This window comes from Streptomyces olivaceus (assembly GCF_000721235.1).
In the GTDB taxonomy this organism is placed as follows: Bacteria; Actinomycetota; Actinomycetes; order Streptomycetales; family Streptomycetaceae; genus Streptomyces; species Streptomyces olivaceus.
Window position 1 is genome coordinate 1 of the sequence record NZ_JOFH01000015.1, and the last position, 56386, is coordinate 56386.

The 56386-nt window shown below is 72.1% G+C and carries 50 protein-coding genes and 3 pseudogenes; 23 read left to right on the forward strand and 30 right to left on the reverse strand.

Translation table 11 applies throughout. From position 1 onward, the window contains the following. The 3 genes and pseudogenes from pgi to IG94_RS0117740 all read left to right on the forward strand — a co-directional run. Positions 1-1172: glucose-6-phosphate isomerase (gene pgi / locus IG94_RS0117730; protein ID WP_031037215.1), on the forward strand; the 1172-nt coding region annotated here is incomplete at its 5' end. 1 nt (position 1173) lies between these two features. Next, positions 1174-1761: pseudogene (locus tag IG94_RS38685) on the forward strand (NADP-dependent phosphogluconate dehydrogenase); the annotation flags it as partial. Between the two features lie 135 nt (positions 1762-1896). Continuing rightward, complete coding sequence (locus tag IG94_RS0117740; RefSeq protein WP_031037218.1) at positions 1897-3357, forward strand: hypothetical protein; 1461 nt, start codon at positions 1897-1899, stop codon at positions 3355-3357. Here IG94_RS0117740 and IG94_RS0117745 read toward each other — a convergent pair. Beyond that, positions 3344-5149 (reverse strand): sugar phosphate isomerase/epimerase and 4-hydroxyphenylpyruvate domain-containing protein, encoded by a 1806-nt coding sequence (locus tag IG94_RS0117745; RefSeq protein ID WP_031037220.1) that lies wholly within the window; start codon positions 5147-5149, stop codon positions 3344-3346. The genes IG94_RS0117740 and IG94_RS0117745 overlap by 14 nt on opposite strands. A gap of 14 nt (positions 5150-5163) precedes the next feature. Further along, positions 5164-6042: a shikimate dehydrogenase gene (locus tag IG94_RS0117750; RefSeq protein ID WP_031037224.1), complete on the reverse strand. Its 879-nt coding sequence runs from the start codon at positions 6040-6042 to the stop codon at positions 5164-5166. A 201-nt stretch (positions 6043-6243) separates the two neighbouring features. Between IG94_RS0117750 and IG94_RS0117755 the strand changes: the two genes are divergently transcribed. The 3 genes from IG94_RS0117755 to IG94_RS0117765 all read left to right on the forward strand — a co-directional run bounded on the left by IG94_RS0117755 (position 6244) and on the right by IG94_RS0117765 (position 9896). Next, a complete protein-coding gene (locus IG94_RS0117755) occupies positions 6244-6909 on the forward strand; it encodes a TetR/AcrR family transcriptional regulator (protein ID WP_031037227.1) in 666 nt (221 codons plus the stop codon). Between the two features lie 199 nt (positions 6910-7108). Beyond that, the gene (locus IG94_RS0117760; protein ID WP_031037232.1) at positions 7109-8473 is read left to right on the forward strand and encodes an MFS transporter; all 1365 of its coding nucleotides are present in this window, start codon (positions 7109-7111) and stop codon (positions 8471-8473) included. Positions 8474-8666: 193 nt separating this feature from the next. Next, positions 8667-9896 (forward strand): serine hydrolase domain-containing protein, encoded by a 1230-nt coding sequence (locus IG94_RS0117765; RefSeq protein ID WP_031037235.1) that lies wholly within the window; start codon positions 8667-8669, stop codon positions 9894-9896. Positions 9897-9965: 69 nt separating this feature from the next. Here IG94_RS0117765 and ribA read toward each other — a convergent pair whose 3' ends face one another. Then, complete coding sequence (gene ribA / locus IG94_RS0117770) at positions 9966-10637, reverse strand: GTP cyclohydrolase II (protein WP_031037237.1); 672 nt, start codon at positions 10635-10637, stop codon at positions 9966-9968. 77 nt (positions 10638-10714) lie between these two features. Between ribA and IG94_RS40515 the strand changes: the two genes are divergently transcribed. Further along, the gene (locus IG94_RS40515; protein ID WP_078892332.1) at positions 10715-11488 is read left to right on the forward strand and encodes a creatininase family protein; all 774 of its coding nucleotides are present in this window, start codon (positions 10715-10717) and stop codon (positions 11486-11488) included. 86 nt (positions 11489-11574) lie between these two features. Here the strand turns inward: IG94_RS40515 and IG94_RS43535 are convergent. The 5 genes and pseudogenes from IG94_RS43535 to IG94_RS0117800 all read right to left on the reverse strand — a co-directional run. After that, positions 11575-12315: pseudogene (locus tag IG94_RS43535) on the reverse strand (lysylphosphatidylglycerol synthase transmembrane domain-containing protein); the annotation flags it as partial. Positions 12316-12467: 152 nt separating this feature from the next. Then, positions 12468-13661 (reverse strand): hypothetical protein, encoded by a 1194-nt coding sequence (locus IG94_RS38690; protein ID WP_107060598.1) that lies wholly within the window; start codon positions 13659-13661, stop codon positions 12468-12470. Beyond that, entirely contained in the window at positions 13658-14821 is a 1164-nt protein-coding gene (locus IG94_RS0117790) for a glycosyltransferase family 4 protein (RefSeq protein WP_052410751.1), read from the reverse strand. Before IG94_RS0117790 ends, IG94_RS38690 begins: the two co-directional genes overlap by 4 nt. Before the next feature lie 119 nt (positions 14822-14940). Then, positions 14941-15339 carry a 6-pyruvoyl trahydropterin synthase family protein gene (locus IG94_RS0117795; RefSeq protein WP_031037248.1) on the reverse strand — a complete coding sequence of 133 codons (399 nt, stop codon included), beginning with the start codon at positions 15337-15339 and terminating at the stop codon, positions 14941-14943. A gap of 114 nt (positions 15340-15453) precedes the next feature. After that, positions 15454-16458, reverse strand: a complete 1005-nt coding sequence (locus IG94_RS0117800; protein WP_031037250.1) for a zinc-dependent alcohol dehydrogenase — start codon at positions 16456-16458, stop codon at positions 15454-15456. Between the two features lie 109 nt (positions 16459-16567). Between IG94_RS0117800 and IG94_RS0117805 the strand changes: the two genes are divergently transcribed. Then, entirely contained in the window at positions 16568-17326 is a 759-nt protein-coding gene (locus IG94_RS0117805) for a CDP-alcohol phosphatidyltransferase family protein (RefSeq protein ID WP_031037254.1), read from the forward strand. 70 nt (positions 17327-17396) lie between these two features. On the opposite strand, the gene IG94_RS0117810 is transcribed toward IG94_RS0117805, so the two are convergent. Then, entirely contained in the window at positions 17397-18011 is a 615-nt protein-coding gene (locus IG94_RS0117810) for a TetR/AcrR family transcriptional regulator (protein WP_031037258.1), read from the reverse strand. Then, positions 18011-18859: an oxidoreductase gene (locus tag IG94_RS0117815; protein WP_031037261.1), complete on the reverse strand. Its 849-nt coding sequence runs from the start codon at positions 18857-18859 to the stop codon at positions 18011-18013. Before IG94_RS0117815 ends, IG94_RS0117810 begins: the two co-directional genes overlap by 1 nt. 113 nt (positions 18860-18972) lie before the next feature. On the opposite strand from IG94_RS0117815, the gene IG94_RS43155 reads away from it, so the two are divergent. Then, positions 18973-19173 carry a hypothetical protein gene (locus tag IG94_RS43155; RefSeq protein WP_043483924.1) on the forward strand — a complete coding sequence of 67 codons (201 nt, stop codon included), beginning with the start codon at positions 18973-18975 and terminating at the stop codon, positions 19171-19173. Between the two features lie 23 nt (positions 19174-19196). Here the strand turns inward: IG94_RS43155 and IG94_RS0117825 are convergent, their stop codons facing one another. The 6 genes from IG94_RS0117825 to IG94_RS0117850 form a co-directional block, all read right to left on the reverse strand. Continuing rightward, positions 19197-20459: an MFS transporter gene (locus IG94_RS0117825; protein WP_031037263.1), complete on the reverse strand. Its 1263-nt coding sequence runs from the start codon at positions 20457-20459 to the stop codon at positions 19197-19199. Then, positions 20456-22327: an ABC transporter permease subunit gene (locus IG94_RS0117830; protein ID WP_078892333.1), complete on the reverse strand. Its 1872-nt coding sequence runs from the start codon at positions 22325-22327 to the stop codon at positions 20456-20458. The genes IG94_RS0117825 and IG94_RS0117830 overlap by 4 nt, the downstream gene beginning before the upstream one ends. A 3-nt stretch (positions 22328-22330) precedes the next feature. Further along, positions 22331-23842, reverse strand: a complete 1512-nt coding sequence (locus IG94_RS0117835) for an ABC transporter substrate-binding protein (RefSeq protein ID WP_031037267.1) — start codon at positions 23840-23842, stop codon at positions 22331-22333. Between the two features lie 88 nt (positions 23843-23930). Continuing rightward, a complete protein-coding gene (locus IG94_RS0117840) occupies positions 23931-24470 on the reverse strand; it encodes a GNAT family N-acetyltransferase (protein WP_031037270.1) in 540 nt (179 codons plus the stop codon). A gap of 126 nt (positions 24471-24596) precedes the next feature. Continuing rightward, positions 24597-24803, reverse strand: a complete 207-nt coding sequence (locus tag IG94_RS0117845; protein WP_031037273.1) for a DUF397 domain-containing protein — start codon at positions 24801-24803, stop codon at positions 24597-24599. Then, complete coding sequence (locus IG94_RS0117850; protein WP_031037276.1) at positions 24800-25678, reverse strand: helix-turn-helix domain-containing protein; 879 nt, start codon at positions 25676-25678, stop codon at positions 24800-24802. Before IG94_RS0117850 ends, IG94_RS0117845 begins: the two co-directional genes overlap by 4 nt. 210 nt (positions 25679-25888) lie before the next feature. Between IG94_RS0117850 and tgmA the strand changes: the two genes are divergently transcribed. The 4 genes from tgmA to IG94_RS0117870 all read left to right on the forward strand — a co-directional run bounded on the left by tgmA (position 25889) and on the right by IG94_RS0117870 (position 28926). Then, on the forward strand, positions 25889-26200 hold the full coding sequence (gene tgmA, locus IG94_RS0117855; protein WP_031037279.1) for a putative ATP-grasp-modified RiPP: 312 nt from the start codon (positions 25889-25891) through the stop codon (positions 26198-26200). Then, positions 26197-27147, forward strand: coding sequence for an ATP-grasp ribosomal peptide maturase (tgmB, locus tag IG94_RS0117860; RefSeq protein WP_206269842.1), 951 nt, complete (start codon positions 26197-26199; stop codon positions 27145-27147). Before tgmA ends, tgmB begins: the two co-directional genes overlap by 4 nt. Beyond that, positions 27144-28283: an ATP-grasp peptide maturase system methyltransferase gene (gene tgmC / locus IG94_RS0117865; protein WP_052410732.1), complete on the forward strand. Its 1140-nt coding sequence runs from the start codon at positions 27144-27146 to the stop codon at positions 28281-28283. Before tgmB ends, tgmC begins: the two co-directional genes overlap by 4 nt. Positions 28284-28461: 178 nt before the next feature. Beyond that, positions 28462-28926, forward strand: a complete 465-nt coding sequence (locus IG94_RS0117870; RefSeq protein ID WP_224326123.1) for an ATP-binding protein — start codon at positions 28462-28464, stop codon at positions 28924-28926. Positions 28927-29139: 213 nt separating this feature from the next. Here the strand turns inward: IG94_RS0117870 and IG94_RS42895 are convergent. Together IG94_RS42895 and IG94_RS0117885 are read right to left on the reverse strand one after the other, a co-directional pair. Further along, positions 29140-29275 (reverse strand): annotated as a pseudogene (locus IG94_RS42895) (IS5/IS1182 family transposase); the annotation flags it as partial. Further along, entirely contained in the window at positions 29265-30104 is an 840-nt protein-coding gene (locus IG94_RS0117885; protein WP_031037292.1) for a helix-turn-helix transcriptional regulator, read from the reverse strand. The pseudogene IG94_RS42895 and the gene IG94_RS0117885, both read right to left, overlap by 11 nt. 165 nt (positions 30105-30269) lie before the next feature. Here IG94_RS0117885 and IG94_RS0117890 point away from each other — a divergent pair, with 165 nt between their 5' ends. The 4 genes from IG94_RS0117890 to IG94_RS0117905 all read left to right on the forward strand — a co-directional run bounded on the left by IG94_RS0117890 (position 30270) and on the right by IG94_RS0117905 (position 34226). Beyond that, positions 30270-31022: an SDR family NAD(P)-dependent oxidoreductase gene (locus tag IG94_RS0117890; RefSeq protein WP_031037295.1), complete on the forward strand. Its 753-nt coding sequence runs from the start codon at positions 30270-30272 to the stop codon at positions 31020-31022. Between the two features lie 641 nt (positions 31023-31663). Beyond that, positions 31664-32551, forward strand: a complete 888-nt coding sequence (locus IG94_RS0117895; protein ID WP_031037298.1) for an ABC transporter substrate-binding protein — start codon at positions 31664-31666, stop codon at positions 32549-32551. Further along, positions 32548-33471: an amino acid ABC transporter permease gene (locus tag IG94_RS0117900; protein WP_031037301.1), complete on the forward strand. Its 924-nt coding sequence runs from the start codon at positions 32548-32550 to the stop codon at positions 33469-33471. Before IG94_RS0117895 ends, IG94_RS0117900 begins: the two co-directional genes overlap by 4 nt. After that, entirely contained in the window at positions 33468-34226 is a 759-nt protein-coding gene (locus tag IG94_RS0117905; protein WP_031037304.1) for an amino acid ABC transporter ATP-binding protein, read from the forward strand. The genes IG94_RS0117900 and IG94_RS0117905 overlap by 4 nt, the downstream gene beginning before the upstream one ends. A 49-nt stretch (positions 34227-34275) precedes the next feature. On the opposite strand, the gene IG94_RS0117910 is transcribed toward IG94_RS0117905, so the two are convergent. Beyond that, positions 34276-34707, reverse strand: a complete 432-nt coding sequence (locus tag IG94_RS0117910; protein WP_031037307.1) for a MarR family winged helix-turn-helix transcriptional regulator — start codon at positions 34705-34707, stop codon at positions 34276-34278. Between the two features lie 137 nt (positions 34708-34844). On the opposite strand from IG94_RS0117910, the gene IG94_RS0117915 reads away from it, so the two are divergent. The 3 genes from IG94_RS0117915 to IG94_RS0117925 all read left to right on the forward strand — a co-directional run bounded on the left by IG94_RS0117915 (position 34845) and on the right by IG94_RS0117925 (position 39181). Continuing rightward, positions 34845-35675, forward strand: coding sequence for an SDR family NAD(P)-dependent oxidoreductase (locus tag IG94_RS0117915; protein WP_031037309.1), 831 nt, complete (start codon positions 34845-34847; stop codon positions 35673-35675). Then, positions 35675-36904, forward strand: a complete 1230-nt coding sequence (locus IG94_RS0117920) for an NADH:flavin oxidoreductase/NADH oxidase family protein (RefSeq protein WP_043483930.1) — start codon at positions 35675-35677, stop codon at positions 36902-36904. The genes IG94_RS0117915 and IG94_RS0117920 overlap by 1 nt, the downstream gene beginning before the upstream one ends. A gap of 156 nt (positions 36905-37060) precedes the next feature. Continuing rightward, positions 37061-39181 (forward strand): NACHT domain-containing protein, encoded by a 2121-nt coding sequence (locus tag IG94_RS0117925; protein WP_078892334.1) that lies wholly within the window; start codon positions 37061-37063, stop codon positions 39179-39181. On the opposite strand, the gene IG94_RS0117930 is transcribed toward IG94_RS0117925, so the two are convergent. Continuing rightward, positions 39167-40036, reverse strand: a complete 870-nt coding sequence (locus IG94_RS0117930; RefSeq protein ID WP_157852261.1) for a hypothetical protein — start codon at positions 40034-40036, stop codon at positions 39167-39169. The two genes, IG94_RS0117925 and IG94_RS0117930, sit on opposite strands and share 15 nt — an antisense overlap. Before the next feature lie 216 nt (positions 40037-40252). Here IG94_RS0117930 and IG94_RS0117935 point away from each other — a divergent pair, with 216 nt between their 5' ends. Next, positions 40253-41134, forward strand: a complete 882-nt coding sequence (locus IG94_RS0117935) for a hypothetical protein (RefSeq protein ID WP_157852263.1) — start codon at positions 40253-40255, stop codon at positions 41132-41134. Positions 41135-41165: 31 nt separating this feature from the next. Here IG94_RS0117935 and IG94_RS0117940 read toward each other — a convergent pair whose 3' ends face one another. Continuing rightward, positions 41166-41570, reverse strand: a complete 405-nt coding sequence (locus IG94_RS0117940) for a winged helix-turn-helix transcriptional regulator (protein ID WP_031037323.1) — start codon at positions 41568-41570, stop codon at positions 41166-41168. Positions 41571-41688: 118 nt separating this feature from the next. Between IG94_RS0117940 and IG94_RS0117945 the strand changes: the two genes are divergently transcribed. Then, positions 41689-42600, forward strand: coding sequence for an alpha/beta fold hydrolase (locus tag IG94_RS0117945; RefSeq protein ID WP_052410733.1), 912 nt, complete (start codon positions 41689-41691; stop codon positions 42598-42600). Here IG94_RS0117945 and IG94_RS0117950 read toward each other — a convergent pair. Beyond that, positions 42525-43595, reverse strand: a complete 1071-nt coding sequence (locus tag IG94_RS0117950) for an alpha/beta hydrolase (protein ID WP_224326121.1) — start codon at positions 43593-43595, stop codon at positions 42525-42527. The genes IG94_RS0117945 and IG94_RS0117950 overlap by 76 nt on opposite strands. Before the next feature lie 237 nt (positions 43596-43832). Beyond that, positions 43833-44624: an SAM-dependent methyltransferase gene (locus tag IG94_RS0117955; protein ID WP_031037333.1), complete on the reverse strand. Its 792-nt coding sequence runs from the start codon at positions 44622-44624 to the stop codon at positions 43833-43835. 265 nt (positions 44625-44889) lie between these two features. Here IG94_RS0117955 and IG94_RS0117960 point away from each other — a divergent pair, with 265 nt between their 5' ends. Next, entirely contained in the window at positions 44890-45708 is an 819-nt protein-coding gene (locus IG94_RS0117960; RefSeq protein WP_031037337.1) for an SAM-dependent methyltransferase, read from the forward strand. A gap of 22 nt (positions 45709-45730) precedes the next feature. Here IG94_RS0117960 and IG94_RS0117965 read toward each other — a convergent pair whose 3' ends face one another. From IG94_RS0117965 to IG94_RS0117995, 7 genes are all read right to left on the reverse strand, one after another. Continuing rightward, positions 45731-47089, reverse strand: coding sequence for a GH1 family beta-glucosidase (locus tag IG94_RS0117965; RefSeq protein ID WP_031037340.1), 1359 nt, complete (start codon positions 47087-47089; stop codon positions 45731-45733). Between the two features lie 58 nt (positions 47090-47147). Next, on the reverse strand, positions 47148-48002 hold the full coding sequence (locus IG94_RS0117970; protein ID WP_078536162.1) for a carbohydrate ABC transporter permease: 855 nt from the start codon (positions 48000-48002) through the stop codon (positions 47148-47150). Continuing rightward, positions 47995-49059, reverse strand: coding sequence for a carbohydrate ABC transporter permease (locus tag IG94_RS0117975; RefSeq protein WP_031037345.1), 1065 nt, complete (start codon positions 49057-49059; stop codon positions 47995-47997). Before IG94_RS0117975 ends, IG94_RS0117970 begins: the two co-directional genes overlap by 8 nt. A 64-nt stretch (positions 49060-49123) precedes the next feature. Further along, a complete protein-coding gene (locus tag IG94_RS0117980) occupies positions 49124-50440 on the reverse strand; it encodes an ABC transporter substrate-binding protein (protein ID WP_031037348.1) in 1317 nt (438 codons plus the stop codon). A 416-nt stretch (positions 50441-50856) separates the two neighbouring features. Continuing rightward, positions 50857-51912, reverse strand: coding sequence for a LacI family DNA-binding transcriptional regulator (locus tag IG94_RS0117985; protein WP_031037351.1), 1056 nt, complete (start codon positions 51910-51912; stop codon positions 50857-50859). 60 nt (positions 51913-51972) lie between these two features. Beyond that, positions 51973-54429, reverse strand: a complete 2457-nt coding sequence (locus IG94_RS0117990; protein ID WP_031037354.1) for a glycoside hydrolase family 3 C-terminal domain-containing protein — start codon at positions 54427-54429, stop codon at positions 51973-51975. Positions 54430-54541: 112 nt separating this feature from the next. Beyond that, positions 54542-56308, reverse strand: coding sequence for a discoidin domain-containing protein (locus IG94_RS0117995; protein WP_031037357.1), 1767 nt, complete (start codon positions 56306-56308; stop codon positions 54542-54544). Between the last annotated feature and the right edge of the window lie 78 nt (positions 56309-56386).

Consider the following 56386-nt stretch of genomic DNA (forward strand, 5'->3'; position numbering starts at 1 on the left):
TGGGCCCGGCGATGGCGTACGAGGCGCTGCGCGCCTTCACCGACCGCTCCCTGACCTTCCGGTTCGTCTCCAACGTCGACGGCGCCGACCTGCACGAGGCGGTCCGCGACCTGGACCCCGCCGAGACGCTGTTCATCGTGGCGTCCAAGACCTTCACCACCATCGAGACGATCACCAACGCCACCTCGGCGCGGTCGTGGCTGCTCGACGGGCTCGGCGGCGACGAGAAGGCCGTGGCCAAGCACTTCGTCGCCCTGTCGACGAACGAGGAGAAGGTCGCCGGGTTCGGCATCGACACGGCCAACATGTTCGAGTTCTGGGACTGGGTCGGCGGGCGGTACTCGTACGACTCGGCGATCGGCCTCTCCCTGATGATCGCCATCGGCCCGGACCGCTTCCGCGAGATGCTCGACGGCTTCCGCATCGTCGACGAGCACTTCCAGAGCGCCGAGGCCCCGGCCAACGCCCCGCTGACGCTGGGCCTGCTGGGCGTCTGGTACGGCAACTTCCTCGGCGCGCAGTCCCACGCGGTGCTGCCGTACAGCCACTACCTGTCGAAGTTCACGGCATACCTCCAGCAGCTCGACATGGAGTCCAACGGCAAGTCCGTCGACCGTGAAGGGCGACGCGTGGAGTGGGAGACCGGGCCGGTCGTCTGGGGCACGCCGGGCACCAACGGGCAGCACGCGTACTACCAGTTGATCCACCAGGGCACCAAGCTGATCCCGGCCGACCTGATCGGCTTCGCCCGGCCGGTGGCCGAACTGAGCGACGGGCTCAAGGCCCAGCACGACCTGCTCATGGCCAACCTGTTCGCCCAGGGGCAGGCGCTGGCCTTCGGCAAGAGCGCCGACGAGGTACGGGCCGAGGGGGTGCCCGAGGAGCAGGTGCCGCACCGCACCTTCCCCGGCAACCACCCGACCACGACGATCCTGGCCGGCGAGCTGACCCCGTCCGTGCTCGGCCAGCTGATCGCGCTCTACGAGCACAAGGTGTTCGTCCAGGGCGCGATCTGGAACATCGACTCCTTCGACCAGTGGGGCGTCGAACTCGGCAAGGTGCTGGCCAAGCGTGTCGAACCCGCCCTCACCGAAGGCGCGGATGTGCCCGGCCTCGACCCGTCCACGGCCGCGCTGGTGGCCGCCTACCGCGAACTGAAGGAAGTGCGCTGACATGCAGATCGGTCTTGTTGGTCTCGGCAAGATGGGCGGCAACATGCGCGAGCGCCTGCGCAACGCCGGCCACACCGTCGTCGGATACGACACCAATCCCGAGCGGGCCGACGTCGACAGCCTGGTCGAGCTGGTCGACCGGCTGGACCGGCCGCGCGCCGTCTGGGTGATGGTCCCGGCCGGGGGCGCCACCCAGCACGTCATCGACCAGCTGGCGACGCTGCTCAAGCCCGGTGACACGGTGATCGACGGCGGCAACTCCCGCTGGACGGACGACGAGAAACACGCCGAGGAGCTGGGCAGGCGCGGCATCAACTTCGTCGACGCGGGCGTCTCCGGCGGTGTGTGGGGACTGAAGAACGGCTACGCGCTGATGGTCGGCGGCGAGAAGGAGACCGTCGACGACCTCAAGCCGGTCTTCGACGCGCTCAAGCCGGACGGCCCGTACGGCTACGTCCACGCCGGCAGGGTCGGCGCCGGGCACTTCTCCAAGATGGTCCACAACGGCATCGAGTACGCGATGATGCAGGCCTACGCCGAGGGCTGGGAGCTGCTGGAGAAGGTCGACTCCGTGGACAACGTCCGCGAGGCAGATGAAGATGATCGCCGCGCTGCGCAACCAGTTCGGCGGCCACGCGGTCGAGGCGGCCGGGAAGGCCGAGAAGTAGACGGTGGTGAAAGCACGTTGACGTGATCGGCCGGTTCGGGTCAGAGTCCCTCCCTGATGGAGATCAACGACCTGACACCGGCCGAGACTCGTGTGTGGCACGCCTTCGCCTCGGGCGCGCCCGTGGACTTCCGCGCCACGGAGGACGAGGACCCCGCCGACGGCGCGTCCTGGGGCCCGGAGCGGACCGTGCGCGCGAGCGTGCTGCGCGCCCTGCTCCTGGCCGGCCCCCAGGAGGACGGCCGGGTCGCCGCGCTCAGCCTGGCCGGAGCCCGTGTCACCGAGCGGCTCGACCTGCAGTACGCGACGGTCGACCACCCAGTGCGCCTGCGCCACTGCCACTTCGAGGAGGAGCCGCGGTTCTACGGGGCGCGGCTGCGCGAGCTGAACCTGAGCGAGTCGGTGCTGCCCGGGCTCGTCTCGCACGCGGTGCGGGTGGAGGGCGTACTGCGGCTGACGCGGGCCCGGTTCAGCGGCATGGTGCGGCTCGCGGGCGCGGAGGTCACCGGGAGTCTGTACCTGGAGAGCACCCGGATCGACGCCCCCGACGCCGAGGGCCCGGTGCTCCAGCTGAACCAGGCGGTCCTGGGCGCCGACCTGTGGGCGCCGGGGCTGCGGGCGGGCGGCGAGGTACGGCTCACCGGGGCCCGGGTCGCCGGGACGGTCAACCTGACCGACGCGGTGCTGGGGCGGCCGGGCGGCACCGCCCTGCACGCCGAGACGCTCTCGGCCGAGGCCGACGTGGTGCTGCGGCGCGCGGAGGTCCGGGGCCGGCTTGAGCTGCGCGGCGCGCGGATACCCGGCCGCCTCGACCTCTCCCACGCCCGGCTGGCCAACCCCGGGGGCACCGCGCTGCGCGCCAGCAGTTGCGTGATCGGCGAACTCTGGCTGCGGGAGGGCCCGGTGGTGCAGGGGGCGCTCAATCTGCGCCGTACGCAGGTGGACGTGCTGTTCCTCCAGCCGGAGGTGGTGCCGGCCTGGGTCCAGCTGAACGACCTCACCTACACGTCGCTCGTCCCGCACGAGCCCGCCGAGCGGCGGCTGCCGATGCTGGAGAAGGGTGACAGCTACCTCCCCTTCCTCTACGAGCAGTTGACGGCCGCCTACCGCCGGATCGGCGACGACGACGCGGCCCGCTCGGTGCAGCTCGCCAAGCAGCGGCGGCGCAGACGCACCCTGCCCTGGTACGGCCGCCTGTGGGGCCATCTCCAGGACGTCACGGTGGGATACGGCTTCCGGCCGGTGCGGGCGGGCGGCTGGCTCCTCTCGCTGCTCGCGGCCGGGGCTCTCGTGTACGGGCTGCACCACCCGCCGGCGCTCAAGCCGGACGAGGCCCCCGACTTCAACCCGGTGTTCTACACGCTCGATCTGCTGCTGCCGGTGATCTCCTTCGGCCAGGAGGCCGCCTTCTCGCCCCGGGGCTGGTACCAGACGCTGTCCTACGTCCTCGTCGTCACCGGCTGGATCCTGGCCACGACGGTCATCACGGGCCTGACCCGCACGGTCAGCCGCCAGTGAACCCGCGCGCCGCGTGCTGGGCGGCCAGCCGCACGGGGGCGTTGGCCGCGCCGTAGCCGCGGTGGCCGCCGTCGCGCTGGACGAGTTCGAAGAAGACCCGGCCGACGGTGTGCGTGTAGCAGTGCCGGAACTCGCCCTGCGCGTCCCGGTCGTAGAGGATGCCCAGCTCCCGGTAGGTCTCCAGTTCCCCCTCGGGGAACTCGTAGCGGGCCGCGAGGTCGTCGTAGTAGTTGGCCGGGATCGCCAGCAGGGTGCCGCCGGCGGCGCGGTGGGCGCGCGCGGCGGCGACGACGTCGTCGGTGGCCAGGGCGATGTGCTGGGCGTGCGCGGTGTCGTCGGTGGGTGCGGCGCCGACGGTCAGGACGATCCGGACGGCGCCGTCGTCCGTGGTGACGGCGCGGCTGCGGAGGAGTCCGTAGGGGTCGGCGACGTCCACGCTCTCCTGCGGGCTCAGCCCGAGGACACTGCGGTGAAAGAGCGCGGCCTCGTCGAACTGGTGCCAGGGCTGGGTGAGGGAGAGGTGGTCGATGCGCGGGGCGGCACCGGTCTCGGCCTCCTCTCCGGTGTCCTCGAAGTCGGCCCGCCAGTCGGGGAGTCCCGGGCGTCCGGTGGCGCAGAAGAACACCTCCGTGCCGTCGGGGGCGGCGACCGCCTCCAGCGGGGCGTCGCCGGGCGCGCGGCGGCGCGGCAGCACCGGGGCGAGCAGCGCCTCGGCACGCCGGGCGGCCCCGGCGGGGTCGGGCGACTCCAGGCCCACGGCGGCCAGCCGGGTGCCGTCGCGGCGCTCGGCCGGGCCGGTGTTGACCAAGATGCGGGCGGTGCCGCGCTCCCACAGGTCGACGGGTTTGCCCCGGTGCCGTGCGGTGCGGGCGAAGCCCAGCGCGCCGAGCACCGCCGAGACGGGGGCGGCGTCCGGGGTGAGGAGTTCCGCGAAGGCGATGCCGGTGGGCGGGGCGGGCGCGGGCGGGGCGGGGAGGCCGGCCTCCTCCTGGAGGGTCAGCAGGGAGCGGCGGGCGTCGACGGCGGTGGGACCGGCCTCGGACTGCCGGAAGACGTCGTTGAAGACCTCCAGGGACAGCGGCCCGGTGTATCCGGCGGCCAGCACGCGCCGCAGCAGTCCGGCCACGTCGAAACCGCCCTGGCCGGGGAAGCAGCGGTAGTGGCGGCTCCACTGGAGGACGTCCATCGCGAGCAGCGGGGCGTCGGCAAGCTGGAGGAAGAAGATCTTCTCGCCGGGGATGGCCGAAATCCCTTCGAGGTCCTCGGGCGTGCCGCCGCGCGAGAGGATGTGGAAGCTGTCCAGGCAGACGCCGAGCGCGGGGTGCCCGGCGCTCTCCACGACGCGCCAGGCGTGGTCGTAGGTGCTGATGTGCCGGCCCCAGGCGAGCGCCTCGTAGGCGACGCGGATGCCGTGGCCCCCGGCCAGGTCGGCGAGCCGGCTCAACTGGTCGGCGGCGAGCGCGTCGTCGTCCAGGGCGTGCGGGGAGACGCTGGAGCAGACCAGGACGGTGTCGGCGCCGAGCCTGCCCATCAGCTCGAACTTGTGCCGGGCACGGCGCAGCGCGGGGACGAACTCCGCCTCGGGCAGGGCCTCCACGTCTCGCAGGGGCTGGTAGAGGTAGACGGTGAGGCCGAGGTCGGCGCAGCGGGCCCGGACCTCCTCGGGCGTTAGGGGGCTGGCCAGCAGGTCGTTCTCGAAGATCTCGACGCCGTCGAAGCCGGCCCGGGAGGCGGCCGTGAGCTTCTCCGTGAGGGAGCCGCTGAGGGAGACGGTGGCGATGGACGTGCGCACGTCGGTACCTCTTCCTACTTCTGGGCGCCCACGGCACCGGCGAGTTCGGTGATGTCGGCGAGCATCCGCGCGGTGCCGGGTTCCCGCCCGGTGAACAGCCGGAACGCGTCCGCCGCCTGGAAGACGGCCATACCGCCGCCGTCGAGGGTGGCGCAGCCCAGCGCGCGGGCGGTGCGCAGCAGCTCGGTCTCCAGCGGGCGGTAGACGACCTCGGCGACCCAGAGTCCGGGGTGCAGCAGGTGGGCGGGGAGCGGCAGTCCGGGATGGGCGGCCATGCCGGTGGGGGTGGCGTGCACGAGGCCGTCGGCCCGGGCCAGCAGCGCGGGCAGCCGGTCCGGTCCCGCACCGTCGGCGCGGCCTTCGCCGAAGTGCCGGTTCAGCTGGGCGGCGAGGGCGGCGGCCCGTTCGGGCAGCGCGTCGACGACGGTGATCCGCCCGGCGCCCAGGGTGAGCGCGGCGTGGGCGACGGCGGCGCCCGCTCCGCCGGCCCCGAGCTGCACGATCCGCTCCAGCGGCGCATCGGGCAGCCCCAGGGCGAAGGAGGCGGCGAACCCGGTGACGTCGGTGTTGTGGCCCGTCGCGCGTCCCCTCTCGTCGAGGACGACGGTGTTGACCGCGCCGAGCGCCTCGGCCTGCGGGGTGAGGGCGTCCAAGTGCGCGATGACGAGCTGCTTGCAGGGGTGGGTGATGTTCAGCCCGTCGAAGCCCTGGTCGCGGGCCGCGCGCAGCAGGTCGCCCACCGCCTCGGGCGGGACTGCGAGGGTGTCGATGTCGATCAGCCGGTAGGCGTAGCGCAGCCCCTGCCGGACGGCCTCCCGCTCGTGCAGTGCCGGACTGAGCGACGGGCCGATGCCGGAACCGATCAGTCCGACGAGATAGGAGTCCTTGGCCACCGGGGACGACCTCCTGAGCGGCTCGGCGGGTGCCGAGCGATCAATGTACGAACCAGTACGTTAGTCATAGCAGGTGCTCCGGGCCGGTGGGAAGCGGTGAGAGGCGGCGGGAACGACGCGGCCCCGGCGGGCGCGAGGAGCCTTCTACAATCACCGGCACGCCCCCGACCCGAAGTTCCCGCCTCCAGTCGAAGGAACCCGATGACCAGCGTCGACGAACCGGCACGATCCGGCCCGCGCACCCGCGACGCCGCCCGCACCCGTGCCGAGATCCTCGACGTGGCGACGCGGGAGTTCGCCCGGGCCGGCTACGACGGGGCCCGGGTCGACGAGATCGCCGCCCGCACCCGCACCACGAAGCGCATGATCTACTACTACTTCGGCGGCAAGGAACAGCTGTTCACGGCCGTACTGGAGCGGGCGTACGGCGTGATCCGGGAGGCCGAGCAGCAGCTCGACGTCGACCACCTGGACCCGGTCGCGGCCATCCGGCGCCTGGCCGAGGTGACGTTCGACCACCACGAGCGGCACCCCGACTTCATCCGCCTGGTCAGTATCGAGAACATCCACGACGCCGAGCACATCGCGTCCTCGGAGCTGCTGGGCAGCATCGGTTCCCCGGCGCTGGACGTGATCCGCCGCATCCTGGCCGAGGGGCAGCGCTCGGGCCTGTTCACCGCCGACGTCGATGCCGTCGACCTGCACGCGATGATCAGCTCCTTCTGCTTCTTCCGGGTCGCCAACCGGCATACGTTCGGTGCCCTGTTCGGCCGCGACCTGGTCGCGCCGGACCAGCGCGAGCACTACCGGGCGATGCTCGGCGACATGGTGATCGCCTATCTGACGGCGGAGCGCGCGGCGGACTGAGGCGCGCGGGCCCGGGGCGGCGGCCGGGCCCCCGGCGGGGGCGGGCGGCCCTGCGGCGGCGCGACCCCTTGACAGCGGGGAAACGTGCGCGCAACATCCCTTCCCAACCGCGACTAACTACCCAGTGGGTTAATTAGCCGATCGGCCCCCTCCCCTCCGCTCACTCCGCCCGTGGCTCAGTCCCCCGAAGGAGCACGCCGTGTCCGTCCCCGCCCCCTCCCCCGCCCCTCGGGGCGCCGCCCCGCCCGGCCAGCCCAGGAAGGCGGCGACCGCCGCCTGGATCGGCAGCGCGCTGGAGTACTACGACTTCTTCATCTACGGCAGCGCGGCGGCGCTGATCTTCCCCGACGTCTTCTTCGACGAGTCCGACCCGGCCACCGCCACCCTGCTGTCACTGGCCACCTTCGGCGTCGCCTACGCCGCGCGCCCGGTCGGCGCGTTCTTCCTCGGCCACGTCGGCGACCGCGCGGGCCGCAAGAAGATCATGGTGTTCACGCTGGTCCTGATGGGCGTGTCGACCTTCCTGATCGGCTGTCTGCCCACCCGCGACCAGGTCGGCACCCTCGCCCCGGTCCTGCTGGTGCTGTGCCGGATCCTGCAGGGCATCTCGGCGGCGGGCGAGCAGGCGAGCGCCAACTCCATGACGCTGGAACACGCGCCGCCGCACAAACGGGGCTTCTTCACCAGTTTCACCCTCAGCGGCACCCAGGGCGGCCAGCTGATCGCCACCCTGGTCTTCCTCCCCGTCGCCGCGCTCCCCGAGGACCAACTGCTGGCCTGGGGCTGGCGCCTGCCGTTCTGGCTGAGCGTCGTGGTCGCCGTCGTCGGCTACGTCATCCGCCGCAAACTCGACGAGACCCCGGCGTTCGAGCAGCAGGCCGCCACCGAGGGCGTCGCGAAGATGCCGCTGGCGGTGCTGGCCCGCGACCACTGGGCGGACGTCCTGCGCGTGGTCGCCGGGGCATTGGTCGCCTCGGTCAGCACGATCTTCACGGTGTGGGCGCTGGCGTACGCCACCAGCGACTCGGTCGGCATGTCCCGTACCGCCATGCTGTGGGTGGGCGCCCTCGCCAACGTCGTCGCGCTCGGCGCCATCCCGCTGTGGGCGATGCTGTCCGACCGGATCGGCCGGCGGCCGGTGTACCTGGTCGGCGCGGCCGGCAGCGCGGTGGCGATGTTCCTGTACCTGTGGGCGATCTCGACCGGCTCCTACGCGCTGACGTTCCTGCTGGGCATCGTCGCCTTCGGCGTCGTCTACAGCGCCGCGAACGGCGTGTGGCCCGCGTTCTACGGCGAGATGTTCTCCACCCGGGTGCGGCTGTCGGGCGTGGCGATCGGCACCCAGATCGGTTTCGCGGTGGCCGGGTTCGCGGTCACCTTCGCGGCGCAGATCGCCGGTCCGGACGGCGACGACTGGTTCGCGGTGGCGCTGTTCACGGCCGCGCTGTGCGTCCCGCCGGTGGTCGCGGCGCTCTCGGCCCGGGAGACCCACCGGGTGCCGACCGAGCAGTTGGGCGGCCCGGACGACCGGGAGGCGGCGCGGGCGGAGACGGTCACGGCCTGAGGCCCGGCCAAAGGTCACGGCCTGAGGCCCGGCCGCGCGGCCTCCTCCGGCAGGGCGGGCGGGCCGCGCGGCGGCGGCGTGTCACGACCGGTGCGGGGGAGCGTACCGGCGGATCGGCGGACGGGTGTTCCGGACCGGCGTGTGCGGGGTATGCCGGACGGGTCTCGACGAACGATCAAGGAGCACCATGGCGATGCCACCCCTGCGGCAGGAGGTCGACGCGGACGCGGCCGGGCTGGACCCCGCGGCACTGGACCGACTCGACGGGCATTTCGCCCGGCAGGTCGACGACGGCCGGCTGCCCGGCTTCCTCGTGGCCGTCTCCCGGGGCGGGCGCGTCGCACACCTGACCGTACACGGACGGCGCGACGTCGCCGCCGGACTCCCGGTGCGGGCCGACACACTGTGGCGGATCTACTCCATGACCAAGCCGGTCACGTCCGTGGCCGCGCTGACGCTGGTGGAGGAGGGCCGGCTGTCCCTGGACGATCCCGTGGCCCGCTACCTGCCGGCCTTCGCCGAACCGCGGGTGTACGTCGAAGGCCCCGCGGACGCACCCGTGACCCGGCCGGCCGCCGGTCCGGTGCTCGTCCGGCACCTGATGACCCACACCGCGGGCCTCACCTTCGGCTTCTACCACTCTCACCCCGTCGACGCGCTGTACCGGGCGGCCGGTGTGGAGTCGTCGGTGCTGCCGGGCGCGGACCTGGCCGAGACGGTCGACCTCTACGCGAGCCTGCCGCTGCAGTTCGAGCCGGGCACCGAGTGGAACTACTCGGTGGCCAGCAACGTACTCGGGCGGCTCGTGGAGGTGGTCTCCGGACAGCCACTCGACGTGTTCTGCGCGGAGCGGATCTTCGGGCCCCTCGGCATGGGCGACACCGGCTTCCACGTCACCGACGCGCAGGCGGAGCGGCTGGCCGAGCTGTACGGCGAGACGGAGGACGGCGGCATCGAACCGGTGCCCGGGCTGCCGCTGCGGGGCCGGCCGCGGTTCCTGTCGGGCAGCGGCGGCCTGGTCTCCTCCGCGTACGACGTGCACCGCTTCGCGGAACTGCTGCGCCGCCGCGGCGAACTCGACGGCGTCCGGGTGCTCTCCTCGCACACGGTGGACCTGATGACCCGCAACCACCTGCCGGACGGCGCCGATCTGCGGGCCGTCGGCAGCCGCCCGGCGCACGACGAACCGGGCAACGACGGCGTCGGCTTCGGGCTCGGCGTGTCGGTGGTCGTCGACCCGAGCCGCACCCGGTCGCCCTGCGGGCTCGGTACGTACGGCTGGAGCGGAGTGGCGACGACCACCTTCTGGGTCGACCCGGGCCGTGACCTGACGGTGCAGTTCATGACCCAGGTACGGCCGCGCGCCTCGCACACGGTCTACCCGGACCTGAAGCGGCTCGTGCACGAGGCCGTGCGGGACTGAGTCCCGCCTCCGCGGCCGGCCGCCTCCCGCTGCCGGCCGCCTCCCGCTGCCGGTCGCCTCCGCTGCCGGTCAGGACGAGACGTGGGCCACCGCGTCCAGGTGCGGCAGGTGGTGGTCGAGCCGTTCCCGCTTGGTGCGCAGATAGGTGATGTTGCTCTCGCACGGCGGTATCAGCAGCGGCACCTGCTCGGCCACCTGGATGCCGTGGCGCACCAACGCCTCCCGTTTGCGGGGGTTGTTGGACATCAGGCGCACGGACCGCACCCCGAGGTCGTCCAGGATGCGGGCGGCGACGCCGTAGTCGCGGGCGTCCACCGGCAGGCCGAGGGCGAGGTTCGCCTCGACCGTGTCCAGGCCCTCCGCCTGCAGCGCCATCGCGCGCAGCTTGCCGAGCAGCCCGATGCCGCGCCCTTCGTGGCCGCGCAGGTAGACCACGACGCCGCTGCCCGCGTCGGCCACCTGGCGCAGGGCGGTGGCGAGTTGGGCGCCGCACTCGCAGTGCTCGGAGCCGAACGCGTCCCCGGTCAGGCACTCGGAGTGGAGCCGGGTGAGCACTCCTTCGGCGCCCGGTTCGCCGTGCACGAGGGCCACTTGTTCGTCGCCCCGTTCGTGGTCGAGATAGCCGTACGCCCGGAATTCGCCGTACACGGTGGGAAGCGGCGTGACCACGACGCGTTCCACATCCGTGCGCTGCGACCGCTGCGAAGCCTTCTTGCCGAGTACACCAACTTTTTCTGTCATGATTCTCGCGTTCCTCAACAGACTGCTCAACGGATTGCTCAACGGAAGACTCGATGAAGACGAAAGGCCGTGCGGGAATGGGTGCTTCACTGGTGCCGGCGGACACGAGCGCGGACGTGAGGGAACGAGGTTCCGGTGTTTCCCGTCAGGTGGCGGTACTGCCGGTCGGGAGTTACGAGCAGCACGGCGACCATCTGCCGCTGGCGACCGACACGCTCGTCGCGTGCGCCGTGGCCCGGGAGATCGCGGCCGGGTACCCGGTCCACCTGCTCCCGCCGGTGACGATCGGCTGCTCGCACGAACACGCCGACTGGCCGGGGACGGTGAGCATCTCCGCGGTGACCCTGCACGCGGTGGTGCGGGACATAGCCGAGTCCCTGCGCCGTTCGGGCGTCGGGGCGCTGGTCGTCGTCAACGGGCACGGCGGGAACTACGTACTGGGCAACGTCGTCCAGGAGGCCTCCGCCCGCGGTGAACGGATGGCGCTGTTCCCGGCCGCGGAGGACTGGGAGGCGGCGCGGCAGCGGGCGGGGGTACGCACCTCGCTGCTCACCGACATGCATGCGGGGGAAATCGAGACCTCCATTCTGCTGCACGCGCATCCCGCATCGGTACGGCCCGGTTACGAGACCGCCGATTTCGTCGCGGACGACCGGCGCCATCTGCTCTCCCTCGGTATGTCCGCCTATACCGATTCCGGTGTCATCGGGCGGCCTTCACTGGCATCAGCGGAAAAGGGGAAGGAACTGCTGGCGAGCCTCGCGGATTCCTTCGGGACGTATTTCTCTTTCCTGACGGCGGCGGACGGTGCGGAGGGCACCTCCGCGCAGGGGGCGCTGGGACGGTCGTAGCGGCGGACGACGAGGACGGCGGCGCCGGGCAGGCTCGCCACGAGGCTGAGCACCCCGTACACCACGGCCACGCCGAGCCCGGTGCCCGCCCCCAGCCCGGCCGCGCCGAACGCCCAGGCGGTGACGCCCTCCCGGGGCCCCCAGCCGCCGACGTTCAGCGGCAGTCCCATGGCCAGCAACGCCAGTACGGCCAGCGGTGTCAGCTCGGCGACGGTGGCATCGCTGCCGGCCACCCGGGCGGCGACCACGAACATCGCGAGGTGCCCGGCGAGCACGACGACCGACGACACCGCGACGCCCGGCAGGTTGCGCCGGGACAGCAGCGCCTCGCGCGCCTCGCCGAGCGCCGATCGCAGGGCCTTCCCCCGGCGTACGGGGGTCCTGTTCATGCGCAGGGCGAGGAGGACGGCGAGCGCGCCGAGTGCCGCCAGGGCGGCGGGCGGTGCGATCTGCCGGGCCTCGGCCAGGACCGGGGAGTCCATGGTGAGCAGGACGACGATCCCGACGGCCGCCAGCGCGAGCTGTCCGGCAGCCCGCTCCAGGACGACGGCCCGCACGCCGCGCCCCAGGTCACCGGCGCTCCGCCCGTGCCGTACGGCGCGGTGCACGTCGCCGAGGACGCCGCCGGGGAGGGCGGCGTTGAGGAACAGGGCGCGGTAGTAGTCGGCGACGGCCGCCCCCAACGGCAGCCGGATGCGCAGCCCCCGGGCCACCAGGACCCAGCGCCAGGCGCTGAACACCGTGGTGACCAGCCCGATCCCGAGCCCCGCGAGCAGCGTGGGCCCGTCGATCCGGCGCAGTCCGTCCAGAAAGACGCCGGTGCCCATCCGCCACAGGAGCACACCGAGGATGACGGTGCCGACGAGGGTCCCGAGGTGGGCGCGCAGGGCGCGGCGGACGGGAGGCGCGGGCACAGCGACTGCGCTCGTCCGACTGGGGAGTGCCGGTGGGACTTCCGCCCGTACCGCCGTCGATGCGCTCACGAGGCGCCGCCCGCCGGCCGGCACAGCGCCAGCAGATCGGTGTGGTGGACGACCACGCGCAACTCACCGGCCGCGCAGACCGCGAGGCGCTCGTGCAGGTACCGGTCGGCCCGCTCGCGCAGCTCGGGACGCTGCTCGACGGCGGCGCCGACCCAGCCCCGCAGCCACTGGGCGGTCAGTTCGGCCTCGTCGGGGCCGAGCCGCCAAGGGCTGGGGTGGGCGCGGACGGTGGCGCCGTGCGCGGCGAAGGCGTCCGCGGCCGCGGTGACCGCCTCGGGGCCGAGGAGTCCCTCGCGCCGCTGGTGTGCGTTGAAGGCTTCGGTGATCTCGGCGTCCAAGGGGTGGGCTGGGGTGAGGTCGACGCGCCCGGCGACGGAGAGGGTCAGCAGGGCGGGGCAGCCCGCTCCGGCGCAGGCGGCGGCGAGGGTGCCGACCTCCTCGGTGGTCAGGACGTCGAGCAGGGCGGACGCCGTCACGAGACCCGCGCCGGTCAGCGCGTCCGGGGTGAGGCGGGCGAGGTCCGCGCGCCGTGTCTCGACGGTGACGCGGCTGCCGTCGGCGGCCGAGCGCGGGGCGGCGACGGCGGCGAAGTGCAGGAGGTAGGGGTCGCGGTCGTGCAGGACCCAGTGCTGGGCGCCGTCGAGGAGCGGGGCGAGCCAGCGCCCCATCGAGCCGGTGCCGCAGCCCAGGTCGTGCACGACCAGGCCGCCCGACCGCGTCGGCAGGTTGGCGAGGCGGATCCGGAGCGGATCGAGCAGGTCGTGCGCCCGCGCGGCGGCATCGGCGGGCTCCCGCAGGCGCAGCCACTCGGGGGCGTAGCGCGGGGGGTCGCCGGCGGCGCCTCGGGGGTCGTTGTCCGCGGGCCCGTACTCCGCCTCCGCCGGCGGCGTCTCCCGCAGCCGGAGGGTGGCGCGCTCGGCGACGGGCTGCCCGGCCCGGCCGGTGAGCGGCTCGGCGGTGGGCTGCGCGAGCGGCTCGGCGGCGGGCCGGACAGCCGGGCCGGTGACCGGCCGTCCGGCGGGTCCCGCACCCGGGATCACTCCCCCGGTGGACGCCGGCGCGGGCCCGGGGACGCGCGTGGAGGCGGGCTTCGGAACGGGCTGCGGGCCGGGCCCGGGGACGGGCGTGGAGGCGGGCTGCGGGCCGGGCCCGGCGGCCGTCGTTCCGGTCGGCGCCGTGGACCTGTTCATGCCGCCCTCCAGGGTTCGCTCGGCAGCCGGCGCAGTACGCCGGCCAGGCTCTGGGCCGTGCTCGCCCAGCCGTTCAGGGCGGCGCGGCGGCCGCGGGCGGCGGCCTTGAGCCGGCGTCGTACGTCCGCCTCCCCGAACCAGCCGCGCAACTCGGCCGCCAGCGCGGCGGGGTCCTCCGGCGGAACGAGGATGCCGGGCACCCCGCCGTCGGGCGCGCGTCCGACCGCCTCCGGGAGACCGCCGACGTCCGTGGCCAGCACGGGAACCCCGCGTGCCAGGGCCTCCGTCACCGCCATGCCGTACGTCTCGGCGTACGAGGTGAGGACCATGAGGTCGGCGGTCGCGTAGGTGGCGTCCAGCTCGGCGCCGGACCGGGGTCCCGCGAGCACGAGCCGGTCCTCCAGACCGTGCCGCGCGATCCGCTCCCGCAACCGGTCGACGTACTCCGGTTCCTGGCCGAGACCGCCGACGCACACGCAGCTCCACGGCAGTTCGGACACCGACGCAAGGGCCTCCACCAGCCGGTGCTGGCCCTTGCGCGGCGTGACGGCGGCGACGCACACCAGGCGGGAGACGCCGTCGGTGCCGGGTGCGAGGGGCGCGATGTCGGCGCCGGGGGCGGCGACGTGGACGCGGGCGGGATCCAGGCCGTGGTGGGAGACGAGGCGGCGGACCGCCCAGTCGCTGGTGGCGACGACCGCCGGGACGGCCCGCAGCACGGCGCGTTCGCGGGCGTCGAGTTCGGCGGCGACGGAGGGCTCCAGGCCGGTCTCGTCGCCGAGCGGCAGGTGGACGAGGACGGCCAGGCGCAGCCGTTCCGCCTCCGGCACGACGATCTCGGGCACCCCGCAGGCGACAAGGCCGTCGAGCAGGACCACCGCGCCGTCCGGCAACCGGCGCAGAACGCGGGCGAGTTCGGCGCGGGCGGTGTCGTCCGGCCGGGGCCAGTCGCCGTCGACGGGCAGCCCGCGGACCCGCCAGCCGAAGCCGGGCAGGTCGAGACGGACCCGGCGGTCGTAGGCGTTGCCGCCGCTCGGGGCGGCGAGGTCGTCGATCCCGCCCGGCATGACGAAGTGCACGGAGCGCAGGGACATGGGGATGATCCCGTCGTTCCTCGGGGACGCGGGCCGCGTCGGCCGCGCGGGCTGCCGCCCGGTCAGCTGGGCGGGGACGTAGGCGAGGCGGGTGCGCCCGGCCGTCGGACCGGCGGAGGCGGCGAAGGCGGCGGAGGCGGAGGCGGCGGAGGCGGAGGCGGCGGAGGAGCCGAGAGATGTCTCGGTCACAGCGCACGCTCGTAACTCGCCCAGGCGACGTGCGACTCGTGCAGGGTCACCGTGAGTCCGGCCAGGCCTCTGGCCCCCTCCCCCAGCGCGCCCTTGTGTACGCGTTCGGCGAGCCGGTCGGCGACGACCTTGGCCAGGAACTCCGTCGAGGTGTTGACCCCGGTGAAGTCCGGTTCGTCGTCGAGGTTGCGGTAGTTCAGCTCGCTGACGACGGCGCCCAGTTCCAGGGTGGCCAGTCCGATGTCGACGACGATGTTGTCCTCGTCCAGCTGCTCGCGCCGGAAGGTGGCGTCCACGAGGAACGTCGCTCCGTGCAGGCGCTGCGCCGGCCCGAAGACGTCGCCGCGGAAGCTGTGGGCGATCATGATGTGATCGCGGACGGTGATGCTGAACAACGGACGACCCTCCAGGTGTGGCACGTCTTCTCCCCGCCGATCGCTGCGCGGGGTGCCGTCTATTACGGCTGGGTGCCTTGCCTTGTTCAGTCGGCCGTACGTCTTTCCGCAAGGTCAGGCGCCGGTACCGGTGCCGTCGTCCTCCTCGTCGTACCGGATCCGGTGGCACAGGGCGGGGATCTCGCCCGATGCCAACCGGGGCATCAGCTGCGGCAGTTCGCCGAACGCGGACTCGCCGGTGACGAGCGCGTCGAGGGCCGGGTCGGCGAGCAGGTCGAGGGCGAGGGCGAGCCGGTCGGCGTAGGTGCGGGTGGCGACGCGGGCCGGGGAGACGGTGCCGACCTGGCTGCTGCGCAGGGTCAGGCGCCGGGAGTGGAACGCCTCGCCGAGCGGCAGGGCGACGCGCCGGTCGCCGTACCAGCTCAGTTCGAGGACGGTGCCCTCGGGCCGCAGCAGTTCCAGGGCGCGGGCGAGGCCCTGCTCCGTGGCACTGGCGTGGACGACGAGGTCGCGGTCGCCGTGGGCGTCGCCGGGCAGGGCGAAGTCGACGCCGAGCGCGTCGGCGACCTCTTCCCGCGCCGGGTCGGCATCGATCAACTGGACTCGGACGCCGGGGAATCGGGCCAGGAGGGCGGCCACCGAGCAGCCGACCATGCCGCCGCCGACCACGGCGACGCGGTCGCCGAGCAGGGGCGCGGCGTCCCACAGGGCGTTGACGGCGGTCTCGACGGTGCCGGCCAGCACGGCCCGCCCGGCGGGCACCGCGTCCGGTACGGGGGTGACGGAGGCCGCCGGGACGACGTACCGCGTCTGATGCGGATGGAGACAGAACACGGTTCGTCCGAGGAGACGTTGCGGCCCCTCCTCCACCACGCCGACGCCGAGGTAGCCGTACTTCACCGGCCCCGGGAAGTCGCCCTCCTGGAAGGGCGCGCGCATGGCCGCGTACTGGTTCTCGGGCACCCGGCCGGCGAAGACGAGGGTCTCGGTGCCCCGGCTCACGCCGGTGAAGAGCGCGCGCACGAGCACGTCGTCCGGGCCCGGCACCGGCAGTTCCACCTCCCGGATCGCGCCCTTCCCCGGCGCCTCGACCCAGAACGCACGTGCCCTGCGTGTCATCGAACTCCTCCTGAACGATCGGGAAGCCACCCACGTACCGAGGGATGCACAAGCCGCGCACAAGGTAGCGGCGTTGATCGACTCTGTCACACGGCCGGAGGGTGTATCGGTGGCCCTGAACAACACGTACGACGCGAGGCCTGTCCAGCAGGAGACCGCGGTCGGGGCGGGGGCGCAGATCGTGCTGCTGTCGCTGCTCGGCACGGCGATCGGGATGGGGACGGCCGGCTGGCTGACCGGCCTCGCGTTCGCGTTCGCGAGCTGGGCGGTGCTGTCCCGGGCCCTGCACCGCTCCCGGCTGCCGTCGTTCGGCCCGGCCAACCGCGTCACGCTCGGCCGGGCCACCCTGGTCGGCGGGGTGACGGCCCTGGTCGCGGACTCCTTCCGCAGCGCGCCGCCCGTCTACCTCCTCGTCGGTCTGACGGCGGTGGCTCTGATCCTGGACGGCGTGGACGGCAAGGTCGCCCGCCGCACCGGCACGTCCACCGCGCTGGGCGCCCGCTTCGACATGGAGGTGGACGCGTTCCTCATCCTGGTGCTGAGCGTGTACGTGGCGATGGACCTGGGTCCGTGGGTGCTGCTGATCGGCGGCATGCGGTACGTGTTCGTCGCCGCGGCCCGGGTGTGGCCGTGGCTGACCGCCCCGCTGCCGCCGAGCACGGCCCGCAAGACGGTGGCCGCGCTGCAGGGCGTCCTGCTCCTGCTGGCGGGCGCGCACCTGCTGCCGCGCGCGGCGAACGCGGCCGTGGCGGCGCTGGCCCTCGGCCTCCTGGTGTGGTCGTTCGGCCGGGACGTGCTGTGGCTGTGGCGCAGGCCGCGGAAGACTGCCGCCCCGGCCGGGACGGTGCGGGAGCTGGTGGCTCAGTGAGCCTTCCGCGCCACGGCGGTGAACCTTCCGCGGTGCCGCGCGTCAGCGCCCGCACCGCCGGACGCCTGGTTCAGGCGGTGAGACCGGCGCTGGTCAGCCAGATGTGTTCGCAGGTCGACGATGCCTTCTGCAGCTCCTCGTGCGATTCCTGCGAGGCGTGGTAGAAGGTCCGCTCGATCATCCAGCACAGGGCGCGCGCCATCGCCGGCGCCTGCTCCGGTTCGGGGCCGGCCTGTACGCCGGCGCGTTCCAGGACAGCGGTGATGGCCGTGATGAAAAGGTCAGCCGTGTGGCTCCACAGCTCGCCGATCTCCGGCACGGTCAACGACAGGTCGATCGCCGTGCGCATGACGGGGCCGTGCTCGTCCCACAGCTCGACCGTGCGCCGCATCGCCGCCGTGACGGCCCGGCGCGGCTCGTCGGCCTCCGCGGTGGCCCGGGACCGCTCCCACAGGTGCTCGACGGTCCGGGCCACGAGTGCGGTGACCACTTCCTGTTTGGAGCCGAAGTAGAAGTACAGGGCGCCGCGTGTGATGCCGGCGCCCTGAGCCAGGTCGCCGACGGTCATGGCGTCGTAGCCCTTCTGCACCAGCAAGGTTTCGCAGGTGTCCAGAATGGCCCGCTCCCGGAGATCGCCCTTGCGTTCGGTGGCACGCCGGCTCCGCGCGGAGTGGTGAGCGGGCATCAGAGCTGAGCGCCCTCGGCGAAGTCGGTCGTGCGGGAGAGGGACTCCCAGGCACGGATGTCCTCATCCACAGCCGTGCGCGCGGCGGTGACCAGTCGCAGCGCGTCCGAGCCGAGGACGAGGTGGGCCGGCGGCTGGTCGACCGACGTGATGTGCACGACGGCGTTCCCGGCCTTGGCCGGATTGCCCAACTGGTTCCCGCTGGCCTTCTGCCGCGCTTCCCTGATGGGGGTGAACAGCTCGTCGTAGTCGTCGATGGACTGCGCGGCGCGTGTCATGGACCGTCCGGCCCAGTCGGTGCGGAAGGAGCCGGGCTCGATCGCCGTCACGTGGATGCCGAACTGTGCGACCTCCTTGCCCAGTGCTTCCAGGATGCCTTCCAGGGCGAACTTGCTGCCGCAGTAGGCGGACATGCCGGGTACGGCCATGAGCCCGCCCATGGAGGTGACGGCCATCAGGTGTCCGCGGCGGCGCCGGCGCATGTGCGGCAGGGCCGCCTGCAGCGTGGCCACCGCCCCGAACACGTTGACCTCGAACTGCCGCCGCACCTCGGCCAGCGGGGTTTCCTCGAAGGTGCCCTCCAGCCCGTAGCCGGCGTTGGCGACGACGACGTCCAACGGACCGACGTTCCGCTCCACCTCCGTGAGCGCACTCGAGACCGCGTCGCCGTCGGTCACGTCCAGGATGCGGCCGTGAGCGCGCCCGGGCTCCAGTGCTTCGAAGACCCGCAGGTCCTCCTCGGATCGGACCGTCCCGACGACGGTGTGCCCGGCGGCCAGGGCGGACTGGGCGAAGGCACGGCCGAGGCCCGTGCTGACGCCGGTGATGAGCCACTTCTGCTGTTGCACCGTTCCTCCGGGAGAGGTCGTCGGGGAGCCGGACTGCTCCCCCTTTCCCTCCAACTCTACACAACGTCGATTTTTTTCATCGTCACGTCGATTCGGGCGCCGCCCACGGCTCCGTGGGCGGCCCCCATGGCTCGGCCGTCCACTGGACACACCCGCCGCGCGCACGGAGGGGGGTCGCCGCCGACTGGTGCTACGAAGCCGCCGCGCCGGCCTGCTTCGGCGCGGCGGTCGACGCGTGGTTGCGCTCCGGCGGCGCCGACGACCCCGTACGCCTCTTCGACGAGGCGGTCGCGACACTGCGGAGTCAGGACTGAGTCAGGACCGCTGCGACCAGGGCTCAGGACTGGGGCCGAGCGGACAGGTCACCCGTCCGCCCCCGCGGCAGCACCGCCGCCGCCACCACCGGTACGGCGGCCAGTGCCAGCCACGGCACGGCGCCCGGCAGTCCCGCGTCCAGCAGCAGACCGGTGACGGAGCTGCCGGCGAGCACGATCAGCCCGGACACGGAGGACAGCGCGCCCGTGTACAGCCCGAGCCGCCCCTCCTCGGCGAGGTCGGGCACCCAGGCGCGGGCGACGGGCGCCACGAGCATCTGTCCGAGGGTGAGCAGGACGACGAACCCGGCGGCCGGTGCCAGCCCACCCGCCCCCGTCCACCCGGCGGGCCGCGCCACCGCGACGACGGCGAACCCGACAGCGATCAGCACCAGCCCCGCCGCCATCGACCGCCGCGGCGCCAGCCGCTCCCCCGCCCACCGGGTCACCGGCAGCTGCGCGCTCACCACGAGCACCGAGGACAGCGCGAAGAGCCAGGCCAGCGGCGCCTGCGAGCCGGCGGCCCGCTCGACCTCGGCGGGCAGGGCGAGGTAGAGCTGGTTGTAGGCGAGCAGATAGGCACCGTACGCGCAACACAGCGCCAGGAAGCGCCGGTTGCGCAGCAGCAGCCGCGCACCGCCCGCCACCCGGACCTGGACCCGCCCGGGGATGCGCTGCGGCAGCAGCCACGCGTGCCCGGCGAGGACGAGCACGAACACCCCGGCTCCCGCGAGGCACGCGGTACGGAAGTCGACGGCCAGCAGCAGCGCCCCGAGGAGCGGCCCGACGAAGGCGCCGGCCTGCCCGGCGACGGTGAACAGCGCGAGTACCCGCGTCCGGTCCCCGCCCCCTTCCGCCTCCCACACGACGGCCTGCCGGGCGACCTCCGACTCGACGGCGGGCGAGAACAGGGCGGCGGCGAACCCGATCAGCAGCACGGCGCCGACGACGGCCCAGGTCCGCTCGGCGAACCCCACCCACCCGAACCCGGCGATCCGCAGCACGCACCCGGCGAGCACGACGGGCCGGATGCCGTACCGGTCGGCCAGCGCCCCGCCGACCACGAACAGCCCCTGCTGGCTGAAGGTACGCAGCCCGAGCACGAACCCGACCAGCCACCCGGCCATGCCGACGGACTGCCCCAGATGCTCGGAGAGGAAGGGCAGCACGGCGAAGAAGCCGATGTTGAAGGCGAGTTGGGTGAGTACGAGCAGCCGGAGCAGCGGAGAGAGCGGAACACGCCGCGCCGCCTTCGCACTCCGGCCCACGGAAGACATGGCACTCATCGAACGACGACGGCTTCCTTCTCCACGACCCCCACGACCCCCACGACGCCCCGCGCACCGCCCGCTCCGCCGTCACCGCCCGCTCCGCCGTCATCGCCCGCTCCGCCGTCACCGGCCGAGGAATCCGGCCGAGCCGGCCGTCGGCCCCCGCGCGGCCCGCGACGCAGTGCACCGGCCGCGGTGACGGCGAGCGCGCCGAGGAGGGCCAGTACGGCCGCGGGAGCCAGTACGGCCCAGGGGGCGCGCTCGGCGTAGGGCTGGTTCTCGGCGAGGAGCAGCCCCCACTCGGGCGACGGCGGCTGGGCGCCGAGGCCCAGGAAGCCGAGGGAGGCGAGCGCGAGGGCGACGCCGGGCAGCCGCAGCAGCGCGTGCCGGAGCACGGGGGGCAGCACGGCGGGCAGCAGCTCGTGCCGCAGCAGATACGCCCGCCCGGCTCCCAGCCCCTTGGTGGCGGTGATGTGCAGGGTGGCGCGTTCCTGGCGGAGCAGTGCGGCGGTGTGCGTGGCGAGTGGCGCCCAGGCGACGGCGCCCACGGCGAACGCGGGTGTCGCCGCCCCGCTCCCGACGACGGCGGTGACGAGGAGGGCCAGGAGCACGGGCGGCACGGCGTTGACCGTGTCGACGAGCGGCGCGGCCACCCGCGGCACGAGCCCGAGCAGCACGCCCAGGAGCAGCGCGGCGGCGCTGATGGCGGAGGCCAGGAGCAGCGTGTCCAGCGCCCCGTGCCCGACGCGGGCGAGCAGGTCGCGCCCGAGGGCGTCGGTGCCGAAGGGGTGCGCGGGGGAGGGCGCCCGCAGCCGCTGCCCGGTGTCGAGGGCGAGCGGGTCGCGGCCGAGCCCGACCCCGGCGACGACGATCAGGACGGCGCCGTAGAGGACCGGCGGGAGCAGGCGCCCGGGCGGGGCGGGCCGGTGCAGTGAGGAGAGCGCACCGTCCCGCACCGCGGGCCCGGTCAGCAGGCGGGCGGCGAGCCGGGCGCCTCCGGTGGCGAGCGCGGCGAGGAGGACGAGGGCGAGGGTCCCGGCCTGGAGCACGGGAAGATCCTGGGCGAGGGCGGCCTGGAGGGTGGTCCGACCGAGCCCGGGTATGTCGAAGACCTGCTCGACGGCGACCGCCCCACCCGTCAGACCGACGACGAACAGTCCGAGGTTGGGCAGCAGCGCGGGCACGCACCGCCGCACGGCCTGCCGGGCGACGGACCGCCCGGTCAGCCCGCGCGCCGCGGCGGCCAGCGCCCAGGGCTCGGCGAACGCGCCGGGCAGCAGGTCGTCGAGCAGCCGCCCGAGTACGGCACCGGCAGGCAACCCGAGGGCGAGCGCGGGCAGCACGGTCCACTGGGGCCCGTACCACCCGAGCGCGGGCAGCCACCCGAGCTGCACTCCGACGAGGGTGGCGAGCACGGAGGCGACGAGGAACTCGGGCAGCGAGGCCAGCACCGCGGACCCCGTCCCCCCGCGCCTCCTCCCCCCGAGCCGCCGCTGTCCCCCGAGCCGGAGCGTGCGGGCGCAGACGGCCCCGGCGGTGACGACGGCGACGAGCAGCGCGACCCCCATGAGCAGCAGCGAGGCCCCAAGCGCCGTCGCCACACCGGGCAGCACGTCGCTCCCGGAGAGCCACGACTGCCCCAGATCCCCGCGCCCCACCCCGCCCAGCCAGTTCCCGAGGACCTGCACCGGCCCGCCCTCGATCCCGAGCTGCCGGCGAATGTCGTCCAGCACCTCGGGGGTGGGCTCGCGCTCGGCGGACCGCGCCTTGAGGACGGTGTACGCCGGATCGGTGCGGGTCAGCCACGGCAGCAGCCCGACCCCGCACACCAGCCCGCCCGCGAGCAGGACCCTCCACACCGCGGTGGCCACCCGCTGCCGCACGGCTCAGCGCCGGGTGCCGGTGCCGACGAGGGTGCGCTCGTACGGGTCGAGGATCACGCCCTGCACGGAGTCGGCGACGCCGGTGATGATGCGCTGGTGCACGAGCGGCACGACGGCGTCGCTGCCGAGGATGCGCGCCTCGGCGGCCATGGCGGCGTCCTGCCGCTTCGCGGTGTCGGCGATCTTCTCGGCGTCGGCGACGGCGCGGTCGACGTCCTTGTCGCACAGCTGGGCGATGTTGAAACCGCCGTCGCAGGTGTAGTCGCTGGCGAGCACGGCGACGGGGTCCCCGGTGTCGAGGAGCGTGTTCCGCGCCAGCACGAACGCGTCGAACTTCCCGTCCAGCGCGTCCGCCTCCAGCCGCGAGTACTCCCGCACGGTGAGCTTGACGGTGAACCCGGCCTTCTCCAACTGCTGCTTGACGACCTGGGCGGCCTCGGGCAGCTCGGGCCGGTTGTCGTAGGTGGCGAGGTCGATGACGTCGTCACCGCCGGGCTTACCGGCCCCGGCCCGCCCGACGGGCGCACTCCGCTTCCCCTCGGCCCAGGTCACGGCGGGCCCGTAGATTCCGGCACCCGGATCGCCGTACCCCTCGTACACGTCCTTGGCGAACACGGAGGTGTCGACGGCGCCCCGGGCAGCGGCCCGCAGCCCGGCATCCTTGAAGGTCCCGGAGGAGGCGTTGAACAGCAGGCTGGTGGTACGGGTGGTGGCGGTGTCGCGCCGCGTCCCCTCGTCGAGCGAGGCGGCCTGCGCGACGGGCACGGCCTCGGCGATGTCCAGCTCGCCGGTCCGCAGGGCGTTGGCGCGCGCGGTGCCGTCGGCGACGAAGCGGGCGTCGATGCCGGAGGCCTGGGCGCGGCCGCCCCAGTAATCGTCGAACCGGTCGAGGGAGGCGGAAGTGGCGCCGTTGACCTTGGTCAGCTGGAAGGGCCCGGTGGCGGTACCGACGGCGTCTGCCTTGCCGCCCTTCTCCTCGTACGCCTTGGCGGAGAGGATGGCGAGGCTGGGGCTGGAGAGCCGCAACGGCAGTACGGGGTCGGGCTCGGCGGTGGTGACCCGGACGACCCGCTCGCCGCCCGCCTCGGCGGTCAGGCCGACACCGGCGAGGGCGGCGGGTGCGGGCTTGGCGCGAACGGCCTGTCCGAGGGAGTCGGCGACGGCGTCGGGGGTCACGTCGCTGCCGTCCTGGAAGATGGCGTCCCGAAGCGTGAACTCCCAGGTCTTCTCCCCGTCCCTGCGCCACGACTCGGCGAGCGCGGGGGCGGCGGAGCCGTTGGCGTCGAGGGCGGTGAGGCCCTCGGTGACCCCGAGCCGGCTGAGCAGGGTGGCGTCGGCGCCGTACGGGGAGAGGTTCTCGGCGGGCGGGAAGGCGAGGGCGACCCGCAGCCGGTCCCCGTCCCCGCCCTTGCCACCGCCATCGCCGGAGTCCCCGCCTCCGGAGGCGAAGCAGCCGGCTATCAGCGGGGTGAGCAGGAAGGGGGCGAGCAGCCGGGGGCGGCGGAGGGAGCGCATGGTCCTCGGATCGATCGGTGAGCGGACGGACGAGGGAACGGACAACGACTGACCCGGCCCCTACATGGAAACGATTATCACCCGAACGTCACCCCATCGGAACATCAAAGTGCACGATCCCCTGCCCCCCACCAGCATCTTCCCGCTCATCGTGCACCACCTTGGCGAGCGACCGCCAGAACGGCTCGGCCCCGGTCACGGCGGGGTCGGTGTGCAGATAGACGGCCCGGTACCCCCCGTCGGCGGCGGCGAACGCCATCAGCTCGTCGACGAGCCTCCCCGCCAGCCCCCGCCGCCGGTGCTCGGGCCGCACGTACACGCGCCGCAGCTGCGCGGTCACGCCGGAGGGATAGCGCTCGGCGAGGTGGAGCGGGTTCGGCGGATGCGCGGGCCCACGCGAGTCCAGCGCCCCGGTGGCCACGACTCCCCCGTCCCCCTCGTCCACGGCAACGAGCAGGGTATGCCGGGCAGGCTCCAGATACGCCCCGGCCAGATCGATGACGTCCCCGTGCCAACGCGGCACGTACCCGGTACCGAAGTCCCGGTAGACGGTGTCGAGCATGACGGCTCGGGCGGCGGGCAGGTCGGCGGCCGTCGCGGTCCTGATGCTGTAGTCACTGTGGCGCACTTGCACATCGTACGCATTAACCGAAAAGCGTCATCCAGGGCCTCCTGGAGAAGCGGCTGGGCGAATCCGAGACGCACAGCAAAGGGAGGGGGCCGGCGTACACGCGGCCCCCTCCCTTCCTTTGGATCAGCGCTCAGCGGCCATACGTACGAAGCCACCCCAGGCGTCGGCACCAATCGCGAGGCGAGCCGCAGCAGGCTGCTTCGAGTCCCGGACGAGGACGGCCTCAGCGGTCGCGGCGACCTCGACGCATTCACCACCGTTGCCTGTGCTGTGGCTGCTCTTGTACCACGCGGCCTCGGGCACAGCCGTCTTGCTGTGCTGCACGCTCATGTGTCTCCCATCAGTTGCTCGATGAACGCGACTGACTCGCTCGGTGTCAGCGCCTGTGACCGGAGGATGCCATAACGCGCTTCGAGCGTACGCACGTAGGTGGTGTCGGTGTAGAGGCGACTCAGATCCTGCACTTCGGCGTAGGCGAGACGTTGCCCTCCGTCGACGTCGATCAACGAGAACGGTCCGCTCAAGGCAGCGTTGTCCTCTCGATCGATCGGCATGACCTGCACCTCAACGTTCCTGGACCGACTGGTGACAAGGATCTGTCCCAGCGTCTCGCGCATGACACTCGGGCCGCCGATCGGCCTGCGCAGTACCGCTTCCTCGATCACGAAGCTCATCAAGGGAGCAGGACGTCGGCGAAGAACCTCCTGACGCACCATGCGTGCCTCGAAACGCTGCTCGATCATCTCGTCGTCGAGCAGTGGCCGCTGCATATGGAAGACGGCTCGCGCGTAGTCCTCTGTCTGCAACAGTCCCGGCACGGCGTACACCGCGTACACGGACAGCGCCGTGGCTTTGGCTTCGAGGCGTGCCATGTCCCGGAAGAACGCCGGATACTGGGCCCGCCCCACCTCCTCCTTGAGGGCATTGAGCACCCCACCGGCCCCCAGCACCTCATCCGCCTTCTCGATGAACTGAGCCTGCGGAATCCGCCTCCCCTGCTCGATGGAAGCCACCGTGTCCGCCGAGTAGCCCATCCGCTTGCCGAACTCGGTCCGCTCCAGCCCCGCCCGAATCCGCAGCAGCTTCAACTGCCGTCCGAACGCGGTCACTACGCCCGACCCCGGCTCGTCCCCCGCCCTCCGCCCGCCCTGCACCGGTACCGCCGCCTGCCCCCGACCAGCCTCTTCGTCCCGAACGCTCGTCATGACCCGCACCTTTCCCGTACCGCCCCGTACACCGTCGGATGCCGCCGCGTACGAAGGGGTCGCGTCGGCGCGTCACCACTGGTCACGCTAGGCCACGATGCACCACCGTGAGTGCGCGATCGCATCACGACCACCCCTGTTGGTGACGGTTCACGACCTGCGCCGACAGGCGACCGCACCCCCGACATTCGCGCTCACCAGGAGGCAACCATGTTCGCCCACTCGGATCGGCTCCCCAGCGGGGCACCGCTGCCCAACGGCATCAGCACCCCCACCCCGTGGGGGTTGCGCCGCATGGCACCGTACCCGGCCCTCGCCCCTTCCTACGCCCGTGTGGAGCTGGACCCCGCCACTCAGACCGGCCGCTACTTCGACGCGTCCGGGGCCGTGTTGGAGATGCCGGGTCACGGAACCAGCACCGGCACCAGGCCGGCGACCAACACCGGCAACTCCTCGAACGGGGCCGGCCCGGGAGGCAACGGTGGCGGCGACCAGGATTCCGGGAACGACACCGACCAGTGACAGACATGGGTCCGGTTCTGGTCGTCACCAATCTGGACGACCCCACGACCGACCTGGTGATTGACGAGCTGCACGGCCGGGGTGTCCCGGTCGTGCGATTCGACTCCGGGGACTTCCCCGCCACCCTGTCGATCGCGGCCACCCTCACGTCGAACGGGATCGAGGGCACGCTGACCACGCCCACGCGTACCGCCGACCTGTCCCGCGTCCGTTCCCTGTACTACCGCAGGCCCTCCGGATTCGCCTTCCCCCACCTCGACGACCAGACGGCGCGCTTCGCCGTCACGCAGGCCCGCTACGGCATCGGCGGGGTCCTCGCCTCGCTGCCCGGCTGCCGGTACGTCAACCACCCTCACCGCATCGGTGACGCCGAGTTCAAGCCGTCCGGGCTCGCCGTCGCGGCCGCGTGCGGGTTCCGGCTGCCTCCCACAGTGATCACCTCCGACCCCGACACCGCGCGCGCCTTCGTCAAGGCCCACAGCCCGGTGCTCTACAAGCCGCTGTCCACGCCGCTGTACCGGATCGACGGCGTCTCCTGCACCGTCGAGGTGCGCGAGGTCACCGCCGACGAGATCGACGACTCCGTGAGCGGCACCGTCCACCTCTTCCAGCAGAGGATCGACAAGACCGGCGACGTGCGCGTGACCGTCATGGGCGACCACGTGTTCTGCGTCCGCATCGACTCGGACCTGCTGGACTGGCGCACCGACTACGCGCGACTCCGGTACGGCGTGGTCCAGCCGCCGCCCGGTGTCCTCGAATCTCTGCACGCCTATCTCGACCACTTCCGGCTGGTGTTCGGCGCTTTCGACTTCGCCGTGGACCGCCGGGGCCAATGGTGGTTTCTGGAGTGCAACCCCTCCGGGCAGTGGGCGTGGCTGGAACCGGAGACCGGGCTGCCGATGGTGGCGGCGATGGCGGATCTCCTGGAGAGGAAAACGACGTGAACGACGAAGAAGTGAGCGCCAAGAGACTGAGGACGCGGCTCGCAGAGCGGCTGACCGCCGACGGGCATCTGCGCACCGAACCCTGGCGAGAGGCCGTGACCGCGGTCCCGCGCCACGAATTCCTGCGCGGAGGCTTCTTCCAGGAGGTGGCCGGCTCGACACCCACTGCCTGGACTCCGGTCATGCAGGACGATGCGCGGTGGCTGGAGAGCTGCTACGAGGACGCGTCCCTCGTGACGCAGATCGCCGGCACGGTCGTACCGGGAGACATCCGCGGGGAGATCATGCGTGCCCCCACCTCGTCCAGCACCATGCCCGGCCTGGTCGTGCGCATGCTCGAAGACCTCCAGGTCGACTCGGGGCACCGGGTCCTCGAGATCGGTACGGGCACCGGCTACTCCACGGCACTGATGTGCCACCGGCTCGGCGACGACTCGGTGACCTCCGTCGAGGTCGACGAGGGCGTGTCCACCCGCGCCCGCAACGCGCTGGGACACTGCGGGTTCACACCCGACCTGATCGTCGGCGACGGCCTCGCCGGGCATCGGGACGGGGCTCCGTACGACCGGGTGATCGCCGCCTGCGGTCTCCTCACCGTCCCCCGCGAGCTGATCGAGCAGACCCGTCCCGGCGGAGTCGTGCTGGTCACCCTCTGCGGATGGCTGTACTCCTCCGAGCTGGCCCGGCTGACGGTCCACGAGGACGGCACGGCTTCCGGGCGCCTCCTCGGTGGGCGCATCTCCTTCATGCTCGCCAGGCCGCACCTGCCGCCACCGCTGGGACTGCTCCCCGACCTCGACGAGGGCGACGATCGACGTGCGGTCTTCGGCGCCGACGTGATCGAAGACTGGAACACCAGGTTCGTCGCCCAACTCGCCGCGCCACACGCTCAGTACGTCGTCCTCACCCGCGAAGGCCGTACGGAACACCTGTTCCTGGACGTCGACACCGGCGCCTGGGCCGTGCTGCGGGAGTACGACGGCCGGTGGACGGTCCGGCAGAACGGGCCGACCCGCATCTGGGACGCCGTCGAGGAGCACATCACCCGGTGGCGCGGCGCAGGAGCACCCCCGTTGGAGGAGTTCGAGATCACCCTCACGTCCGCACAGCCAACGATCGGCTGGCCCGGCCTCTGACCGCTGCGACCGCTGTCCCACGCACGCGCTCCGCCCCACCGGCACGACGGGGGCGGAGCGCTTCGCTGTGCCGGTCTCCGTACCCTTCCGTACACCGCCGCTCGTGGCCTCGTACGAAGGGCCCGCGTCAGCGCGTCACCGCTGGTCACGGCGGTAAACGGAGCGCCACCGTGGGTGCATGACCTCAACTCAACCACCCCTCGCGGCGCACCGGTTCACGATGTCCTTCAGCTCCTCCCCGCGCGGTGCCCGCCTCGCCCGGCGCATGTGCGAGCACCGGCTGGACACCTGGGGCGTGCCGTACGGCAGCGACGCGCACGGCGTCCTCTCCCTCGTCGCGGCCGAGCTGTGCGCCAACGCCGTCCGGCACGGGCATGTGGCCGGCCGTGACTTCCACGTACTGCTGACGGCCGACGCGGCCACCGAAGTTGTACGCATCGAGGTCACCGACACACGTGGTGAACGCCTGCCCGCGCTCCCGGCCGCGTCGCGGGCCGACGGCGAGGGCGGGCGCGGCCTGCTGCTCGTCGAGGCGCTGGCCGACCGGTGGGGCTGCCGCCCGCGCCGCTCGGGCGGTCCCGGCAAAACGGTCTGGGCGGAGTGCACCGCACCTGGCCTGATCTCGCCGCCGCTGATCCCGTAGGACCTCGCCTCGTCCGCACCGGCTGGACTCCCGCATCCCGTCCCGACCAAAATGTCGCATGCGCCGCGTCGGGCGCTCGACGGTCGGCAACAGGGCGAACGCGAAGGCCAAGATCTCCGACGACGCGGCGCTGCTCGGGTGATGGCGGTACGGCTCGGCGGTACTGCCGGGAGTGTGGTGATCCGCTGTCGCAGACGACGGCTTTCACTCCTCTTTGAGGGTCCGGACGCTGACGAAGTCGATCGCGCACCGCGACCGGCCCAGTCCGCTGCGGTCACCGAGTTCGTCCAGGACCAAACCGGTGGAGCTTGGCCCTTACCCGAGCCTCGGTCCATTCATCACAGGTGCGTCGCCCGGCGCAGCAGGCGGTCGATGTTCTCGCGGCTGCGCCGGTCGGTGGGGGTCTGGACGACGAGGCGGACGCCGGGGTGGTCGGTCAGTTCCATGCCGGTGGTACGCAGGCTCACTTCGCCGATCCCAGGGATGTCGTAGCGCTTGTCGCAAAGGCGCGGTGGAGCGACGTCGTGCGTGGCCCAGAGCCGAGAGAACAGCGGGCTGACGGTACACAGACGGGCGACGAAGTCCTGCCATTGCGGGTCGCCAGCATTCTGGCTGTAGCGATAGCGGAACCCTGCCACGGCCTCGGGCGCCTGCTCGTCGCGGTTGACGACGCGGTAGTGCCCCTCCGGTGCCGCGAAGAGGTTCCAGAGGGTGTTGCGCTTGCCAGGCGGAGCACTGACCAGCGCGGGGTGCAGGGCCGCGTATGCGCGGTTCCAACGCAGTACGTCGGTGCGGGCGTCGACCAACATGGCGGGCAACGGGTCCAGGGCTCCCAGGACGGTGTCGAGATGGCCGGGGAGTTCGGTCGGCGGATCACTGATGACCGGGGGCTGGGGCACCTCGGCCAGACGGTAGAGGTGGTCACGCTCGGCGGCACCCAGAAACAGCGTGCGGGCCACCGCGTCGAGCACCTGCGAGCTGACGTTGATCGGCCGCCCCTGCTCCAGCCACGTGTACCAGGTGATGCCGACACCGGCCAGCTGGGCGACCTCCTCGCGACGCAGTCCGGGGGTGCGCCGACGGACGCCCGGGGGTATGCCGACGTCCTCGGGTGAGACCCGCGCGCGTCGTGAGCGCAGGAACTCCCGTAGTTCGGTCCGGTTCGTGGTGGTCGGCACCTGTCCACTGTGCCAGAGCCGGGAGGCGTCGGCCTGGTGCTGCCAACACCAGTGTCAGCAGGCTTCTGGCACCGGGGTCCGCACCAGGCACAGGCTCGTCCCGCCTGTGTTTCCCCAGGACGTTCCCTTCGGAACGGCTGGCCAGATGAACGGACGACGAGTTCCATGAGCAACGCGTTTCACAACAAGGTCGCGGTCGTGACGGGCGGGAGTGCCGGTATCGGCCACGTCACCGCGCGGGAGATCGCCGAAGGGGGCGGCACCGTCTACATCACGGGACGGGACCAGGACGCCCTGACGGCGGCGGCCGCGGATCTACCGGGTGATGTCGTCGGGGTGCGGGCCGACTCGCGCTCGGCCGACGACCTCGACCGGCTCTTCGCACAGGTGGAGCGGCGCAGCGGCCGACTGGACGTGCTGGTTGTCAACGCGGCGGCGATCGCGACCGCACCGCTGGGAGCCATCACCGAGGACGTCATCAGGTCGGTCTTCGACGTCAACATCACCGGCACGATCTTGACCGTCCAGAAGGCGCTGCCGCTGCTGGTGGACGGTGCCGTCATCGTCCTCACGGGCTCGATGGCCGCGCACAAGGCGTCGCGCGGGCGGAGTCTCTACGCGGCTTCCAAGGCCGGAGTCCGCGCCCTCGCCCGTACCTGGGCCCTTGAGCTGACCCCACGCGGGATCCGAGTGAACGTGGTGAGCCCGGGCCCGACGGACACTCCCGGTATCGCACAGCTGGCCGGCACCGCCGAGGAACGCGAGTCGCTCATCGCCACGATGGGCACCGGGACCCCGATGACCAGGGCCGGTACCGCGGAAGAGGTCGCCGCCGTCATCGCCTTCGTCGCCTCGGACGCAGCCTCCCACGTCAACGGCGCCGATTACCAGGTCGACGGCGGTTACGGCCAGGTCTGACATTGATGCTGATCCTCAGGTTCCGGCGGCCGTGGCTCGGGGTCTGACTGACGCCCTGCTGGGCTGTCTACCGGTCGTTCTGTCCGGCCTCCGGAGCCTGTTCTCATGGCTCCTGAATGATCTTTTCGCTTACCGGCGTCACTACTGCCCCCCCCCGGCCCGCGCGCGTTCTGCCACGGACACCATGTCCATCACCTGCGACAGACGTCCTTGCACACTCCGCCGAACCGCGACACGGCAGCACGAAGCCACCCGTACTGATCCCCGCTCATGTTCCCCCCAAGGACATGATCACCGGCACCGGCGCACGGTCCACGGTCCCTCACCGAATCCATAATGACAAGGGCATGGCAGGGCATCAGCCCCCTAACCGGGGCTTTCCGGTGGTATCGGCGTAACTCCAGGGGCGTGCGACGCTGTTGCACGCCCCCCCCCGCTCACGATCCGGCCGGTTCATGTCCCTGACGGGGACATTCCGTTCGCGGTGACGCGACTGCTTCCCGCTGGAGCCGAGGAGCCGGTTGGCTCCGGGGGCAGAGTTGCGAGGACTCCGTTCACAAGACTGCAACACCCGTTCCCACCATGCGGACTTACCGCACGCGACCTCGACAAACCAGGGACGTGGCTGTCACCCTCCCGCCATGCGTCTCGCCCCTCGTGCCTCCCGCCGCTCACTCGCCTGCGTCTCCGTCGCCCTGCTCGCGGTTGCCGTCGGCTGTGCGCCGCAGCCCGAGGACGACGCCTCTGCCAAGTCCTCCGGCGCGAAGGGCGGGTCTTCGTGTGTCGAGGGCGAACTCGCCACCAGGGCCTCCGGCAAGCTGACGGTCGCCACCGACCGGCCCGCCTACGAGCCGTGGTTCACGGGCGACGACCCGGCCAACGGCGAGGGCTTCGAGTCGGCCGTGGCGTATGCCGTCGCGGAGCGGCTCGGGTACGGCAGGGACGCCGTCGTGTGGCAGAGCGTGCCGTTCAACAAGGCCTTCGCCCCGGGCGAGAAGACCTTCGACTTCGACATCAACCAGGTGTCCGTGAGCGACGAGCGCAAGAAGGCCGTGGACTTCTCGTCGGGTTACTACGACGTCCGCCAGGCCGTCGTCGCACTGAAGGGGTCCAAGGCGGCGAGGGCGGCCGGCGTCGCGGACCTCAAGGGTTTCAAGCTGGGGGCCCAGGTGGGCACTACGAGCCTCGACTACATCGACGGGGTCGTGCAGCCGACCCGGGACCCGGCCGTCTACGCCAAGAACGACCAGGCCAAGTCCGCGTTGAAGAACGGCCAGGTCGATGCGATCGTGGTCGACCTGCCGACCGCGTTCTACATCACCTCCGCCGAGGTGACCGATGCCCGGATCGTCGGTCAGTTCGAGAACCGGGGCGGGGCCCCGGAGCAGTTCGGTCTGGTGCTGGACAAGGGCAGCGCGCTCACCGCCTGTGTGACGGACGCCGTGGACGCGCTCCGTGCGGACGGCACCCTGGCGAAGATCGAGCAGCGGTGGCTCTCCGAGGCGGTCGACGCGCCGGTGCTCAAGTGAGCGTCGTCAAGGACGGGTTCGGTCGCGACGATGCGGGCGACGAGCGCAATGAACACGGTTTCCCGGGCGGCAGCCCGTACGTGCCGTCGGCCCGCCGGCTGGAGCGCGAGCGGTACCGGCGTGTCCGGGCCCGCCGTGCCACGGCGGTCGCCGCGCTCTCGACCCTGGTCACCGGGGTCGTGGTCTACCTGCTTGTTGTCAGCGCGCCCGGCTGGCCGCGCACCAGGGAGACCTTCTTCAACGGGCAGTACGCGCGCGAGGCGTTCCCGAAGGTCGTTGAGGGCCTCTGGCTGAACCTGCGGCTGCTGCTGGTCTGCGGCGCCGCCGTGCTGGTTCTCGGCATGCTCATCGCCGTCGCCCGCACCTTGCGCGGCCCCGTGTTCTTCCCGCTGCGGGTGCTGGCGGCGGCGTACACGGACTTCTTCCGGGGACTGCCGCTGATCATCAACCTGATGATCGTGGTCCTCGGCGTCCCCGCGCTGCGTCTTCAGGGCGTCACGGTCGACCCGGTGCTCCTCGGGGGCACGGCGCTGACGCTGACGTATTCGGCGTACGTGGCCGAGGTGTTCCGCGCGGGCATCGAGTCGGTGCATCCCTCGCAGCGCGCGGCGGCCCGGTCCCTGGGCCTGTCGAACCGGCAGGCGCTGCGGTTCGTGGTGCTGCCGCAGGCGGTGCGCCGCCAGGTGCCGCCCCTGCTGAACGACCTGGTGTCGCTGCAGAAGGACACCGGGCTGGTGTCGATCGGGGGCGCGGTGGACGCCGTACGCGCGGCGGACATCATCGTGGGCCGCAGCCTCAACTACACGCCGTACATTGTGGCCGGGCTGGTCTTCGTCGCCCTGACCATCCCGATGACGCGCTTCACGGACTGGGTGACGGCCCGGATGGACCGCCGGCGGGCGCAGGGAGGAACGACATGAACGACGGTGACCTTCCGGTGCTGCGGATGGAGTCCGTCCGCAAGACCTTCGGCGGCTCGGTCGTGCTTCGTGACGTCGGTATCGAGGTCCCGCCGCACACGGTGACCGCCCTGATCGGCGCCTCCGGCTCCGGCAAGTCGACACTGCTGCGGTGCGCGAACCTCCTGGAGGACATCGACGACGGCGCGATCTGGCTGGACGGCGAGGAGATCACCGACCCGCGTGTCGACCAGGACGCGGTACGGCGCCGGATCGGCGTGGTGTTCCAGGCGTACAACCTGTTCCCGCACATGACGGTGCTGGAGAACATCACGCTCGCCCCGCGTCGGGTGCACGGCGTACCGCGCGCCGAGGCGGAGCAGCGGGCCGTGGAACTGCTGGAGCGGCTCGGGCTGGGCGGCAGGGCGGGCGAGTACCCGGACCGGCTCAGCGGCGGCCAGCAGCAGCGGGTGGCGATCGCGCGCGCCCTCGCCGTACGGCCCCGGCTGCTGCTGCTCGACGAGATCACCGCGGCGCTCGACCCGGAGCTGGTCGGCGAGGTGCTGAACGTCGTCCGCGACCTCAAGGGCGACGGCATGACCATGATGCTGGCCACGCACGAGATGGGCTTCGCGCGCGAAGTCGCCGATCAGGTCTGCTTCCTGGACTCGGGCGTGGTACTGGAGCGCGGCACGGCCGAGCAGGTTTTCGGCGACCCGCAGCACGACCGCACACGGCGCTTCCTGCGGCGGATCGTGGAGGCGGGCCGCCTGTGAGGGGCCGCCGTCGATGAAAGAGCTTCCACCGAGTCCCGGTACCTGATTCTCATGCCGGGCCCTCGCCCGGGTCCAGGGCCTTTCCCAGGAGGCTCACCAGCTGCTCCAGGTCCTCCGCCGACAGCCGGGCCAGCGGCGTCAGCGCCACCGTCGCCTCGATGACCGCCGACCGTACCCGGCGTCCCTCCTCCGTCAGCGCCACCACGCGTGAGCGGCGGTCCGCCGGGTCGGGGGAGCGTTCGGCGAGGCCGCGGTTGGTGAGCTGGTTCATGACGAAGCTGAGGTTGGGCGCGTTGCAGTAGAGGCGGCCGGCCAGTTCCTTCATCGAGGGCGCTGCCTGGTCCGGGTCGATCGCCCAGAGGGCGTGGGCGGTCGCGGGAGTCAGGCGGTGTTCGGCCAGGACCGCCTCGACGCGGTCGCTGGTCTGCAGGAACAGCTCGTGGTTCGCCGCCACCGCAGCCTCGATGGTGCGTCGCGTCATGGGCATCATCCTAGCCTTTTTACTTCGAGGGTCGAAGTGTATGTTGATGGCTCCGATTACTTCGAGACTCGAAGTACCCCGGGGCGTTCCGGCCTGCAATCCGCCGGGAGCGACCAGCCGAGAGGGAGCAGTCACGCATGCACGACTACGACTACACGGACACCACCGCCCTGGTCACCGGGGCGTCGAAGGGGCTGGGCGAGGCCTACGCCCGGGACCTCGCCTCCCGCGGCGCGCACCTGGTACTGGTCGCACGCTCGGGCGACGCCCTTCACGCCCTTGCCGACCGGATACGGGAGGCGCATTCCGTCCGCGTCGACGTGGTCGCCGCGGATCTCTCGGACCGGCATTCGCCGCAGGCCGTCGTCGACGCCGTCGACGGACTCGGTCTGGACGTCGATCTCCTCGTCAACAACGCCGGGACGGGCGCGGTGGGACCGTTCCTCGGGCGGCCTCTCGGCCCCACCCTCCAGTCCGTCGACGTGAACGTCACCGCGCTCGTGGGCCTGGTGCACCTGCTGGGCGCCCGCATGGTCGCCCGCGGGCACGGCGGTATCGTCAACGTCGCCTCGACCGCCGCCTTCCAGCCCATGCCGTACCAGGCGAGCTACGCCGCGACCAAGGCGTTCGTGCTCTCGTTCACCGAGGCGCTCGCCGAGGAGGTACGGGGCACCGGCGTACGCGTGATGGCGGCCCACCCGGGAGCCACCGACACCGGGTTCTTCGACGGCACGACCGCGTCCATGAACCCGAGGTTCACGGACGCCCCCGCCGACGTCGCCGCCAAGACGCTCGACGACTTCGCGCGCGGCGCGTTCCTGTCCTTCCCCGGGCGCCGCTCCCAGCGCGCCGCGGCCTTCGTGCCCCGTCTGCTGCCGCGTCCCGCCGTAGCCCGCCTGACCGGGAGGCTCAACCGCAAGCTGGGGTTGCGGGACGTCCGCGACCTCGCCCCCGTGCGGGGGAAGTGATGACCGCGCTGAGCGAGCCGCTGCGTCTGGGCAGCGGCGCCGTACTGCCCAACAGGATCGCCAAGGCCGCGATGGAGGAGTTGCTCGCCGTGCCGGGGCAGTTGCCCGGGGACGCGCTCCTCACGCTCTACCGGCGCATGGCCGCGGGAGGCGCGGGGCTTCTCCTCACCGGGCACGTCATGATCGACCGCCGGGCGGTGGCCCAGCCCGGCGATGTCGTCCTGGAGCGGGATACGCCTCTGGAGCCGTTCCGGCGGTGGGCGGAGGCCGGGCGGTCGGCGGGCGGGCGGGTCTGGATGCAGATCAATCACCCCGGGCGCGTCGTACCCAAGGACCTCGCCCGCACCACTTGGGCCCCCTCGGCCGTGCCCATCGAGGTCGGCGGTCTGTCCCGCATGTATCCGACGCCCCGGCCGATGGGCGAACGGGACATCGAGGAGGTGGTGGAGCGCTTCGCCGTGACCGCGCGGCGGGCGCGGGAGGCCGGCTTCGACGGGGTCGAGATCCATGCCGCCCACGGGTACCTCCTCTCCCAGTTCCTCTCCCCCTTGGTGAACCGGCGCGAGGACCGATGGGGCGGCAGCCTGGCCAACCGTGCCCGCCTGCTGCTCGACGTCGTCGGCGCGGTGCGCGAGCGCGTCGGTACGGACTTCGCCGTGGGCGTGAAACTGAACTCGGCCGACTTCCAGCGCGGCGGCCTCGACACCGACGACGCGCGCGACGTCATCAAGATGCTCGCCGACGTGGGGGCGGACCTGGTGGAGCTGTCCGGCGGCAGCATCGAGAGCCTGGCCACCGCCGGCGCCCCCGCCGACGGCCGCACCCTGGCCCGCGAGGCGTACTTCCTCTCCCTCGCCGAGCAGCTCGTCGCCACCTCGCCGCTGCCGCTGATGCTGACCGGCGGGATCCGGCGGCGTGCCGTCGCCCAGCAGGTGATCGACTCCGGGGTCGCCGTGGCGGGCGTGGCCACGGCGCTGGCGATCGACCCCACGCTGCCGGGGCAGTGGCTGGACGGCCGCGACGCGCCGGCCGACCCGCCCCGCACCCGGCTGCGGAACAAGACGCTCGCCGCCGCGGCCCTCCAGTCCGTCACCTCACGCCAACTCGCCCGCCTCGGACGGGGCAGGCCGCCCACGACGCTCTACTCCCCCGCCGTCGCACTTCTCCTCGAACGCCTCGTCCGGGCGCGGCGCCGCCGCGAGTACCTCAAGTGGCACACGCCCGGCTGAGGGTGGAAACGCGACCAGGCCGGGGAGGGCGGCAGCGTGACCGATACGGCACCGGCCCGTGTCGTGATCTGCCGAACACACAGGCCGAACCGGACCACCCTTGATCGTTTCACGGGCTCTATGGACGTCTGAATCGAGTTGGGATTTCATGATTCCATGACCAAAAGGGAGCGTTGGGCACTGGCTCTCTGGCTGTCGGGGGGTGTGGTCGTCGTCTGGGCCGTGGTCCACTTCGGTTTCGAACCGGTGACGGCGGCACTGGGCATCGGCGGGACGCTGTTGGTGGCGTCTCCCGCCAGGACCGCCATCGCCCGGACCTGGGCGTGGAATGCCGAACGCAGCGACGGCACGCAACTCGACGCGGCCGCGACCGCGTTGGCATACGCAGTCGAACGGCACTGGGCCGGCGAGGCCAGCCGCCGTCGGCAGCGTCTCGCGGTGGACCGGATCCCACTCCGCTGGGACACGGTCCACGACCCCCGCCCCCGCGACGTCTCCACCGGGGCGACGGACGGCCCACGGCCGGACCGCGGAAGCATCGACGAGCTCATCGAAGACTACGCCGACCGGCCCTCGCGCCTGGTCGTGGTGGGCGACGCCGGCTCGGGCAAGACCGGCCTCTGTGTCGACCTCACGCTGGCCCTGTGCCGGCGCAGGGACCCGCGTCGCGTGCCCGTCCTGCTGCAACTCTCCGGCTGGAACCCGGAGGTGAGCTTCCAGGACTGGATCGTGCATCGCCTCACGGAGGACTACCGGTTCCTCTCGGACACCACGAAGTACGGTACGGGGGCAGCCATGGAGCTGCTCCTGCACGACCGGCTCCTGCTCCTCCTCGACGGGCTCGACGAACTGCCGTCCGCGTTGCGCGGGCAGGTGCTCAGGGCCCTGCGTGAGAACGCCCATCTGCCGGCGGACACCGTCCTGACGTGCCGTTCGGCCGAGTACCGCCTGACGGTTGCCGAAGAGCCTCTTCCCGACAGCCGGTTGATCCGGCTCCTGCCCGTCTCGGTGGACGACACCGTGGCCTATCTGGAGTCGCACTTCCCCGACGACCTGGAACGCTGGGGCCAGGTCGTGCGCAGCCTGCGTACGGACCCGAGCGGTCCCCTCGCGACCGCACTGTCCAATCCCCTCATGCTCTTCCTGATCCGGGCCACGTATCAGCGTCGAAGCAGCACACCGGCCGGTCTGCTCGACACCACCGGCTTCGGCACGAGTGAGCTGATCGAACAGCATCTCCTCGACGCGTTCGTCCCGGTCGTCTTCGCCTCTCCTCCGATGGGCGCGGACGACGGCAATCCGAGACGTCCCTCGCACCAGTGGCCCGCCCAGCGGGCTCAGCGATCCCTTGCCTTCTTCGCCGAGCGGCTGGAGTCCCGCCTCCACGGCGAGGAGGAAGGCACCGTCGATCTGAGCTGGTGGGAGCTGCGCACCCTGGCCGCCATCCCCCGCTATCCGTTTCTGCTGGTGCCCGCGCTGATCGGCACGGTCGGCTGCTGCTTGCTGGGGCTGCTCGTGTTCGGCCTCTTCGGACGGGCCGGTTTCGGCGCTCTCTTCGGTACCGCGGTCGGCCTGGTCTTCAGTCCTCTCCTCGGTCTCGTGCGGGCGGAGCCGCCGAGACGTTTCGCCCCGCGCCACAGCGGCCGGCGACACCGCCTCGTGCTGCGTCCGCTCTTCCTCGACCTCGGGTTCGGCCTGATCGGGCTCGTCACCGGAGGGCTCATCGCAGGGCTCCTGTACTCGGTCACCTACGGACTGGCCGCGGGACTCGCTTTCGGCTTCGTGTTCTCGTCGGCCCGTCGCTTCACTCGTGCCACAGAGCCCAAGCACGTGGTCACTCCGCTGAGATCTCTGCGGGACGACCGGAACGCCGTGCTGTACGCGTGGCTGTACGGCTCCGCCACGGGCGCGTGCGTGGGCGGCTTCCTCGCCACGGCCGGAACCGAACGGGCCCGTTTCGACCTGGTCTTCTCGGTCTCCCCCATCCTGCAGGGGCTCGCGGGAGCACTGGTCGGGGCCGTGCTGTCCGGCGCGGGACTCGGCATGGTCGTCCTCTCGACGAGCGCGTGGGGGCGCTACACCACCGCGCGGTGGTGGCTGGCATGGCGCAAGCGCACCCCGCGGGACCTGGCCGCCTTCCTGGACGACGCCCACAAGCTGGGTGCCCTGCGGTCCACCGGCGCTCATTACCAGTTCAGGCACGCGAGTCTGCAGCGTCACCTGGCCGCGCACCGCCCAACCGTCCGGGCGAGGACCGCGGACTCACCCAGCGGCTGACCCTCCGTCCGCCGACGCGTCCGCCCGTACCACCGGGCCCGTCTCCGGCGCCGCCATGGACAGTACGGGCGCGCCGAGCACCCAGAAGGTGGTACGGCTCGGCCAGTGCCTGCCTCGTCGGCCCCGGGCCGGAGGTTCCGGGTGGTAGGAGGCCCTTGGGAAGCGAACCCCGGCTCCGCTCGGCCGGCGCCCGGCAGCGACCATCTCTATCTCCGTGAGGCCCGCGCTGACCGCGTCCAGTGCCGTGAACTGCCGCCCCGGCAGCGGAAAAGCGAACTCCACGACGACCCTGGACGACTGGCCGGACCCGCGCTCCGAGGCCTGCCTGTCCAGGAGTTCGCGCACATCACCGGGCCGCGTCAGTTCGTAGCTCGATGCGTCGGTCCGTGCCGGTTCGCGGCTCGATGCGTCGCGATGGCCGGGGCCGGTCGCCAGCCGGTGCCGGACCGTACAGCGCACCACCTCGAACCACGTGTCACGGAGGACTTCGGTCTGCACCGCGAGCCATCTCCGCTCGTACCTGCGCTGCTGCCTCTCGGCCCTGACCAGCGCCCAGGCACGGATCACCAGCCACATCACGAGCACCCCGGCGGTCCAGCTGAGGTAGGGGCGGGCCGGGGCCACCACAGCGAACTGCCCCGCCCAGAGTGCCACGGGGAGCAGGAAGCCCCTTCGGTTCGCGAGGTGCGCCTCGGCAAAGCGCGGTGCCCGCAGCCGCACCAGGGTCGTACGGACGAACGACGCGAGCGGGGACTCCGCCGGATAGAGCGGGACTTGGAGGTCGGGGCGCGGCATGTTGCCGTCGCCGCTCCGCGCGTTGGGCGGCTCCTCGGTCGTACCGGCTGAAGTGTCCACTTCCCCCGCCCGTCCCGGCCCGGTTGCTCCCTCATAGAACGTACCCGAACGCCCGGCGGCCTCACCCATGGCTTCCGGCTCGTCGCCCCTCCGCCGGTGGAGTAGGCGTGGCCGTACGCGGTTAGCCTTCTCAGCATGGGGGACGCCGGGCACCATGGGCTGCGCGATGCATCAGCAGTCGTCTGTTGTGCACTGTCCGCGCGAGGGTGGGGCTCGGTGCTGAAGTTCGCTCGTACCGAGCACCGACAGGTGGTGCGCGCTTTCGACCGGACCGCACTTCCCCTCATCGAGCAGACCCTGCGAGACGATCGCCGCAGACACACCGTCCGCGCATCCCTGCTGGGCACGAGCATGAAGGTGGGACTGGCGATGTGGGGATACGCCTCCATGGCGCGCGTCCCCTTCGACGCCGAACTGTCGGTTCTGGGAAGCTCGTTCACCCGTCTCTACGACGATCTCATCGACCACTGCGATCGTGACGACCTGGACATCGACCTCTGCGGCCTGTTCGCCGGCGAGTCGTTCCGCCCGCACGACCGCTTGGAAGAACTGCTCATCCTCCTGCACGGCGCCATCGCCATGCGCATGCCCCATTTGCCCGACGATCCGATCTACCCCCTCCTGCGTCACCTGCACGAGGTCCAGCTGCGGTCCCGCCGCCAGCGGGACTCCGACTTGTCCTCCGCGGAGATCGTCGAGATCACCAGAGGAAAGGGCGGACTGGGAATGGTCGCCCTGCTCGCCCTTCTGCGCCCGCGGATGTCGCCACGGGAACACGACCTCATCATGGAACTGGGCGACCTCTTCCAACTGCTGGACGACCTCCACGATCTCGCTCTCGACCGGGCGGAGCACATCACCACCAGCGCGACCCTGGGCACCTTTTCCCTCACCGAGCTGGCCGCCCGCATCACCGCCCTGAGCAACCGGTTCCGCGCCTACTACGGGACCGCCCACCCCCTCTCCGCCCACCTGGCCCTGACGCTCATCGGCGCGCCCCTCGCAGCGCGGCGCGGCCGACGCACCTCGCCCGGCCCCGTCGCCGCGTTCCGCCCGCCGCGTCAGCTGTTCTCACGGGTGGACAACATCCGGCCCTGAGCAGTTCAGCGCGTACGGAAGCAGACCGTCCTCAGCCGGGCGGGTGCTCCTCGCTGCGCCGGTTGGCCCGGTCTATCTCGGCCATGTGCTGTTCGGCCCACTCGCGGAGTGCGGCCAGCGGTTCGTCCAGGGTCAGGCCGAGCGGGGTGAGTGAGTAGTACACGCGCGGGGGCACCGTGGCCTCCACCCTGCGGTCGACCAGGCCGTCGCGGGTGAGGCCCTGGAGGGTGACCGACAGCATCTTCTGCGAGACGCCGGCCATCCTGCGCTGCAGTTCCGCGAAGCGGACCTCGTCCGGGGACGCCTCCGCCAGGACCTTCACCGCCATGGAGGTCCATTTCGTGCCGATCCGGTCGAGCAGTCGGCGGGTGGGGCACTGGGGGTCGAACAGGTCCCCCCGACGGCCGTTCGGGGAGCGCGATGTCGAGGGGGTCACCTGGAGCTCACCACCTGTGGCAGAAGTGCGGTCTTGGCTCCGTCATGGTAGTTACCTATCGTTCTGTTGTCACCATTGGTAACCGCCATGGGTAACCGCCCGCCCCGAGGGAGCCTCCTTGTCTGTTACTTTCCGGCGCGTAAGCGTCAACGGCGTCGAGCTCAACGTGGCCCTCAGCGGTGAGGGGCCCGCCGTGTTGCTGCTGCACGGGTTCCCGCACACCTGGCAGCTGTGGACCCGTGTCATCGACCGGCTTGCGGAACGGCACCGGGTGATCGCGCCGGACACGCGGGGAGCGGGGGCCAGCGCGCGGGCGGCGGACGGGTACGACGCCGGGACACTGGCGCGCGACGCCGAGGCGCTGCTCGACGCCCTGGGAGAGCGGTCGGCGGCCGTGGTCGGCATCGACGCCGGTACGCCCCCGGCCTTTCTGCTCGCCATGCGGCGCCCCGATCTCGTCACCCGGCTCGTCGTCATGGAGTCGCTGTTGGGCACCCTGCCCGGCGCCGAGTCGTTCCTCGCCCAGGGGGCGCCCTGGTGGTTCGGGTTCCATTCCGTGCCCGGCCTCGCGGAGACGGTGCTCACCGGGCACGAGGAGCAGTACATCGACTGGTTCCTCGATGCCGGATCGCTTGGTGAGGGCGTCGCGCCCGCGGTGCGGGACGCCTTCGTCCGTGCCTACACCGGGAGCGAGGCCCTGCGCTGTTCCTTCTCGTACTACCGGGCGCTGCCCGAGAGTGCCGAGCAGATCAAGGAGGCCGTCGCGGGCGGCGGGCGGCTGACCGTGCCCACCATGGCCGTCGGTGCGCATCCGGTGGGAAGGACTCTTGAGCAGCAGCTCCGGCCGGTCGCCGATCACCTCGTCGGGCACCTCGTCGAGGACTGCGGGCACATCATCCCGCTGCACCGTCCCGAGCGGCTGCTCGGTCTCCTCGAACCGTTCCTCGGCGGGCCTCAGCCGTCCTGGCCGTCCACGCCGAGCGCGGTCAGCAGCATGGGCAGCGAGGCGTGCAGCTCACGCTCCCAGTAGGGCCAGCCGTGCGTTCCCGGGCCGTAGAAGTTCGTCGTCACGTGCCGCGCGCCGACCCGGCGCAGTTCCTCGGCCAGGGCGTGGTTCTGGCGGTTGAAGTCGGCTTCCAGCGCGCTGGTGCTGCCCGGTGCGTCCAGCGGGCCCGTCGTGCCGTCGCCGCAGGAGAGGTAGACCGGGATCGACCTGAGCCGTTCGGCCAGGTGGAAGGGGTCGTGGGACTGCCAGACACGGCGTTGGGCCACCGGGTCGCCCCAGACGCGGAGGGGGTCCTCGTCGCCGTTCGGGCCGGCGAAGAAGCCCAGGACGCGGTGGACCGACTCGTCGTCGAGGAGGGGGTGGGCGGAGCCCGAGTAGGCTGCCGTCGCCCGGAACATGCCGGGGTGCCGGGCGGCGTACGACAGGGCTCCCTGGCCGCCCATCGACAGGCCCGCGACGACCCGGGTGCCGCCCGCGCCCCAGTCGCGTTCCAGCAGCCTGCGCAGCTCCACCGTGTGGAAGGTCTCCCAGGCCGGGTCGCCGCCGCGGCCCTGGTTCCACCAGTCGCTGTACCAGCCGTTCCAGCCGGCCTCGGGCATGACGACCAGGACGTCGCGCAGGCTGTCGGTCTCCGCCACGTCGGTCATCGCGGTCCACGACGTGTAGTCGCCGCAGCAGCCGTGCAGGAGCCAGAGGGTGGGCCAGTGCCGGCGAGGGTGCCGCCCGTCGCCGAGGTCGTGCGGCGTCCAGCCGTCGGGCGTGAGGAGGCGGACCTCGACCGTGCGGCCGCCCAGGGCCGCCGACCGCACCGACAGGTCGACCTGCCGGTCCGCGACCCGGGTGACGGCGACCACCTCGGCGCCGGGGCGCGGGTGGGAGCCGGGCGGCGGTCCGGCGGTGCGTGCCGATGCCGTCGCCGGGGTGAGCGCGGCCAGGAGAGCCAGGAGCAGGGCCAGCAGTACGGCCGGGACCGGGAGGACTCCGGCGCCGGGGCGGTGCACGAGGTGAGGCGACTTCACGGACACGGCGGCTCCCTGGGGACGGAGTGGTGTGCTCTTCGTCGCGCTGTGCGTCGTGGCCGCGGTGGAGTGGACCGTAGTGAAGTGGCCCGCGGTGGAAGGGGACCGTAGTGAAGTGGCCCGTGGTGGAGCGGACCGTGGTGGAGTGCCGCACCGACTGTCCCGGCCGACGCGTGCTGCGCACCAGTATCGACCCGGCGCCGCTCACGTCAAGGCGCCCCCCTGGCGTGGGGCGGCTCAGGGGATCCTGGCGACTCCGACGTAGAAGCCGCTGCGCTCCTGCACCGGTGCCGGTTCCTCCTGGTACCACTCGGGAGCGAAGACCAGTCCCGGCGCCACGAGTTGCAGTCCTTCGAAGAAGGGCTCGACCTCTGCGCGGCCGCGCATACGCAGCGGGATCGCGCCCTTCTTGTACGCCGCCTCCGTCTCCTGCCTCAGCTCCGGATGCTGGTCCGCCGTGCCGTGGGACAGGAGCAGGAAGCTGCCCGGGGCGAGCGACTCCACGAGCGTGCGGACGACGCCGTACGGGTCGTCGGTGTCCGGCATGAAGTGGAGGAGGGCGATGAGGGAGAGGGCCACGGGGCGGTCGAAGTCGAGGAGCCGACCCGCGGGTTCGAGGATGGTCTCCGGCTGCCGTACGTCCGCGTGGAGGAAGTCGGTGGCACCCTCGGGGCTGCTGGTCAGCAGCGCTTCCGCGTGTCGCAGGACGATCGGGTCGTTGTCCGCGTAGACGACGCGGGCGGTCGGGGTGATCGCCTGTACGACCTGGTGGAGATTGGGTTCGGTGGGGATGCCGGTGCCGATGTCGAGGTACTGGTCGACGCCGTTCTTCGCCAGCCAGGCGGCGGCGCGGTGCATGAACGCGCGGTTGCGGGCCGCGTTCCCCCGTGCCTCTTCGGGGAGCGTCTCGCCGACCTTCTGGTCGACCTCGTAGTTGTCCTTCCCGCCCAGCAGCCAGTCGTAGACCCGTGCCGGATGGGGCCTGCTCGTGTCGACGGGGGGTCTGGGTCCGGTCGTACCTGCGGTCACACGTCTCTCCTCTGCGCACGACACCATGGCGATGGCGGTCGCCAGCCTAGCCCGGACGCGTCGTTCCGGCCCTGGTCGAGCGGGGGTTGGGGTTGGTCTCCGCCGACGGAGAGGTGACCGTCGTGCGGGGGCGCGGACGAGGATCGGGGTCCGGCACGCCCGCAGCCCGCATTCCGCCCCTCGGCATGCCAAGATGAGGTCCCGACAGTCACTCGCCTCGGTTGATCCGTGGGCGGCGCAGGAGTTGAGGACGGAGTCAGGCCGCATGACCTCCCTGAGCGGTGGCGAGAGCGCCGCCCACCCGAACCGGATCGACACGAGCAAGCCCCACCCCGCCCGGATGTACGACTACTTCCTCGGCGGCAAGGACAACTACGAGGTCGACCAGCGGGCCGCCGAGCAGTTCATGAAGTCGGCCCCCGAAGTGCGCGAGGGCGTCCTCGCCAACCGGCACTTCCTGCACCGTGCGGTACGGCACGTGGTGGCCGAGGGCGGCGTCCGCCAGATCCTCGACATCGGCACGGGCCTGCCCACCGAGCCCAACGTGCACCAGGTGGCACGGGCCCTGGCACCGGACACCAAGGTCGCCTACGTCGACAACGACCCCATTGTCAGTACGCATTCGAGGGCGCTCTCCGACGACCCCGACACCTCGGTCGTCCTGGCGGACCTGCGCGACCCCCGCGCCATCCTCGACCACCCCGAGGTGCGCGAGGTCATCGACTTCGACCGGCCCGTGGCGCTGGTGCTCGTGGCCGTCCTGCACTTCGTGTCGGGGGCGGAGGACCCCGTCGGCATCATGGCCACCCTGCGTGACGCGCTGCCCGACGGCTCCTACCTCGTGCTGTCGCATGCCACCGGCGACGCGCACGAGGACCGTCGGGAGGAGGCGGCGGCCGTCTACAAGAACGCCACCGCGTCGATGAACCTGCGTCCGCACGCCGAGATCCTGGATCTCTTCGGCGGCTTCACCCTGGTCGAGCCGGGCCTGGTCCGGGTCACCGACTGGCGCCCGGACGAGGTCCGGCGGCCCGATGCCCCGCCGATCGGCATCTACGGCGGAGTCGCCCGCAAGGGGGACTGAGCGCGGGCGGTCGCGGCCCGGGTCAGGCCGCCTTCCGCCGCCTCTCGCGCGCCTGCCCGATGATGTCGGCGTAGTGGTGTCCGCTGCCCTTGATGGTGCGGACCTGCGTGTCGTAGTCGACGTGGACCAGGCCGAAGCGCTTGTCGTAGCCGTACGCCCACTCGAAGTTGTCCAGCAGGGACCAGGCGAAGTACCCGGCCAGCGGTGCTCCCTTGCGGGCCGCCGAGGCGCAGGCCGCGAGGTGGGCGGTGAGGTACTGCCGGCGCTCGGGGTCGTCGATCGTGCCGTCGGGGCGGAGGACGTCGGGGAAGGACGAGCCGTTCTCGGTGACGTACAGCTTCCGGGCGCCGTACTCGTCGGTCAGGCGGAGCAGCAGGTCCTCGATGCCGCCCGCGTCGATCTCCCAGTCCATGCCGGTGCGCGGGACGCCGGCGCGCGGGACGGTGCGCACGTACGGGGCCGGTCCGGTGGAGTCGGCGGCGACCGTCTGGGGGAAGTAGTAGTTCAGGCCCAGCCAGTCGAGTTCGGCGCCGATCAGGTCCATGTCCCCGGCCCGTTCCGGGAGTTCGACGCCGTAGACCTCGCGCATGTCCTCGGGGAAGCCGCGTCCGTGGACCGGGTCGAGCCACCAGCGGTTGGTGTGGCCGTCCATGCGGCGGGCGGCGGCCAGGTCCTCGTCGCGGTCGGTGGCGGCGTGGATGGTGGAGAGGTTGTTCACGATACCGACGCGGGCGTTCGGGGCCGCCGCGCGGATGGCCTTCATCGCGAGGCCGTGGCCGAGGAGCAGGTGGTAGGAGGCGCGGACGGCGGCCGTCAGGTCGGTCCAGCCGGGGGCCATCTTGCCCTCCAGGTGGCCGATCCAGGCCGAGCAGAGCGGCTCGTTGAGGGTGGCCCAGTGCCCGACGCGGTCGCCGAGGCGTTCGGCGACCACGGAGGCGTACGACGCGAAGTGTTCGGCGGTCGCACGCTCGGGCCAACCGCCCCGGTCCTGGAGTGCCTGCGGCAGGTCCCAGTGGTAGAGGGTGACGGACGGGGTGATGCCGGCGGCCAGCAGGTCGTCGATCAGCCGGTCGTAGAAGGCCAGGCCCTTGGCGTTGACCGGGCCGTCGCCGCCCGGCAGGACGCGCGGCCACGCGATGGAGAGGCGGTAGGCGTTGGTACCCAGGCGCCGCATCAGCTCGATGTCCTCGCCGGTGCGGTGGTAGTGGTCGCAGGCGACGTCGCCGTGGTCGTTGTTGTCGATGTTGCCGGGGCTGTGCGAGAAGACGTCCCAGATCGACGGCGAACGCCCGTCCTCCTCGACGGCTCCCTCGATCTGGTACGCCGATGTGGCCGTGCCCCACAGGAAGTCGTGCGGGAGTGCGGCGAAGTCGATGGTCACGAAGGTCCTTTCGGGTTGGGGAATTCGGGTTGGGGAAGAGCATCCGGGAAGACGCCGGTCATTTCACGGCACCCGCCGTCAGTCCCGCCACGAGGTAGCGCTGGAGGAGCAGGAAGCCCGCCACCACGGGAACGCTCACCACCAGGGAGGCGGCCATGATCTGGTTCCAGTACACGTCGTTCTGTGTGGAGTAGCCCTGGAGTCCGACCGCGAGGGTGCGGGTGGCGTCGTTGGTCATGACGGAGGCGAACAGGACCTCGCCCCAGGCGGTCATGAAGGCGTAGACGGCGACCGCGACGATGCCGGGTATCGCGGCGGGCACGACGACCCGGAACAGGGCGCGCAGCGGTCCGCAGCCGTCCACCAGGGCCGCCTCGTCCAGGTCGCGGGGCACCGAGTCGAAGTATCCGATCAGCATCCAGATGGAGAAGGGCAGGGAGAAGGTCAGGTACGTGAGGATGAGGCCGCCGCGGGAGCCGAACAGGGCGATGCCGGTGGTGTTGCCGATGTTCACGTAGATCAGGAAGAGCGGCAGCAGGAAGAGGATGCCGGGGAACATCTGGGTCGACAGGACGGTGACCGAGAAGACGCGCTTGCCGCGGAACTCGTAGCGGCTGACGGCGTAGGCGGCGAAGACGGCGATGACGACGGAGCACACGGTCGCCGCGCCGGCCACGATCAGCGAGTTCAGGAAGTACTTCGCCAGCGGAACGGTCGACCAGATGTCGATGTACGGGCGGACGGTCAGGTTGCTCGGCAGCCAGTGGAACCGGCTGGAGACGTCCTCGAGCGGCTTCAGCGAGCTGGAGACCATGACGTACACGGGCAGCAGCACGAATCCGGTGAGCAGGGTGAGGAAGACACGGCGGGTCCAGAGGAAGGAGCGCGGTGCCGCCATCGGTGACCTAGACATCGGCGGTCTCTCCTTCCTCGGAGGTCCTGGACGCCTTGACGGACCTGGACGCCTCGGCGGACCCGGCGGCCGGCCGGCTCCTGGAGGACAGGAACAGGTACGCGCCCGTCACCACGAGCAGGAAGAGCAGCAGCAGGACCGACATCGCGGAGCCGGCACCGAAGTTCCAGGTGACGAACGAGGACTGGTAGATGTGGATGGAGATCAGGTCGGCGGCCTCCGGTGCGGCCTTGCCGAACAGGACGAACGGCGTGTTGAAGTCGTTGAACGTCCACAGGAACAGCACCAGGACGAGGACCTGGTTGACCGGCCGCAACGACGGCAGCGTGATGCGGCGGATCTGCTGCCACACGCCCGCGCCGTCGAGGGCGGCGGCCTCGTACAGCTCCTTGGGGATGTTCTGCAGGCCGGCCATGACGATCAGGAAGGCGAACGGCCAGCCCTTCCAGACGGACACGACGAGCAGCGCCACGAAGCTGTTGTCGCCGATGAGCCAGAAGGATGGCTTGTCGGTGAGGCCGAGCTGGTCGTGCAGGACGTGGTTCACCAGGCCGTTGTCGTGCTGGAACATGAAGGCCCAGGTGATGACGGCCGCGTAGACCGGCAGGGCGTACGGCACCAGGAAGAGCGCCCGGAGCAGGCCCCGGCCGCGGAAGGCGTCCTGCATGCAGACGGCGGCCGCGGTGCCGATGAGCCAGCACAGGCCGACGGACAGGACCGTGAAGGCGCACGTGACGAGGAAGGAGTGGAGCAGGGCCGCACCGACGGGGGCGTCGAAGTCCACCGACATGCTGTAGTTGTCGAGGCCGTTCCACGGTGCCAGGGTCCAGTCGCGGACGTAGAACTGGGTGAGTTCCTTGAAGCTCATCACGATGCCGATGACCATCGGCACGAGGTGGACGAGGAGTTCGAGGAGCAGGGCCGGCAGGAGCAGCAGGTAGGGAAGGCCGATGCGGCGGATGCGCCCGGGCGGGCGGCGGCGTTCGCGCGCCGCCCCCGGCGAGCTCGTGCCGGCCGTCCGCTCCCCGGGCTGCGCCGAGGCGGTCGTGGTGGTCATGGCGAGTTCCGTGTCCGTGTCGGGGTGGGCCCGGGGCGGGCGGCCGGGGCCGTGGTCGGGGTGCTCACTTGTTCGGCATCTGCTGCTGGGCCTTGGTGAGCTTCTCCTTGACGGACTCGGTGGTCACCGCGCGTCCCGCCGCGGCGTCGGCGAAGAGTTCCTTGACGGCGGTGCCGACGGCGGTCTCGAACTGCGACTCGTCGGGCACCTGGGGCAGCGCGGCGGCGCTGTCGGCGAGGGTCTCCCGCAGCACGGCGGTGGCCTCGGTGTTGAACGCCGGGTCGGTCTGGGCGGCCTCGACGGACGGGATGGATCCGTACGCCTTGTTGAGGATCTTCTGCTCGGCGTCGCTGGTCATGAAGTTCACGAACGAGGTGGCGCCGTCGATGTTGTCGGTGTTCTTGAACACCGCCATGTTGATGCCCGCGACCATGGAGTTGGTGGCGGTGCCCGACCCGGGGTTGCCGGACTGGACGGGCGCGGGGGCGACGCCCCACTCGTCGTCCTTCATGCCCATGCTCTTGAAGGTGGCGGACGCGGTCTGCCACAGGACCATCGCGGTCCTGCCCTTGGCGAAGTCGCTGAGGGACTGGTTCTGCGCGTACTCCGCGTTGCCGGGCGCGACGACCTTGTCCTCGGCCATCAGGTCGACGTACTGCTTGACGGCCGCGACGGCGCCGTCGGAGGTGAAGTCGGGCTTGCCGTCGGCGGTGAAGAAGTCGGCGCCGCGCTGCTTGGCGAGGACGAATATCTGGTGGATGTTGTTGGACAGGTTGGAGCCCTCGGCGCCGAGGCCCCACTTTCCGCCGCCGGAGACCTTCTTGCCGGCCTCGACCAGTTCGTCCCAGGTGGCCGGTGGCTCGGTGATGCCCGCGTCGGCGAACATCTGCTTGTTGTAGTAGAGCGCGTAGGACATCGAGTAGAGCGGGATCGCGGCCGGGTCCTGGCCCTTGACGCCCGTGGAGGCCAGTGCGGCGTCGACGAAGCGGTCCTTGCCGCCAATCTTCCGGAAGTTCTCGGCGTCCCAGGGCAGCAGCGCGCCGGTGGCCTGGAGGGAGGCGCTCCAGGAGTTGCCGATGTTCATGATGTCGGGGCCCTGGCCCGAGGTGGTGGCGGTGAGGATCCGGTTGAGCAGGTCGGACCAGGGCACGACCTCCAGCTTGACCTTGATGCCGGTCTCCTTCTCGAACTTGTCGAGTTCGGGCTGGAGGACCTTCTTGTCGACCTCGATGCTGGCGCCCTGGTTGGAGGCCCAGTAGGTGAGCTCCTTCGGCGAGTCGTTGGACCCGCCGCCCGAGGAGGAACCGCCCCCGCAGGCCGAGGCGGCGAGAGCGAGAGACAGGGTGACGGCGCCTACGGCCGCGGCTCGGATGCTGCGCATGGCTCCTGGGTCCTTCCGGCAGTCGGTCGGGGATCCCCGACGGGCGGCTTCAGGCGGTTAACTTCCCGAAGTCCCTCATGACTTAATTCAGGACGTGAGTTAAATCCCGAGAGAAGGGCCCGTCAAGATGTCGCGCGCCACCGAACGGCGGGCGGGTCGGGGCGACTTCGGGGCCCGACGGGCCGGACAGGCCGGGTGGACGGTCGCTGACCTGCGGCATCCGTGGTCTCGGAGCCCTGCCGCCGTTCTGCAACGTTTGGGTCTCGACTGCCCGACGTGCGGCTCCCGCGTCGTGCTCCGCGGTCGGGCCGGGACGGGTCGGGTTCAGGTTTCGCAGGCGCCTCCGCGGTGGAACACCGGGCCGGCCGTTCGTGGGAAGGAGCGGCGCAGGCGGGACCCGGACCGGAGGCGGTCGGCTAGGCCGAGTCGCGGATCACCAGCTCCGGGGCGAAGACCACCGACGTCGGGTCGGTGCGCCCGCCGAGGATGTGCTCGTCGAGGAGGCGGGCCATCGTGGCCGCCATCTCCTCCACCGGCTGCCGGACGGTGGTCAGCCGTGGCCGGCACGTGACGGCGATGCTGGAGTCGTCGAAGCCGACGACCGCGACGTCCTGCGGCACCCGGCGGCCGTGGTCGCGCAGCACCTGGACGGCGCCCTGGGCCATCAGGTCGTTCCCGGTGAACAACCCGTCCAGGTCAGGATGTTCGGCGAGCAGCGCGGTCATCGCCACCATGCCGCTGTCGACGGTGAAGCCGCCCTCGGACACCGGAACGCAGGGGTGGCCGTGCCGGGCGAGCGTGTCGCGGAAGCCCGCCAGCCGCTCCTGGCTCGCGGCGACGGCCAGCGGCCCCGCGACGGTGGCCACGCGCCGGCAGCCCCGCTCCAAGAGGTGCCCGGCGGCGAGCCGGCCGCCCTCGCGGTGATCCAGGTCCACATGGCTGAGCGGGACCGGGCGTCCCGGCCGGGCGAAGAGCACCGCGGGCAGCCCGGCACCGGCGAGCAGGGCGGGCAGCGGGTCGTCGGGGTGTGTGGAGACGACCAGCGCGCCGTCCGCGCCGCCCTGTCTGAGGTAGGCCACGACCTCCTGGCGGGTCTCGGGCGTCTCGGCGAACATCAGCACCGGGTGCATGGAACGCGGTCGCAGGTGCCCGACCACCCCGCCGACGACCCGGCCGAAGAACGGGTCGGCGAACACCCGCGTGGCGAACGCGTTCTGCTCCGCGTCCGAGACGTCCGGGTCCGTGGCGTCGCCCGCGCCGGAGACGACCAGGGCCACGGTGGTGGTACGCCGGGTGACCAGCTGCCTGGCGGCCTGGTTGGGCGCGTAACCGGTGCGTTCGATGGCCCGGCGGACCAGGTCCTGGATGGCCGGGTCCACGTTGCGGACGCCGTTGACGACCCGAGAGACGGTGGCCCGGGAGACGCCGGCCTCTCGGGCCACGTCCTCCAGGGTCGGGGCCTGTCTGCTCATGCCCGCACCCTAACCGGCGAGGTCCGGCGCGTGGTAGAGCGCTCTCCGTCGCCGCCGGCCCTATCCGCCAGGCCCGGGCGACCGGACGACCTCCAGGTCCGCCACCAGCGGCACCTCCCCCGCCGACCGCCCCGCCAGTACCCGCCAGCGCCCCGTCTCCGTGTGCCAGCCGCCCTCCTCCACCGACCAGTGCCGCAGCGCCCGCGCCGGGATCCGCACCGCCGCCGCCGCCGTCTCGCCGGGGCGCGCGCGGACGGCTGCGTACCCGGCGAACCACCGCACCGGCCGCTCCACCGCGGACCCCGGCCGGGCAAGGTACACCTGCGCCACCTCCCGGCCCGCCCGCGGACCCGTGTTGCGCACCCGCACCCGCACCGTCAGGTCGTGCCCGGCCGGGGTCACCGGCGGCACGGTCAGCTCCTCGTACGTCCAGGTCGTGTAGCCGAGTCCGTGCCCGAACCAGTAGGCGGGGGTGCGGTGTTCGCGCAGCCAGCCGCGGTGTCCGACGTGCAGTCCCTCGTCGTACGCGAGGCGGCCGTCGACCGGCCGGACCCGGGCGACCGGGGCGACGGCCAGGACGGCGGGCCAGGTGGTGGGCAGCCGTCCGCCCGGTTCCGCACGTCCGAAGAGCACATCGGCCACCCCACCTCCGCCCTCCTGCCCGGGGAACCAGGCGAGCAGCAGCGCGCCCACCGCGTCCCGCCAGGGCAGTTCGACCGGGCCGCCGCTGTTGACAACCGCCACGGTGCGCGGGTTGGCGGCCGCGACGGCGCGGACCAGCGCGTCCTGCGTGGCGCCGAGCGAGAGAGTCGTGCGGTCGTAGCCCTCGGACTCGCCGTGTTCGGTGGTGCCGACGACCACGACGGCGGCGTCCGCCACCCCCGCCGCGCGGGCGGCCCCGGCGAGGGCCGCGGCGGCGTCGGGGGCGGGCGGCGCCGCGCTGACGACCGTCGCCCGGCCGGTGCCGGGTGCCAGTTCCCGGCGGGCCACGAGCAGGACGCTCCCCCCGGCCGCGAGGTCCGCCGTGGCGTACTGGGCGGGCGGGTTGACGTGCACCACCGCCGGGTCGTCGGTCGGCGGAGGGAAGTCGCCCTCCAGCAGAGGGTGTCCGTCCAGGAGCAGACTCATCCTGCCGAAGCCGGCCACGCCCAGGGTCCAGCGGCCGCCGGTTCCGGGCCGTAGCCGGGCGCCGACCTCGACCGTGTGCGCGCCCGGTACGAGGCGGGGCTCCAACAGCCGTCCGCTGTCCCGTCGTTCGGCGTACAGCTCGTGGCCGTCGGCGTCCAGCATCCGCAGCAGTACGCCGGGCAGTCCGGAACGCGGGTCGGCGCACGCGTCCCGGTCCAGTGGGGGCGCGGGGCCGTCCGGGCGGGGCCCGGGGACGTGGACGACGCGGGCCCCGCTGCCCAGGGCGGCCCGGACACCGTCCAGGACGGACACCTCGTCCTGCGGGAAGACGCCGGCGCTGCCGCCTCCCTGGGTGCGGGTGCTCGCTGCGTGCGTGCCGATCACGGCGACGGTCCGCAGGCGGTCCGGGTCGAGCGGCAGGACGTCGCGGTTGGCCAGCAGGACGGCACCGGCGGCGACGGCGCGGCGGACCAGGGCCCGTACCCGGCGGGGGCGCGCGGGGGACGGGGCCGGCGGCGAGTCCCGTCCGCCCAGCGCTCCCAGCCACGCCGCGAGCCGCAGCAGCCGCCGGACCTTGTCGTCGACGGCGGCCTCGGGCACGTCGCCGTCGGCCACGGCACGGGCCAGCCCCTCGCCCCAGGGACCGCCGGGTCCCGGCATGGCGAGGTCGAGTCCGGCACGTGCCGGGCCCACGGTGTCGCGCACCGCGCCCCAGTCGGAGACGACGACGCCGTCGAAGCCCCACTCGCTCTTCAGCGGGTCGGTGAGCAGGTCGCTCGCGGTCAGGGTGGTGCCGTTGACCGCGTTGTACCCCGTCATGACGAGGCGGACCCCCGCTGCCACAGCGGCCTCGAAGGGGGCCAGGTAGACCTCCCGCAGGGCCCGCTCGCCCACGTGTACGTCGACGGTGAGGCGGTCGGTCTCGGAGTCGTTGGCCACGTAGTGCTTGGCGGTGGCGGCGATGCCGCACGCCTGGACACCCCGGACGAGCGCGGCGCCGATCCGGCCGGTCAGCTCGGGGTCCTCGGAGAGGCACTCGAAATGACGGCCGCCCAGCGGAGTGCGGTGGAGGTTGAGGGTGGGGGCGAGGAGGACGTCCACGCCCTTGCGCCGGGCCTCGGCGGCGAGGAGGCCGCCGAGGCGTTCGACCAGTTCTTCGTCCCAGGTGGCGGCGAGCGCCGAGGCGGAGGGCAGCAGGACGGAGGTGTTCCGCTCGTCCCAGGCCTCGCCCCGTACGCCCGCCGGGCCGTCGGACATCACCAACTCCCGCAGGCCCACCGCTGGTTCTGCTCTGGTGCGCCAGGTCGTGGCGCCGCCCGGCAGCAGCGCGCGGGCGCGCGGTGTCAGTTTGCCGAGCAGCCGGTCGATCTCTTCCTCGCTCGTCCCCACCCGGTCCCTCCCCTTCCTGGACGCGTCGGCGATGGACGTCTCGCAGCGGACGCGTCAGCGATGGACGCCGCACACGGTCGCGTCACCGACGGACGCGTCACCGACCGACGCATCAGCTGAAGACGCCGAACTCGTACAGCGAGTAGCCGTACCCCGTCCCGCGTGCCGTGCCGTTGACGCGCACGTAGCGGCCGGTGCCGGCCGCGTCGAGGGTGTCGACGCCGCCGTTGCCGTCGGTCACCGTCGCCACGGTCTGCCAGTTCTGCCCGTCGTCGGAGGTCTGGACGGTGTAGTCCCTGGCGTAGGAGGCCTCCCAGTACAGCTGCACGTGCCGGAAGGCGGTGCGGGTGCCGAGGTCCACCTGGATCCACTGCGGGTCGCTCCAGTCGCTGGCCCACCGTGTGTCCGGGTCGCCGTCCACGGCGTTTGCGGCCGGGCAGGGGCAGTCGCCGTAGCTGGGCTGGAAGGAGGAGGCGGTGGCCGGCTTGCCGAGGGCGACGTCGGTGCCGTCGACGGCGGGCGGCACGACCCGCGCCGAGAGCGTCTCGACGCCGACGTTGCCCTTGCCGTCGGTGGCCTTGACGTACAGCTTCCAGACCCCGGGCCGGTCGGGTGCGGTGACCTGGAGGCGTCCGTCGCCGAGGTCGGTGGCGGGCAGCGTGGTCAACTGCTTGCCCTGGTCGATGTAGTTGCTGTTGGCCAGCACTTCGTACGTGACGGGGTCGCCGTCGGGGTCGGTGGCGCGCGCGGTGAGGACCAGGTCCTTGCCCGCCTGGACCTGCCCGGCGCCGCCCTCGACGCCGAAGCCGGAGACGACCGGCGGGGTGTTGTCGCCGGAGGTGTCACCGCCGTAGGCACGCTTCACGGCGTAGTACGACAGCCGCTTCTGTCCGGCCGGCAGCAGGTTGAACCAGATGCCGCCGAAGTCGTACTCGGTGCCGTAGTGGAACAGGGTCGCGCCGAGGGCGACGCCGCGGTGCCCGGTGACGCAGTTCCACGCGTCGGTGTATCCCTCGGCCTTGGCCTGGTCGGTGGGCTCCTCGGGTACGCCGTTGGCGTCGTCCGGTACCTCCCACTCGCCGGGCGGTCCCGACTCGGTGACGATGTACGGCTTGGTGTAGCCGCCCTGCTCCCACGCGGAGCGCACGTCGCACACGGCGTCGTAGGCGTTGACGGCGTACAGGTCCAGGTCGGGGGCGTTCTTCTGGTAGTAGGGCCAGGCGCCGACCCACGCGTCGGTGGAGGTGACCGGGTGATTCGGGTCGACGGCGTGGATCTTCTTGGCGACGTCGTTGACGAAGGTGGTGTAGGCGTCGCGCTGGCGCTCCAGGTCGTCGCCGCCGTAGCAGTTCTGCAGGCCGAGCACCGACTCGTTGCCGACGTTCCACATGAGTACGCCCGGGTGATCCTTGTACTCCTGGACCCAGCGCGGGAACTCGGCGAGCATCTCGTCCTTGTACGCGGTGTCCGTCAGGTAGTCGACGCAGCCGCCGCTGCCCGGTCCGCCGCCGGGCTGGAGCCAGAAGCCGGCGATGACCTTGACGCCGTGGGCGGCGGCGGAGTCGAGGAGCGGGCGGCTGCTCGCGTCGGTGCCCCAGGTGCGCACGGTGTTGACGCCCATGGACGCCAGGTCGGGCATGTAGCGCTCGGCGTCGGCGGGTGACGGCCCCCAGGTGAGGCCCTTGACCTGGTACGGGCTGCCGTCCACGGTCAGTTGCCAGTCGCCCTGGCCGCCGGTGACCTCGACGACGCTGGCGGCGGCGTGCGCCTGCTGGGCGGGCAGGGCGGTGAGGGCGCCGACGGCGAGCAGGCCCGCGGTCACGGGGGCGGTGAGTCTGCGGACCCGGGTGGAAGGGGTGGGTGTGCGGGGTCGGCTCATGCGGATGCGTCTCCGGTCTCGGTGGGGGGGGAGCGGCCCGGCCGTGGCGGAGCGTGGACGGCCGGGCCGCTCCCGTGG

What these genes read in the sequence shown, in the direction of transcription:
- IG94_RS0117740 (WP_031037218.1), top strand. Translation starts at nt 1,897, where the DNA reads ATGGAGATCAACGACCTGACACCGGCCGAGACTCGTGTGTGGCACGCC.
- IG94_RS0117755 (WP_031037227.1), top strand. Translation starts at nt 6,244, where the DNA reads ATGACCAGCGTCGACGAACCGGCACGATCCGGCCCGCGCACCCGCGAC.
- IG94_RS0117765 (WP_031037235.1), top strand. Translation starts at nt 8,667, where the DNA reads ATGCCACCCCTGCGGCAGGAGGTCGACGCGGACGCGGCCGGGCTGGAC.
- ribA (WP_031037237.1), bottom strand. Translation starts at nt 10,637, where the DNA reads ATGACAGAAAAAGTTGGTGTACTCGGCAAGAAGGCTTCGCAGCGGTCG.
- IG94_RS40515 (WP_078892332.1), top strand. Translation starts at nt 10,715, where the DNA reads ATGGGTGCTTCACTGGTGCCGGCGGACACGAGCGCGGACGTGAGGGAA.
- IG94_RS38690 (WP_107060598.1), bottom strand. Translation starts at nt 13,661, where the DNA reads ATGAACAGGTCCACGGCGCCGACCGGAACGACGGCCGCCGGGCCCGGC.
- IG94_RS0117800 (WP_031037250.1), bottom strand. Translation starts at nt 16,458, where the DNA reads ATGACACGCAGGGCACGTGCGTTCTGGGTCGAGGCGCCGGGGAAGGGC.
- IG94_RS0117810 (WP_031037258.1), bottom strand. Translation starts at nt 18,011, where the DNA reads ATGCCCGCTCACCACTCCGCGCGGAGCCGGCGTGCCACCGAACGCAAG.
- IG94_RS0117825 (WP_031037263.1), bottom strand. Translation starts at nt 20,459, where the DNA reads ATGAGTGCCATGTCTTCCGTGGGCCGGAGTGCGAAGGCGGCGCGGCGT.
- IG94_RS0117835 (WP_031037267.1), bottom strand. Translation starts at nt 23,842, where the DNA reads ATGCGCTCCCTCCGCCGCCCCCGGCTGCTCGCCCCCTTCCTGCTCACC.
- IG94_RS0117845 (WP_031037273.1), bottom strand. Translation starts at nt 24,803, where the DNA reads ATGAGCGTGCAGCACAGCAAGACGGCTGTGCCCGAGGCCGCGTGGTAC.
- IG94_RS0117850 (WP_031037276.1), bottom strand. Translation starts at nt 25,678, where the DNA reads ATGACGAGCGTTCGGGACGAAGAGGCTGGTCGGGGGCAGGCGGCGGTA.
- tgmA (WP_031037279.1), top strand. Translation starts at nt 25,889, where the DNA reads ATGTTCGCCCACTCGGATCGGCTCCCCAGCGGGGCACCGCTGCCCAAC.
- IG94_RS0117870 (WP_224326123.1), top strand. Translation starts at nt 28,462, where the DNA reads ATGACCTCAACTCAACCACCCCTCGCGGCGCACCGGTTCACGATGTCC.
- IG94_RS0117890 (WP_031037295.1), top strand. Translation starts at nt 30,270, where the DNA reads ATGAGCAACGCGTTTCACAACAAGGTCGCGGTCGTGACGGGCGGGAGT.
- IG94_RS0117895 (WP_031037298.1), top strand. Translation starts at nt 31,664, where the DNA reads ATGCGTCTCGCCCCTCGTGCCTCCCGCCGCTCACTCGCCTGCGTCTCC.
- IG94_RS0117905 (WP_031037304.1), top strand. Translation starts at nt 33,468, where the DNA reads ATGAACGACGGTGACCTTCCGGTGCTGCGGATGGAGTCCGTCCGCAAG.
- IG94_RS0117910 (WP_031037307.1), bottom strand. Translation starts at nt 34,707, where the DNA reads ATGACGCGACGCACCATCGAGGCTGCGGTGGCGGCGAACCACGAGCTG.
- IG94_RS0117915 (WP_031037309.1), top strand. Translation starts at nt 34,845, where the DNA reads ATGCACGACTACGACTACACGGACACCACCGCCCTGGTCACCGGGGCG.
- IG94_RS0117920 (WP_043483930.1), top strand. Translation starts at nt 35,675, where the DNA reads ATGACCGCGCTGAGCGAGCCGCTGCGTCTGGGCAGCGGCGCCGTACTG.
- IG94_RS0117925 (WP_078892334.1), top strand. Translation starts at nt 37,061, where the DNA reads ATGACCAAAAGGGAGCGTTGGGCACTGGCTCTCTGGCTGTCGGGGGGT.
- IG94_RS0117960 (WP_031037337.1), top strand. Translation starts at nt 44,890, where the DNA reads ATGACCTCCCTGAGCGGTGGCGAGAGCGCCGCCCACCCGAACCGGATC.
- IG94_RS0117970 (WP_078536162.1), bottom strand. Translation starts at nt 48,002, where the DNA reads ATGTCTAGGTCACCGATGGCGGCACCGCGCTCCTTCCTCTGGACCCGC.
- IG94_RS0117975 (WP_031037345.1), bottom strand. Translation starts at nt 49,059, where the DNA reads ATGACCACCACGACCGCCTCGGCGCAGCCCGGGGAGCGGACGGCCGGC.
- IG94_RS0117980 (WP_031037348.1), bottom strand. Translation starts at nt 50,440, where the DNA reads ATGCGCAGCATCCGAGCCGCGGCCGTAGGCGCCGTCACCCTGTCTCTC.
- IG94_RS0117985 (WP_031037351.1), bottom strand. Translation starts at nt 51,912, where the DNA reads ATGAGCAGACAGGCCCCGACCCTGGAGGACGTGGCCCGAGAGGCCGGC.
- IG94_RS0117995 (WP_031037357.1), bottom strand. Translation starts at nt 56,308, where the DNA reads ATGAGCCGACCCCGCACACCCACCCCTTCCACCCGGGTCCGCAGACTC.